This window comes from Paenibacillus sp. Lou8.1, from assembly GCF_024213565.1.
Lineage (GTDB): Bacteria > Bacillota > Bacilli > Paenibacillales > Paenibacillaceae > Paenibacillus > Paenibacillus polymyxa_B.
Window position 1 is genome coordinate 57,672 of the sequence record NZ_JANAVN010000009.1, and the last position, 57,671, is coordinate 115,342.

48 protein-coding genes (2 of these 48 cut by a window edge) are annotated in these 57,671 nt (G+C 47.6%); 28 read left to right on the forward strand and 20 right to left on the reverse strand.

The window, feature by feature from the left end; all coding sequences use genetic code 11:
• From NLX78_RS14190 to NLX78_RS14210, 5 genes are all read left to right on the forward strand, one after another.
• Nucleotides 1–662: the final stretch of a bifunctional 2',3'-cyclic-nucleotide 2'-phosphodiesterase/3'-nucleotidase gene (locus NLX78_RS14190; protein ID WP_254350738.1), read on the forward strand. The gene continues 1,441 nt to the left of window position 1, outside the view; the window shows 662 of its 2,103 coding nt (coding positions 1,442–2,103); its start codon lies off the left edge, out of view; its stop codon occupies nucleotides 660–662.
• A gap of 275 nt (nucleotides 663–937) precedes the next feature.
• Entirely contained in the window at nucleotides 938–1,999 is a 1,062-nt protein-coding gene (locus NLX78_RS14195) for an EAL domain-containing protein (protein WP_254350739.1), read from the forward strand.
• Nucleotides 2,000–2,399: 400 nt separating this feature from the next.
• A complete protein-coding gene (locus NLX78_RS14200; protein ID WP_061831136.1) occupies nucleotides 2,400–3,413 on the forward strand; it encodes a zinc-dependent alcohol dehydrogenase family protein in 1,014 nt (337 codons plus the stop codon).
• A 153-nt stretch (nucleotides 3,414–3,566) separates the two neighbouring features.
• Nucleotides 3,567–4,724 (forward strand): SMP-30/gluconolactonase/LRE family protein, encoded by a 1,158-nt coding sequence (locus tag NLX78_RS14205; RefSeq protein WP_254350740.1) that lies wholly within the window; start codon nucleotides 3,567–3,569, stop codon nucleotides 4,722–4,724.
• Nucleotides 4,725–4,742: 18 nt separating this feature from the next.
• Complete coding sequence (locus NLX78_RS14210) at nucleotides 4,743–5,531, forward strand: SDR family oxidoreductase (RefSeq protein WP_069290926.1); 789 nt, start codon at nucleotides 4,743–4,745, stop codon at nucleotides 5,529–5,531.
• 305 nt (nucleotides 5,532–5,836) lie between these two features.
• Here the strand turns inward: NLX78_RS14210 and NLX78_RS14215 are convergent, their stop codons facing one another.
• Nucleotides 5,837–6,928 (reverse strand): hypothetical protein, encoded by a 1,092-nt coding sequence (locus NLX78_RS14215; RefSeq protein ID WP_254350741.1) that lies wholly within the window; start codon nucleotides 6,926–6,928, stop codon nucleotides 5,837–5,839.
• Between the two features lie 272 nt (nucleotides 6,929–7,200).
• Between NLX78_RS14215 and NLX78_RS14220 the strand changes: the two genes are divergently transcribed.
• Entirely contained in the window at nucleotides 7,201–8,898 is a 1,698-nt protein-coding gene (locus NLX78_RS14220) for a glycoside hydrolase family 13 protein (protein WP_254350742.1), read from the forward strand.
• 71 nt (nucleotides 8,899–8,969) lie between these two features.
• On the opposite strand, the gene NLX78_RS14225 is transcribed toward NLX78_RS14220, so the two are convergent.
• Together NLX78_RS14225 and pdaA are read right to left on the reverse strand one after the other, a co-directional pair.
• Nucleotides 8,970–9,293: an HAD family hydrolase gene (locus tag NLX78_RS14225; protein WP_254350743.1), complete on the reverse strand. Its 324-nt coding sequence runs from the start codon at nucleotides 9,291–9,293 to the stop codon at nucleotides 8,970–8,972.
• Between the two features lie 118 nt (nucleotides 9,294–9,411).
• On the reverse strand, nucleotides 9,412–10,209 hold the full coding sequence (pdaA, locus tag NLX78_RS14230; RefSeq protein ID WP_250259667.1) for a delta-lactam-biosynthetic de-N-acetylase: 798 nt from the start codon (nucleotides 10,207–10,209) through the stop codon (nucleotides 9,412–9,414).
• A 262-nt stretch (nucleotides 10,210–10,471) separates the two neighbouring features.
• Between pdaA and NLX78_RS14235 the strand changes: the two genes are divergently transcribed.
• On the forward strand, nucleotides 10,472–11,494 hold the full coding sequence (locus NLX78_RS14235) for a methionine ABC transporter ATP-binding protein (RefSeq protein ID WP_254350744.1): 1,023 nt from the start codon (nucleotides 10,472–10,474) through the stop codon (nucleotides 11,492–11,494).
• Complete coding sequence (locus NLX78_RS14240) at nucleotides 11,491–12,156, forward strand: methionine ABC transporter permease (RefSeq protein ID WP_061831143.1); 666 nt, start codon at nucleotides 11,491–11,493, stop codon at nucleotides 12,154–12,156. Before NLX78_RS14235 ends, NLX78_RS14240 begins: the two co-directional genes overlap by 4 nt.
• Here the strand turns inward: NLX78_RS14240 and NLX78_RS14245 are convergent.
• Both NLX78_RS14245 and NLX78_RS14250 read right to left on the reverse strand, forming a co-directional pair.
• Nucleotides 12,153–12,527, reverse strand: a complete 375-nt coding sequence (locus NLX78_RS14245; RefSeq protein ID WP_254350745.1) for a MerR family transcriptional regulator — start codon at nucleotides 12,525–12,527, stop codon at nucleotides 12,153–12,155. The two genes, NLX78_RS14240 and NLX78_RS14245, sit on opposite strands and share 4 nt — an antisense overlap.
• 98 nt (nucleotides 12,528–12,625) lie before the next feature.
• Entirely contained in the window at nucleotides 12,626–13,606 is a 981-nt protein-coding gene (locus tag NLX78_RS14250; protein ID WP_254350746.1) for an aldo/keto reductase, read from the reverse strand.
• A gap of 274 nt (nucleotides 13,607–13,880) precedes the next feature.
• Here NLX78_RS14250 and NLX78_RS14255 point away from each other — a divergent pair, with 274 nt between their 5' ends.
• The 3 genes from NLX78_RS14255 (at nucleotide 13,881) to NLX78_RS14265 (ending at nucleotide 21,915) form a co-directional block, all read left to right on the forward strand.
• On the forward strand, nucleotides 13,881–17,297 hold the full coding sequence (locus tag NLX78_RS14255) for an S-layer homology domain-containing protein (protein ID WP_254350747.1): 3,417 nt from the start codon (nucleotides 13,881–13,883) through the stop codon (nucleotides 17,295–17,297).
• Between the two features lie 162 nt (nucleotides 17,298–17,459).
• A complete protein-coding gene (locus NLX78_RS14260; protein WP_254350748.1) occupies nucleotides 17,460–20,606 on the forward strand; it encodes an ATP-binding protein in 3,147 nt (1,048 codons plus the stop codon).
• Nucleotides 20,607–20,763: 157 nt separating this feature from the next.
• Nucleotides 20,764–21,915 carry a response regulator gene (locus NLX78_RS14265; RefSeq protein ID WP_254350749.1) on the forward strand — a complete coding sequence of 384 codons (1,152 nt, stop codon included), beginning with the start codon at nucleotides 20,764–20,766 and terminating at the stop codon, nucleotides 21,913–21,915.
• Nucleotides 21,916–22,292: 377 nt separating this feature from the next.
• Here NLX78_RS14265 and NLX78_RS14270 read toward each other — a convergent pair whose 3' ends face one another.
• The gene (locus tag NLX78_RS14270) at nucleotides 22,293–24,047 is read right to left on the reverse strand and encodes an alpha-glycosidase (protein WP_254350750.1); all 1,755 of its coding nucleotides are present in this window, start codon (nucleotides 24,045–24,047) and stop codon (nucleotides 22,293–22,295) included.
• A 150-nt stretch (nucleotides 24,048–24,197) separates the two neighbouring features.
• Here NLX78_RS14270 and NLX78_RS14275 point away from each other — a divergent pair, with 150 nt between their 5' ends.
• The 5 genes from NLX78_RS14275 to NLX78_RS14295 are packed head-to-tail and all read left to right on the forward strand — an operon-like array spanning nucleotide 24,198 to nucleotide 28,720.
• Nucleotides 24,198–24,872 (forward strand): response regulator transcription factor, encoded by a 675-nt coding sequence (locus NLX78_RS14275; RefSeq protein WP_061831149.1) that lies wholly within the window; start codon nucleotides 24,198–24,200, stop codon nucleotides 24,870–24,872.
• Nucleotides 24,872–26,302 carry a HAMP domain-containing sensor histidine kinase gene (locus tag NLX78_RS14280; RefSeq protein WP_254350751.1) on the forward strand — a complete coding sequence of 477 codons (1,431 nt, stop codon included), beginning with the start codon at nucleotides 24,872–24,874 and terminating at the stop codon, nucleotides 26,300–26,302. Before NLX78_RS14275 ends, NLX78_RS14280 begins: the two co-directional genes overlap by 1 nt.
• 59 nt (nucleotides 26,303–26,361) lie before the next feature.
• A complete protein-coding gene (locus NLX78_RS14285; protein ID WP_250267284.1) occupies nucleotides 26,362–27,279 on the forward strand; it encodes an ABC transporter ATP-binding protein in 918 nt (305 codons plus the stop codon).
• On the forward strand, nucleotides 27,276–27,992 hold the full coding sequence (locus NLX78_RS14290) for an ABC transporter permease (RefSeq protein ID WP_061831152.1): 717 nt from the start codon (nucleotides 27,276–27,278) through the stop codon (nucleotides 27,990–27,992). The genes NLX78_RS14285 and NLX78_RS14290 overlap by 4 nt, the downstream gene beginning before the upstream one ends.
• Nucleotides 27,992–28,720, forward strand: a complete 729-nt coding sequence (locus NLX78_RS14295) for an ABC transporter permease (protein WP_061831153.1) — start codon at nucleotides 27,992–27,994, stop codon at nucleotides 28,718–28,720. Before NLX78_RS14290 ends, NLX78_RS14295 begins: the two co-directional genes overlap by 1 nt.
• Before the next feature lie 71 nt (nucleotides 28,721–28,791).
• Here NLX78_RS14295 and NLX78_RS14300 read toward each other — a convergent pair whose 3' ends face one another.
• Nucleotides 28,792–29,748 carry an L-lactate dehydrogenase gene (locus NLX78_RS14300; RefSeq protein ID WP_061831154.1) on the reverse strand — a complete coding sequence of 319 codons (957 nt, stop codon included), beginning with the start codon at nucleotides 29,746–29,748 and terminating at the stop codon, nucleotides 28,792–28,794.
• Between the two features lie 536 nt (nucleotides 29,749–30,284).
• Here NLX78_RS14300 and NLX78_RS14305 point away from each other — a divergent pair.
• The 3 genes from NLX78_RS14305 to NLX78_RS14315 all read left to right on the forward strand — a co-directional run bounded on the left by NLX78_RS14305 (nucleotide 30,285) and on the right by NLX78_RS14315 (nucleotide 32,307).
• Nucleotides 30,285–31,106, forward strand: a complete 822-nt coding sequence (locus tag NLX78_RS14305) for a MerR family transcriptional regulator (protein ID WP_254350752.1) — start codon at nucleotides 30,285–30,287, stop codon at nucleotides 31,104–31,106.
• 144 nt (nucleotides 31,107–31,250) lie between these two features.
• Nucleotides 31,251–32,072, forward strand: a complete 822-nt coding sequence (locus NLX78_RS14310; RefSeq protein WP_254350753.1) for a serine/threonine protein kinase — start codon at nucleotides 31,251–31,253, stop codon at nucleotides 32,070–32,072.
• Nucleotides 32,073–32,184: 112 nt separating this feature from the next.
• On the forward strand, nucleotides 32,185–32,307 hold the full coding sequence (locus tag NLX78_RS14315; protein ID WP_231109480.1) for a YjcZ family sporulation protein: 123 nt from the start codon (nucleotides 32,185–32,187) through the stop codon (nucleotides 32,305–32,307).
• A 179-nt stretch (nucleotides 32,308–32,486) separates the two neighbouring features.
• Here NLX78_RS14315 and NLX78_RS14320 read toward each other — a convergent pair whose 3' ends face one another.
• The 4 genes from NLX78_RS14320 to NLX78_RS14335 form a co-directional block, all read right to left on the reverse strand.
• Nucleotides 32,487–32,672, reverse strand: a complete 186-nt coding sequence (locus NLX78_RS14320) for a hypothetical protein (protein WP_250259646.1) — start codon at nucleotides 32,670–32,672, stop codon at nucleotides 32,487–32,489.
• 85 nt (nucleotides 32,673–32,757) lie between these two features.
• Nucleotides 32,758–34,311, reverse strand: coding sequence for a gluconokinase (gene gntK / locus NLX78_RS14325; protein WP_069290933.1), 1,554 nt, complete (start codon nucleotides 34,309–34,311; stop codon nucleotides 32,758–32,760).
• 41 nt (nucleotides 34,312–34,352) lie between these two features.
• A complete protein-coding gene (locus tag NLX78_RS14330) occupies nucleotides 34,353–35,714 on the reverse strand; it encodes a GntP family permease (protein WP_025722432.1) in 1,362 nt (453 codons plus the stop codon).
• Nucleotides 35,715–35,846: 132 nt separating this feature from the next.
• Nucleotides 35,847–36,542, reverse strand: a complete 696-nt coding sequence (locus tag NLX78_RS14335; protein WP_254350754.1) for a GntR family transcriptional regulator — start codon at nucleotides 36,540–36,542, stop codon at nucleotides 35,847–35,849.
• Nucleotides 36,543–36,735: 193 nt separating this feature from the next.
• On the opposite strand from NLX78_RS14335, the gene map reads away from it, so the two are divergent.
• Together map and NLX78_RS14345 are read left to right on the forward strand one after the other, a co-directional pair.
• Nucleotides 36,736–37,482 (forward strand): type I methionyl aminopeptidase, encoded by a 747-nt coding sequence (map, locus tag NLX78_RS14340; protein WP_023986734.1) that lies wholly within the window; start codon nucleotides 36,736–36,738, stop codon nucleotides 37,480–37,482.
• A gap of 726 nt (nucleotides 37,483–38,208) precedes the next feature.
• Nucleotides 38,209–39,171, forward strand: coding sequence for a glycoside hydrolase family 26 protein (locus NLX78_RS14345; protein ID WP_254350755.1), 963 nt, complete (start codon nucleotides 38,209–38,211; stop codon nucleotides 39,169–39,171).
• 237 nt (nucleotides 39,172–39,408) lie between these two features.
• Here NLX78_RS14345 and NLX78_RS14350 read toward each other — a convergent pair whose 3' ends face one another.
• Together NLX78_RS14350 and NLX78_RS14355 are read right to left on the reverse strand one after the other, a co-directional pair.
• Nucleotides 39,409–39,906, reverse strand: a complete 498-nt coding sequence (locus NLX78_RS14350; protein WP_069290935.1) for a CcdC family protein — start codon at nucleotides 39,904–39,906, stop codon at nucleotides 39,409–39,411.
• Nucleotides 39,907–40,071: 165 nt separating this feature from the next.
• Complete coding sequence (locus tag NLX78_RS14355; protein WP_053324504.1) at nucleotides 40,072–40,548, reverse strand: disulfide oxidoreductase; 477 nt, start codon at nucleotides 40,546–40,548, stop codon at nucleotides 40,072–40,074.
• Nucleotides 40,549–40,783: 235 nt separating this feature from the next.
• Between NLX78_RS14355 and NLX78_RS14360 the strand changes: the two genes are divergently transcribed.
• Complete coding sequence (locus NLX78_RS14360; protein ID WP_069290936.1) at nucleotides 40,784–41,410, forward strand: nitroreductase family protein; 627 nt, start codon at nucleotides 40,784–40,786, stop codon at nucleotides 41,408–41,410.
• A gap of 104 nt (nucleotides 41,411–41,514) precedes the next feature.
• Here the strand turns inward: NLX78_RS14360 and mprF are convergent, their stop codons facing one another.
• Nucleotides 41,515–44,157: a bifunctional lysylphosphatidylglycerol flippase/synthetase MprF gene (mprF, locus tag NLX78_RS14365; protein ID WP_254350756.1), complete on the reverse strand. Its 2,643-nt coding sequence runs from the start codon at nucleotides 44,155–44,157 to the stop codon at nucleotides 41,515–41,517.
• A 211-nt stretch (nucleotides 44,158–44,368) separates the two neighbouring features.
• Between mprF and NLX78_RS14370 the strand changes: the two genes are divergently transcribed.
• The 3 genes from NLX78_RS14370 to NLX78_RS14380 all read left to right on the forward strand — a co-directional run bounded on the left by NLX78_RS14370 (nucleotide 44,369) and on the right by NLX78_RS14380 (nucleotide 47,854).
• Nucleotides 44,369–45,127 (forward strand): AAA family ATPase, encoded by a 759-nt coding sequence (locus NLX78_RS14370; protein ID WP_254350757.1) that lies wholly within the window; start codon nucleotides 44,369–44,371, stop codon nucleotides 45,125–45,127.
• 250 nt (nucleotides 45,128–45,377) lie between these two features.
• On the forward strand, nucleotides 45,378–46,580 hold the full coding sequence (locus tag NLX78_RS14375) for an MFS transporter (RefSeq protein WP_061831165.1): 1,203 nt from the start codon (nucleotides 45,378–45,380) through the stop codon (nucleotides 46,578–46,580).
• A gap of 221 nt (nucleotides 46,581–46,801) precedes the next feature.
• Complete coding sequence (locus NLX78_RS14380; protein ID WP_061831166.1) at nucleotides 46,802–47,854, forward strand: lactonase family protein; 1,053 nt, start codon at nucleotides 46,802–46,804, stop codon at nucleotides 47,852–47,854.
• A 120-nt stretch (nucleotides 47,855–47,974) separates the two neighbouring features.
• On the opposite strand, the gene NLX78_RS14385 is transcribed toward NLX78_RS14380, so the two are convergent.
• A complete protein-coding gene (locus NLX78_RS14385) occupies nucleotides 47,975–48,931 on the reverse strand; it encodes an ArsR/SmtB family transcription factor (protein WP_061831167.1) in 957 nt (318 codons plus the stop codon).
• Nucleotides 48,932–49,204: 273 nt separating this feature from the next.
• Entirely contained in the window at nucleotides 49,205–50,170 is a 966-nt protein-coding gene (locus NLX78_RS14390; protein WP_250267296.1) for a hypothetical protein, read from the reverse strand.
• Between the two features lie 404 nt (nucleotides 50,171–50,574).
• Here NLX78_RS14390 and NLX78_RS14395 point away from each other — a divergent pair, with 404 nt between their 5' ends.
• Together NLX78_RS14395 and NLX78_RS14400 are read left to right on the forward strand one after the other, a co-directional pair.
• Nucleotides 50,575–51,207 carry an NAD(P)-dependent oxidoreductase gene (locus NLX78_RS14395; RefSeq protein WP_061831169.1) on the forward strand — a complete coding sequence of 211 codons (633 nt, stop codon included), beginning with the start codon at nucleotides 50,575–50,577 and terminating at the stop codon, nucleotides 51,205–51,207.
• Between the two features lie 32 nt (nucleotides 51,208–51,239).
• The gene (locus tag NLX78_RS14400; RefSeq protein WP_254350758.1) at nucleotides 51,240–52,895 is read left to right on the forward strand and encodes an NAD(P)H-hydrate dehydratase; all 1,656 of its coding nucleotides are present in this window, start codon (nucleotides 51,240–51,242) and stop codon (nucleotides 52,893–52,895) included.
• Here NLX78_RS14400 and NLX78_RS14405 read toward each other — a convergent pair.
• On the reverse strand, nucleotides 52,879–53,373 hold the full coding sequence (locus tag NLX78_RS14405; protein ID WP_134903081.1) for a hypothetical protein: 495 nt from the start codon (nucleotides 53,371–53,373) through the stop codon (nucleotides 52,879–52,881). The two genes, NLX78_RS14400 and NLX78_RS14405, sit on opposite strands and share 17 nt — an antisense overlap.
• Before the next feature lie 170 nt (nucleotides 53,374–53,543).
• Here NLX78_RS14405 and NLX78_RS14410 point away from each other — a divergent pair, with 170 nt between their 5' ends.
• Entirely contained in the window at nucleotides 53,544–54,380 is an 837-nt protein-coding gene (locus NLX78_RS14410) for an HAD hydrolase-like protein (protein ID WP_254350759.1), read from the forward strand.
• A 183-nt stretch (nucleotides 54,381–54,563) separates the two neighbouring features.
• On the opposite strand, the gene NLX78_RS14415 is transcribed toward NLX78_RS14410, so the two are convergent.
• The 3 genes from NLX78_RS14415 to NLX78_RS14425 form a co-directional block, all read right to left on the reverse strand.
• A complete protein-coding gene (locus tag NLX78_RS14415) occupies nucleotides 54,564–56,315 on the reverse strand; it encodes a methyl-accepting chemotaxis protein (protein ID WP_254350760.1) in 1,752 nt (583 codons plus the stop codon).
• 166 nt (nucleotides 56,316–56,481) lie between these two features.
• A complete protein-coding gene (locus tag NLX78_RS14420; RefSeq protein WP_023986750.1) occupies nucleotides 56,482–57,513 on the reverse strand; it encodes a ribonucleotide-diphosphate reductase subunit beta in 1,032 nt (343 codons plus the stop codon).
• Between the two features lie 20 nt (nucleotides 57,514–57,533).
• A protein-coding gene (locus NLX78_RS14425) for a ribonucleoside-diphosphate reductase subunit alpha (protein WP_254350761.1) crosses the window boundary here: on the reverse strand, nucleotides 57,534–57,671 show its 3' portion. Its footprint extends 2,196 nt past the window's final position; 138 of the gene's 2,334 nt are visible here — the last part of the coding sequence; the start codon falls outside the window, past its right edge — the gene reads right to left on this strand; its stop codon occupies nucleotides 57,534–57,536.

Below are 57,671 nucleotides of genomic sequence, written 5' to 3' on the forward strand. Positions count from 1 at the left end.
GGTCTGCAGGTCAGTTCAACCGCATTGATCCAAAGCAAACTGAGGAGCAATCGCTGATTAACAAAGATTTCCCAACCTACAATTTTGATGTCATTGACGGTGTGAATTACCAGATTGATGTAACTCAGCCTGCACGATATGATGCCAAGGGAACTATTATTGATTCTTCAGCTCATCGTATCAAGGATCTGCAATACAATGGAAAGGCTATAGATCCTGCACAGAAATTTATCGTGGCCACCAATAACTATCGTGCTTCCTCATCCAAACTGGCTAACCCAGATGGCAAACGAATTGTGATGGCAGCACCGGATGAAAGTCGTCAGGTCATTGTTGACTATATCCGTACGAACGGAACGATTAATCCAGCGGCGGATGGCAACTGGTCTATTGCTCCTTTTGGTCAGGCAAAGGTTACTTTCGAGTCCTCTCCTGATGCCAAAGACGTGCTGGCAGGAAATCAACAAATTTCATTCTTGAGCAGCGCGGCAGACGGCTTTGCCAAATACAGCTTAAAAGCTGGCGCTAAGCCTAGTGCAGCAACGACTCCCGTAAAGGAAGCTGTGGCTCCCGCGAAAGCAACAGCAAAGCCAGCTGTTAAAACGACCAAACCCGCGACTGTTAAACCAGCTAAAACAACGAAGCCAAAGGCGTCCAAATAACTTCGAACTTTAGTTTTCAATCAATATCAGAGTGAAGCAGCAAGTCTCTTTAACCAAGAGATTTTCTGCTTTTTTTAATGTCAAAAACAACAGCCCCCGAATTTATCATGAGTGCAAAAAGTTTTCTATTTTTGTCGAATATATACTTAAGTCCTAAGTTGTCGTTAAGAATAAGCTAGTTTTTTGTAAAAACACGTAGTTATATAGTACTTTTGTTCTAGTTATTTGTGATATAATGGTGAAAAAACCGGAAAATTGTTCCGAGGAGGACCATTATGACATGCAGCAATTGCAGCATCATATTACCTATTAAGGATCAAGGATTGCTCAGAATTAGGCATTCCAGGGTGTCGCTTACTCCAGCATTAGATGGTTTGGGTATGCTATCGGAACAAATGAAGCAGGAACATGAGCGTGAGGGTGGCATAGAGTTTCGCTATGACAGCCGTTCAGAGCTGGAACAGCTGGTTAACGGACTGGCTCGTCTGCCGCAGGAATACTTGAACCAAATGCAAGTTGTGGTGACCGGCCTGCATCATGTCGAAGGATATGAGGAGTGGCTTTTATTTAGTCAATTGCAAGCCAGACTGCAACATCCGGATATCGTGAATATCATTAAGGATCAGAGTTTTTCCAGCCATATGCAACCTATTGTTGACCACAAGCTGGATATTATCGGGTTTGAGTTTTTACTGCGTCCGTCACATGCGGAGAGACCTTTTCAGCCTTTCCGACTGTTTGAAATCGCCCGTGAAGCTGGTTTGCATGCTCATCTGGATCGCTCGGCTCGTATTTCCGCTATTGAAAAAAGTGCAACATGCCTTCCGGCGGGAATTAAACGTTTTATTAACTTTCTCCCTTCGACCATTTATAATCCGGCTTATTGCTTGAATCACACCTTTGAGACGATTGATCACTTATCCATGAATACGAAGGATTTTGTATTTGAGGTCGTAGAAACGGAAGAAATAGACGACCTTAATTTTTTGCATCATATCTTTGATCAATATCGCAATCGAGGAGTTTCGGTAGCGCTGGACGATGTGGGGGCAGGTTATTCTACGACAGAGCTTATGAATTGCCTTCAGCCGGATTATGTTAAAATTGACCGCAGTATAATTGACGGCTGTCATAGTAACAGTGATCAGAAGCGGCAAATTACAGGGATTGTAGAATCGGCTTTTCGTTTTGGAGGCCAAGTGTTGGCTGAAGGCGTAGAGCAGATGGAGGATTTTGAATTTTGCCGTGAAGCAGGTGTATCACTGGCTCAGGGTTATTTGTTTGGCAAGCCGGAGCCCGGTCCGCCCTCCAATTTTATACTTAGTAGCGTAATATAAGTCAGGAACAAATTTAAGTAGACGTAGTTTATAAAAGTTGGAGCTTAAATAAGGCTGTGGCATAAGCAAATTCCAATTCTATTGGACAGTGCTTATATCACCATTAATGTAAAAAAAACGCGAGTTGCAGAGGTTATCTCACCTTTGCAACTCGCGTTTTTTGGTCATGCTTGCCTCACCTGAGCAAGTTCTGGACAAGCGAAGCCACCCAGTCTCGAATTTACTTGGTAAGGAACGTTAAAAGCCTGGAACAGTTTACGACCATTTTTATTTTTAAAGTAAAGATTGACGTTTTGAAGACAATTGGATACAGTGTATTACATAGGAAACAGTGTTTCTTACGTAATACACTGTATCCATACTAGGTAAAAAATTTAACATTACAGGGAGGACTACCAAAATGAAAGCAGTGCAACTGAAAAATGGTTTTGGCTTTGAAGAGTTAACCTTGACGGAACTTGACATACCGGTGCCAGGACGGCTGGAAGTTCTGATCCGCATAAGGGCAGCGTCTCTGAATTACCGAGATTTGGTAATCATTAACGGAGTAATGCCAATCGGCATTCAATTTCCCTTCATTCCGTTATCTGATGGAGCGGGTGAAATTGTAGCTGTGGGCGAAGGGGTGACAAAATTTCAGATTGGACAAAGGGTAGCGGCAAATTTACAACAGAAATTCATTGGCGGGAGCACGAGAGCGGAGGTCTTAAAGGACAGTCTGGGAGGCCCACTCAGTGGAGTGGCGTCTGAATATATCGTTCTGCATGAAGAAGGGGTCGTCGCCATTCCGGATCACCTTTCTTGGGAGGAGGCTTCCACCTTGCCGATTGCGGCATTAACCGCATGGAGCATGCTGATGGAATCCGGTGGGCTGCGAGCGGGGGATACGGTGCTCTTGCAAGGAACAGGCGGTGTTTCCATCTTTGGGCTTCAATTCTCTCTGATGGCGGGAGCAAGGGTAATTATCACATCGAGCAGCAATGACAAGCTGGAACGGGCAAAGGATCTCGGAGCATGGCAGACAATCAACTATTCGGAAGTTCCCGAGTGGGATAAGGTGGCTCTGGAGCTGACAGACGGCGGAGTCGATCATGTCCTGGATGTAGGGGGAGCGGCAACAATGGCGCAATCCATCAATGCACTTCGTACCGGAGGGACTGTGAACATGGTCGGCTTCTTATCGGGCTTGACTATTCCTGAGTTCGATGTCACCAGCATTTTGCAGAAGGCTGCGACGATTCGCGGCAGCCAAGTCGGTAACCGGGAACATTTCGAAAATATGAATCGTGCCATTTCCCGCCATCGTTTACATCCTGTCATTGACCGGGTATTCCCGCTCAGCCGAATCGGCGAAGCCTTTGCACTTTTGGCTGAAGGAAAACAGTATTTCGGTAAAATCGTCGTTCAAATATAAATGAGCATTTTGCATAAATCCCAAGAGCGATTTCAAATCAGCAATATATAGATCGAAACGGTTTAGTTCGTCTATATATTGTACTTTCGAGCGTGGGGAATCGAATTATGCAAAATGCTGAAATATTATTCACATCACATAGGAGGCAATCTAATGCCCAGTAAAGCTGATTTATCTGTCAAAGATTCTCAAGGAAGAAAGAATAAGAAACTGCGTAAATGGGTACGCAGAACCGGAGTAGCGCTGCTGGCGGTAGTCCTTCTGGGAGTGGTTGTTTTTATGCTCATCCCTTCCCCTGTCCAGCCTGCAAAATGGTTTGCACCTTCGGCCCCCTCATTTGAACAAGCGGGTCCATGGCAACAAAACAACAAACTCAGCTCCGCAGAGCTTGTTACAGATGCCCCTAAGTTTCCGGAATTTATCACCTTTGACAAGGTAGGAAATTTATATACGGGAGACTCCGACGGGAAAATTTATAAGGTTGCCTTTGATACTAAGGGCAATCCGCAAAAGGCCCAGCTATATGCAGATACCCAAGGAACGCCCAATGGACTTATGTTTGATGCAAGTGGAAATTTGATCGTTACGGATGTTAAGAAGGGGCTGCTATCGGTAGATCCTTCTGGGAACGTGACGGTGTTGGCCAATCAAGTCGACGGCACACCGATCTATTTGGCCAACGAGCTGGATATTGCCAAAGATGGTACCATTTATTTTTCTGACACCTCCAATTATGGCAGTGTAGTCTTCAAAGAAATCGCCGAGAACAAGCCACATGGACGTTTGCTGAAATATGATCCGGTGACCAAGCAGACGACAGTTCTGTTGGAAGGCCTTTATTTTGCGAACGGGGTTGCCTTGTCTGCGGACGAAGATTTTGTGCTTGTGGCAGAGTCGTATCACTACCAATTGACCCGATACTGGCTCAAAGGGCCGAAGAAGGGGACTTCGGATATTTTTGTGGATAATCTTGCCGGTTTTCCGGATAACATTACGCGTGATGATCAAGGCCATTTCTGGGTCGGTCTCTTCACAACACGTATTCCCTTTGTAGATCAGATGCATGGAAGCCCGTGGCTGGCTGGAATGATGGCCAAATTGCCACAATCGCTGCTCAGCGGTGCAAGCGCACCTGTGAAGCATGGGCTTGCTGTGGAGCTTAATCCGCAGGGTAAACTCATCGGAAGCTGGCATGATCCTGAAGGCTCGCTTTATGGGGTAACCACGGCTGTAAACCATGACGGATATTTATATATAGGTACAGCTCCTGGAGGCAGCCAGGGTGTTCATCGCGTGCTTTTAACCAAATAAGCTTGGGGAGGGTATAACATGATATTGGATGAGTTGAGATTATCCTGGAAAGCGAAGGAAAGCCTGGCCGGGAAAGTAGCTTTGGTAACAGGCGCAAGCAGCGGCATTGGGGCATCGATTGCAAAAAAACTGGCAAAGCGAGGCGCGTATGTAGCTGTATTGGCACGCCGTCAGGAACGATTAGATGAATTGGTTCGCGACTTGCACCAAGAGGAATTGTACGAGGTCATGGCAATACCTGCCGATATCCAAAAAGCTGAAGACGTACAGCAGGCGGTCCACGCCATTCTTGAACGCTGGGGACGGCTTGACATTATCGTTGCCAATGCGGGCTTCGGGTATCGAAGCCCACTGGCAGAAGTGGAACTGGAAAGGTGGGAGGAGCTTTACAAGACGAATGTGCACGGTCTTGTCCTGACACTGAAGTACGGACTTCAGCCAATGAGGGAACAGGCCAAGGGGGATGTTGTAATTGTCTCCTCTATTGCAGCGAAGGAAGTGGTTGCCGGAGGAGGACTATACAGCGCTACCAAGTACGGCGTTAGCGCCATAGCCTCTGCATTGCGTTTGGAGACCAGTACGCAAGGAATTCGTGTAACTGCGATTCACCCCGGGGCGGTGGCGACGGAATTTTCGCAGGTGGCCGGATATCCCGAGCAGGAAATTCGGGCGTTTGCTTCGAGCGTTTTGCCGCTGCATCCCGATGATGTCGCAGAAGCTGCCCTTTTTGCACTAGAGCAGCCGGAGCATGTCAATATTCCAGAGTTGACCATTATGCCTTCGAGGCAGGTCCAGCGGTTCAAATAGAGCGATATTTATTCTGACACAAACCGGGTAAGCGGGTATGGTCATCGCCGATGCCGGGTATGGCGGCGATGAGGACTACGTGCCTTCGCTTGACCATAACCTGCTCAAATGGGTGAGCATGAACCAAAAAGCGCGAGCTATAGGGGGAATAACCCTTGCACTCGCGCTTTTTTGTACTAATGACGAAGCGTGACTGTCCAATAAAGTTTAAAACCAGCTTTGGGACAGCTCATTTACTATAAAGCAGACCATATCCTGTGAAAATTTTGGCTCCACGTTCGCTTATCCAGTCATCGTGAGCATAGCTATAGTGTAATGACGTACAGACCTAGCGGCGTAGTTGCACTGCCGGCGACCATGAAGCTCAGATCATAGCTGGATCTGCCGGGAGGGACGCTGATATCAGCCAATCGGCATACCTTGGTATTATCTCGTAGCAGAGGAATACCATATACACGATCATCCACACGTACAGATCCGGCGAACGCGCCCCCACGTGGATTGGCGTAGATTCGTACGATACGTACCTCGTCACTGTTATTAACGATGGGAATGGTCGCGTTGTATATGGTTCCGAATTGTCCGCGATTATCTAGCGCAGGCCCCAGCTCGCTGCGTGCCCCGGTAAATAGCAGATCGGCAGGAGTCTCGCCGTTCAGCTTTTTGGTGGCACACGCCCGATAGTTGGCGCTCTGCCCCACCACGTACTCTGGCATCCGCGCATTCGTTTCGGAAAAGGACCACACCCCTCGTGGATGCGCCTGGGGTGGAGGTACGGGAGGAAGCGCATCCATATGAATCTGGCGCAGATCGGTCTGCGTATCCTTGCTGATCACGGTGCGAATCACATAATCCAGCGTACCGTGACCTTCAGCAAATTCTACTGTGAGGTCATAGATGAATCCGGCCAGCGATCCTTCGGGCAGCTCAAATTCCTCCAGCAGGGCGGTGCCTTTGCTGAATTTATGACGGTCTACTGGCTTCAGACGTTCCATCGTACCTGCCAAACAGCTTTTGGCAATAGACTGCCCGACATCTATAATCCAGTTGGCATCCTCTGGCACAATCTTAAGGGCACGTTCAATATGACGTACTTCTAGTTTAGCAGCGCTTCTGTTCTCTACGGTGATGCCCAGTTTAACAGCGCTGCCGATTTTGTTATAATGCCAGCCGAAAATGCGATGTTTGACTGTTCGGGTTGTCGTGCGAACCACGTCATGCCACAGGGTGGCTTGCTCGGTAGGTACCGTCACATGGGTAAGCGTCTCTGGATTATCGCTAAGCATCAGGCGGCGTGTTCCCCCCTCAGTGGCTGACTCCACGTCCACATGGATGTTGGGCGGGATCACAGCAGTTTCCACAATCAGATCCTTTGGCTCCTTGGGTCGATGCTTCATGTCAATTCCTCCTTTTATTCAAAAATGGCACCGCTTTGGGTACATGTATATGGGCAGTTCATAAATATAGGTAACGCCAGATACACTTTTACAACCTGTTTTGCAAAATATTTTTTTAAAATAAACCTCCGTAGGTTATAGCGGCTCTGCTGATGCATGGAAGCAAGCTTACAAGACTCTTGTTCCCCTTCACTAACGATTCGCAGACAGGTATTGCGTGTATGTTAAGAGCATAAGCTATTGGATGTACAGAGAAGCTACAGGAGGGAAACATGCCTAGAAAAATATGGTGGAAGGAAGCCGTTGTATATCAGATTTACCCGATCAGTTTTCAGGATTCTGACGGAGACGGTAAAGGGGACTTACGAGGTATTTTGTCCAGGCTGGATTATTTGTGTGAGCTGGGTATTGATGTAATCTGGATTTGTCCGGTATATAAATCGCCCAATCACGATAACGGATATGATATTAGTGATTATTATGCCATTATGGATGAGTTTGGAACAATGGAGGATTTTGACGAACTGCTTCACCAGGCGCATGAACGAGGCATCAAAATCATGATGGATTTGGTATTAAACCATACATCGGATGAGCATCCGTGGTTTACGGAGTCACGCTCGTCCAAGGATAATCCGAAGCGGGACTACTACATATGGCGAACAGGCAAAAATGGCGGATATCCGAACAACTGGGAATCGTATTTTTCCGGTTCAGTGTGGAAATATGACAAGCTTACAGACGAATATTACATGCATCTGTATTCCGAGCATCAGCCAGATCTGAACTGGGAAAATGAAGAGATGGTGGGCGAGCTCTACCGTATGGTGGAATGGTGGCTGAAAAAGGGAGTCGATGGCTTCCGTTTTGACGCCATTGCCCATATTGTCAAAGCCGAGGGGCTGCCGGATGCCGATAATCCTGACAAACGAACCTTGGTACGTGCCTATCAGCTCTTTTCTAATCTAGAACAGGTACATGTACTTCTACGAATGCTGAATGAAAATTTACTGGAGCGTTATCCCTTAATGACAGTTGGCGAAACGTCTGGTTTAGGACCGGAACAGGCGCTTGATTATGTGGGGGACCAGCGGCATGAGCTGAATATGGTTTTCCAGTTTGAACACATGTTTATTGATGCCCAAGGGCTGGGGACGGAAAAATGGAAATCCAAGCCGTGGACACTGGTGGAGCTGAAAAAAATAATGAGCAGCTGGCAGACAGTGCTTCATGAGGAAGGATGGAATGCCAATTATCTGAACAATCATGATCAGCCGCGGGCCCTCTCGCGATTTGCGAATGATGGACAATATCGTGTGGAGTCGGCCAAAATGCTGGCAACCTTCACGCATATGCTAGAGGGTACGCCTTATATTTATCAGGGTGAGGAAATTGGGATGACGAATATTGCATTCCCGTCCATTGATGATTATCGGGATGTGGAAACGTTGAATTATTATGAGCAACAACGGAAGATCGGTGAGTCTGAGGAACAGATTATGGCAGAGATCTGGCGGAAAAGTCGGGATAATGCGCGTACTCCTATGCAATGGAATGCTGGACCTTCAGCCGGATTTACCGATGGAGAGCCGTGGATGAAGATTAATGATAACTACACGCACATTAATGCAGAGGCAGAAAGAAGTAATCCAGACTCGATTTTCCACTATTATCGCAAGTTGATTGCTCTGCGTAAACAACATGAGGTCATAGTCTATGGCGAATACAAGCTGCTGTTGCCGCTGGATACGGAGCTGTATGTATTCACTCGTATGCTGGGAGAAGAGCGTTTGCTGGTCATTTTGAATTTCTTTGACCGTGATCCGGTGTACCACTGGCCCGAGGAGGACTTTCCTGTCGCTAAGGTGGAGCTGCTGCTGTCCAACTACAAGCCGGTTCAAGGGGAACAACTGCATGCCTTGAAGCTGCGCCCTTATGAAGCCAGGGTGTATAAGCTAACCATGCAATAGGCGTTGCTATCTTTAGAATGGTAAAAGGAAGGGAAGGTTCATAGAGAGACCTTCCCTTCCTTGGCGTTTGGCTAAATGGTAACTGTTTCAGCCAACTCACGTATTTTGGCGATAATCCGGTCTTCTTGATTTTCCCCTTCGTTAGAGATCGATTCAGTCGCGTAGGCTGCCAGTTCAGGATGGTGATGAATCATGACGGCATGTTGTGCCTCCTTGAACATCGGAATATCGTTCGCATCATTGCCGAAGGCGATAAATTGATGGGGCTGCACACCAAGCTTCTGAAGCGCGTTCCATTTATGGATATTTTGCGGGCTGATGTCCAGCACTTGTTCATTATGGTGTTGATGGATGACCACGCCGAGTGGCGAAAGCTTGGCAGCCAGCCCATCCATATCGTTATATCCATTACCTTCCTTGGTCGTAAACTAAAAAGCCCGATTCACACTGGCTACGCATGGGCAGGTGTGGATCGGGCTGATAACGTATCGACTCATTAAATTCAATTACTATTTAGTGATAATGCTTCACCTTAAGGTCGTCTAGACTTTTAAACTCATACCCTTGCTTGCGAGCCTCATCGATGATGGAACCAAGCGCCTCGGCATTGTCCTTGGATACGGAGTGGAGCAGAATAACCGCACCAGGGTGGAGCTGACCAATCACTTGACGATAGGCATAGTCCGTTCCTTGATGGATATTTGTGTCCCAGTCCTTGTAAGCCACGGACCAGAATACGCTCGTATATCCGGCTTCTCGACAGGAAGCCAATGCTTTTTCACTAAAAATGCCGCGAGGCGGCCGGACGTATTTCATTTCTTTTTGCCCGGTTAGCTCTGCCGATGCATTTCGTACCCGATCTAGTTCAGACCGGATCTCTGTCGAAGAAATGGTGCTCATATCAGGATGGCTCCATGAATGGTTTCCGATAATATGACCCTCACTGGCCATGCGTCGCATCAAATCAGGCTGGTCTTTTACAAAATGCCCCGTCACAAAAAAGGCGGCGGGAACCTTTTTGGCCTTCAATACATCCAGCACTTTGGGAGTATACCCATTCTCATAGCCGTTGTCGAAAGTGAGAAATAATTCTTTTTTAGTGGTATCCCCCAGAAAGATGCCACCTTGCCTTTCGATTAGTTGCATAAAGCCTTCTTGTGCGATGGAAGGTAGCTCCCCTCCCTTACTTTTTTTGAACCCAAAATGATAAGGCTGTCCGTCAACAGTCTGAGTAGCCCATGCGGGTTCTGCCGTAACTGTCAACATCCCTATAACTGCAACGCATAGCCACAAGGTAAATATTCGCTTCATCTATCTTCCTCCGCTTCCGTCCCGTTCGGGCAAGGTGTGTATGCTTCGGCATATTTCATACCATTTGCAATATCATGCTGATTTATGCAAGGACTGAACTAACCAAGACTCAAAACACATATTGACATGAATATTAAATCGAAGTAGTATACTTTATAAAACTTACTAGAATACTCGGATTTAATTCGATCATTCATGCCAAAGAAAAGCAATAAGCTTAGAACATCTTACATACTTGTGAGAACGGAAGGAGTTAGGACTCATGATTGAACTTAGGAATGTATCCAAAACCTATGTGAGAAAAGGTCTAAGTATTGAAGCGTTAAAAAATATAAATATCAAAGTGGATAAAGGAGATATTTTCGGGTTTATCGGATTCAGTGGCGCAGGGAAAAGTACGCTGATCCGTTTGGTCAATCGTCTGGAGAAAGTAACCAGCGGAGAGGTTCTTGTTGAGGGGGAACAGTTAAATACCTATTCGACCTCTGGGCTGCGGAAGGTAAGGAAGAAGATCGGAATGATTTTTCAGCATTTTAATCTGCTGGAATCGAAAACAGTGTTCGACAACATTGCAATTCCGTTGGTGCTGCTTAAGCGCAACAAACGGGAAATAGAGGGGCGTGTAAAAGAGCTTTTGGCGTTCATAGGATTGTCGGACAAGGCGAATAGCTATCCCAACGAGCTTTCCGGCGGACAAAAGCAGCGTGTAGGGATTGCACGGGCGCTTGCGAGCAACCCGTCCATTTTGCTCTGTGATGAGGCAACCTCAGCACTTGATCCGCAGACCACACAGTCAATTCTCGACTTGCTTCGCAAAATCAATAAGGAATACAAGATCACTATTTTGATCATCACCCATGAGATGTCGGTGATTCAGCGGATTTGCAACAAGGTAGCCGTAATGGAAAAGGGGGAAATCATCGAGCAGGGCAATGTTCTGGAGGTATTCGGGCAGCCGCAGCACCCAACGACACAGAGCTTTGTACGCACGGTCATTCACGATTCGGTACCCGAGAGTGTGCTGCAAACGTTCGAACAGCAAGAATCACAGCGAATATACAAGCTGGAATTTATAGGGCAGGTTGCTTCTGATCCGGTGGTTCATGAATTGATTCGGCAGCATGATATCCACGTGAACATTTTGTTTGCCAACATGACGGAGATTCAAGAAACGACGATTGGCTATATGACGATTCAACTGCGCGGTGGACAGCATACCGTTCAGCAGGCTGTTGATTTTCTCAAGAGCAAAGGAGTCCATATTCAGGAGGTAGAGAGTCTATGATGATTACAGGAACTACGATCACCTGGGATCAACTGTGGGAAGCTTTGTATGAATCCGTGCTTATGGTCAGCATATCATTATTCATTGGCGCCCTGATCGGTATCCCTATCGGTATTTTACTCGTCATCACCCGTCCAGGCGGAATTCTGGAGAACAAATGGCTGCACAATATTTTGAATCCAATCATTAACATTGTTCGTTCCTTACCGTTTATTATCTTGCTGATTGCGATCATTCCGTTAACCCGTCTGATTGTGAATACATCCATTGGGACCAGCGCGGCAATTGTCCCCTTGATTATATATATTGCGCCATATATCGGAAGGCTGGTCGAAAACTCGCTGTTGGAGGTGAATCCGGGGATATTGGAGGCAGCAGATGCGATGGGGGCGACCCCGTTCCAGGTCATTCGATACTTTCTGCTTCCTGAGGCATTCAGTTCTCTGATTTTGTCGTTAACGACAGCAGCCATTGGTCTGATTGGGGCTACTGCTATGGCTGGTGCGGTCGGCGGAGGCGGAATTGGCGATCTGGCGATCGCATATGGCTATCAACGTTTTGATACGCTGGTTATGCTGATTACCGTCATCATTCTAGTCTTGTTTGTACAAGGTGTTCAGTCCTTGGGAAACCTATTGTCCCGTAAAGCACGCAGGGGCTAAATTAGATGTTTTTCTTTTTTACCTATTGTCTGTTCATATCTTGTAATTTTGTTATCCATGCGTTCCAACACATTTTCCATATCTTTCATTTTTGCAATGAGCTGCTTGCGCTGCTCTATTAGGAGTTCTTTTCTAGCATTCATCGTTTCATCACCCTGTTGGAATAACCTAACATACTCAATCAAAATTTCAATGGGAAGTCCTACGCCTCGCATACATTTAATATATTCAACCCATCTGCAATCTTCTTCCGTGTAATCCCTGATGCCACTTTTATTACGGTTCACACGCGGAATAAGTCCGATGCGTTCATAATAGCGGAGTGTATCCTGAGATAGTTCGAATTTTTTGCTTACTTCTGCGATCAACATGCAGACTTCACCTCCTGATTTCTGATCAAGAACGCCCTATGTAAATGGATAGGGCGTTCTTGTCGTTTCTTATTTCGAAACTGTCATTTCATCCATATTTACTGAGCGCCAACTACCGGATGAGGAACATACGGCTCTTCCAGCAATGCAATTTCTTCAGGTGTTAACGTAATCGAAAGAGCAGCTACTGCATCTTCGAGATGAGACGTTTTCGTAGCACCGATAATGGGAGCTGTTACCGGTTCTTTCTGTAGCAACCAGGCAAGTGCGATTTGAACGCGAGGAACTCCACGTTTTTCTGCGATGGCCGCAACCTGCTCCACGATCAATCGATCGGTATCGGCAGTCGCATCGTATTTAGATTTCGCAACCTGATCGGTTTCGGAACGATGTGTTGTTTCCTGCGCATCACGCGTCAATCTTCCACCTGCAAGCGGGCTGTATGGAATCACACCGATTTTTTCTTCCTTACAAAGCGGCAGCATCTCTCTCTCCTCTTCACGATATAAGAGATTTAAATGATTCTGCATTGATACAAATCGGGTCCATCTATTCTTTTCAGCGACATGTAATGCCTTTAGAAACTGCCATGCGTACATAGCAGAAGCACCAATATATCTTGCCTTCCCGGCCTTCACAACATCATGTAATGCTTCCATCGTCTCTTCAATAGGGGTATTGTAATCCCAGCGATGGATTTGGTACAGATCCACATAATCTGTCCCCAGTCGCTTAAGGCTCTTATCTATTTCACTCATGATAGCCTTTCGAGAAAGTCCCGCACCATTCGGGCCTTGATGCATACGGAAATGAACCTTTGTCGCGAGGACAATTTCATCTCGATTCGCATAATCCTTTAAAGCCCGTCCAACAATTTCTTCGCTAGTTCCATCTGAATATACATTCGCGGTATCAAAAAAATTAATACCTAGCTCCAGGGCATTTTTTATAATGGGACGACTGCGCTCTTCATCTAGTATCCATGGGTGAATCCACCGTTCTGCAACCCCAAAGCCCATACACCCAAGACAAAGCCGGGATACATCCAAGCCGGTATTTCCAAGTTTCACATAGTCCATTTGATTATACCTCGCTTTCCTAGATATTGTTTTCTTCAAATGTAGTCTACTCCAGCTACTTACACCGGATATTATTACATTTGGAGTTCACTCTAAGTCAAGCAATTTTGCTCCGGAATGATTCGTGTAGGTCTAATTGTTCAGAATCGGTTCAGTGGGGTTTCGTATACTTCTCTTAGCATAGTTCCTTGGTTGCATAAATCGTAGAACTAAACATGACTAAAGCCTTTGATAAAACAGGATATATGCCAATAAATAGTGTCTAGGAGTGGAAATGTTGAAACTTGTAAATCGAAATAAATGGATTGCATCTGCGATGGTATTGGGTATTGCTTCAGGTTCAATCGTATCTCTGCCTTGGGTGGGCGGCGTCCAGATTGCTTATGCAGCGACAGCAGATACGCAAAGCGAAACTGGATTTGTAACACAAGCTCGCACCTTGGGTTTGATGACAGGCGGTAATCAGGGCGATTTTATGGCACAAAAAAATTTGACCCGTGCAGAAGCGGCTAAAATTTTGTGCAGTCTGTTCCAGTTGGAAGTTAACAACCAGTCGCAGACTTCTTTTATGGATGTATCGTCAGATGCATGGGGCGCTCCCTATATTGAGGCTGTACGTGCAGCCGGGTATATGACAGGTAACGGGGAACTGTTCCGTCCGGGGGATGCCATTACCAAGGAAGAACTGATCGTATCGCTCGTACGTGCAATGGACTTACAGGATGCCGGCACAGCGAATGCACAGCAAAATGCAGTTCAAGTTGCCCGCTCTTATGGTCTGTTATCAGAGGATGCTTCTACAACGGATTTGAAAAATCCATTGAACCGGGAGAGTGGTGCGGAAGTATTCGTCAGCCTGCTGGATCATCCGGTAGGAGAAGTGAAATCAGAGGGCAATACTGTTCGAATCGGAAATATCCCGTATCAGTTGGAAGGATCTTTGCAAGGTTTGTTTGGTGAAAATAACAAAGCTGTACTAAAAGGGGCAAAATTCGACCTTAACCGTAATTTGCGTACACTGACAGGTGTGAATAAGCTGGAAATTAACGCAGACGGTGGCGTTTTTGACGGCAAGGGCGTGTCTTTTGAGGGGCGCCTGATCGTTAATGGCTCGGTAACCTTGAAGAACATGTCCTCTACAGGGGTATTGGAAATCAAAGGCTCAGGGACCCAGCCTGTATCGGCCATTTTGGAAAATACGGCATGGTCTGGTGTGGAGCTGGGCTCTAAGGATGCAAAGCTGACAGCAACCGGGACGACGAAGATCGACAACCTGACGCTGAAAAATGATGCATCGATCGTGACCGAGGGAAATGCCGCGATTAGCCGCGTTTCGTTGCAACAGGGACTGGGCAAGCTGTTGGTTAGCGGCAGTATTGGTTTGCTGGATGCATCACAATATGTGGGCGTTCCTTTTATTACGCTGGCTAAGGGAGCTACAATCAACCAGCTTAACCTGCCGGAACAAAAACAGCCGCAGGATGTTATCATTAACTATGATGCGATGAAAGAAGCTGTTAGTCTCGTGAATGGCACGACGAACTCGTCCTCTGCTGGATCAGTTGTCACGGAAACAGAGAGCAAAGATAAGAAAAAACACAACAGTGATATTGTCAACGTAGACCGCAGTCAGCTGGAGGCAGAAGTCCATGCAGCCAAAGATCTGCTGGATCGTGCAGGTGAGGGTGGACCGGATCAGGCACTCTACCCGGCTACGGCGAAGGAAAGCCTGTCGGCAGCAATCCATCAGGCTACGCTGGTACTCAACAATACTACAGCTACACAGGCAGAGGTAGATCAAGCGCTCAGCACATTGAAACAGGATGTTTCTGTGTACACAGATTCAGCCACAGAACCGGCGATTGGAACACAGGAATTAGTTAGACTGATTCAGGTAGCTTCGACTACCCTTGAGCAAAATCGAATGGTTAGCGACGAATTCCCGCCTCTTTGGGATGAATCACTAAGTCAAGCTATTCAATTTGGCAATAATGTGTTGGAAGGGAATGCGCCTCAAAATATTGTGGATCGGGAAGTAGTAAGCCTGCGTCGAGTAATTAAAGTATACGAAGCATCGGTAAGACTCAGAGATGCCTATCTGCATTTTCTCGATGTAACGGATCATGTGGAGAATTTGAAAACAGACAAAGCGCGTTACAAGTCCGTAGTGAGGGAAGGATCAAACGTATATCTGAATCCATTATCTACAACGGAGCAGTTGGACGAATGGACACAAAAAATAGAAGGTACCACAGAATCATTCTTGGCACTGCAAGCAGCGGACTTCTCAGTGCTTAAAAATACTTTACAAGAAGCGCAGGTTATCTACGATCAGAGTGGCTCTCAAAATGCCGAACTGGGCAACCTCATTCAGGAATATACAGAGAAGATGCACACCGCTATGACGCAACTGGATGTATTGAACTTGAACATGGAGCTGAGTCAAAGGCTTGCGGAATTCACTGCACCAGTGCCTGCTACAACTCGGGAAAAACTGCAACAGCTGATTCATGACGTTCATCTAAAACTGCTGTCTGACCCTATCGCTCGTAATTATTTGAATACGGAAATGCTCCCTTTAGAGCAACTAGCAGAACAAGCCAACTTTGCACTCATGATGCCGTTTACTCCTGAGGAGCAATTGGTGATCTCTTATAATCAATTAAGTCAGGCTAAAGGGAACTATATTGAAAAATATAACGAGAAAAGACTACAATTAAGACACGAAATCATTGAAATGCAGGCATCGATCAATGGAATTTTGGTGCAAAATTCAGGCTCATTAAGCGCTGAAGCCCAGCAAGCCTTGTCTTCTGCTTCAGAGCATGCCTCCATCTTCTTAGGTTTGCCTAGCTTTGAATTGCAAGACGTGGTTCCTGTATACGAGGAGTTGCAACAGGTACAGAGCCAGTATGCTGCACCAATAGCAGTGGATACCATGTTCTTAAATTTCAACATAAGTATAGCTAATAATGAAGTTCAGACGTTCGGCCGTCATTATACCCAACAAGATAACGAAGAACTTCAAGGGCAAATTAATCAGGCAAGCCTTGTGCTTAATACTCCGGATATTACACAGCTTCAGGTAGATCAGGCTAACACAGATTTGATTACAGCACTTTCGAACTACCAATCCAAATGGATCGTAACTGATCTTGATATCAATGAGCTCAAGAACATTGCGAACAATCTGCTTACAGTAAATGGTACAGATCCTACGACGGTCTACTTTCACAGAGTAGTGGATGCATACAATCGTCTGGACCAGTATTATCCTATGCCGGAAATCAAGAAAAATTATATGAATCTGGAAGATGCGATTCAGGAGTATAAAGATTTTATAGCCAGCCAGCAACAAAGCAGCGGAACAGGAAGCAGTGACAGCAGCGGTGGAGCAACACCACCAAGCGATAGCAGCGGAACAGGAAGCGGCGACAGCAGCGGAGGAGCAACGCCGCCAAGCGATAGCAGCGGAACAGGAAGCGGCGACAGCAGCGGTGGAGCAACACCACCGAGCGATAGCAGCGGAATAGGAAGCGGCGACAGCAGCGGTGGAGCAACACCACCAAGCGACAACAGCGGAACAGGAAGCAGCGACAGCAGTGGAGGAGTAATACCACCAAGCGATAGCAGCGGAGACGATTCAGGCTCGATTCCTGGCGGTGGCAATGATGAAGGCATGATTCCTTAATAAGGGAAATGCAGGGAGTACAAGGGTGTATAAAAGGGGACGATCCCGCACAGATTTTTGTCTGCGGCGGGCGTCCCTTTTTGCATGGGCAGCGCTTCTAATACAGCTGGTTAGAATAACCGATACTAAAAGATAGACGATATTGAAAAGAGCGGGGGATTTATGAAAAAACAGGGGGTTTTATTTTTTATTATACTTCTGCTTGCGGTTGCGTTGCCGGTGTATCCGTTAGTGTCAGGTGTTTTATCTGGAAACAGTCATTGGAAAGCACACAACGGTGTTATTGATTTGCGTAATTGGGACCCTGAAAAGGAAGGCCCTATACAGCTGGGAGGGGAGTGGAAATTTTACCCCAATCAGCTTGTGCAACCTTCATCCTTTCATGAAATGCAACAAGATAAGGATTGGGAAAATCATCAGAGTTCTTCAGAGTTGAGGCTGGAAACGAGTTCTTCTGCCAAGATTGTGGATGTGCCTGGTAAATGGAATCAGTGGATGCCTAAGGGACAGGCGACCGGATATGGAACCTATCATATCCGTGTGCTGTTGCCTGAAAAAGCGGAAAATCTGTACGGCATCTATATGCAAAACATTCGCAGCGCCAGTCAAGTATGGATTGACGGAGAAAACGTGGGAGCAAGTGGTATTCCCTCTGTTTCTGCCGACAAGGGCAAGCAGGGCAATGTTCCCTATGTTGGATTTGCAGCGATAGATGGACATTCGGCTGATATTACCGTGCATGTGGCTAATTATAGCTACTCCTCCGGTGGAATCATTTATCCACTGTTATTTGGGGATTACGAGAGTATTACACATAGCCGGGAAGTTGCAATGGCAGAGGACACCATACTGATAGCAGGATTTTTTATTCCTACCGTATTTTTTATCATGCTATACCTTTTACGTAAAAAGGAGAAGGCATTGCTTTACTTAGGATGCTTTTGTATCGCGGCTTTATTTTATATTCTGACACATGGAGAAAAGCTGCTGGCTTGGGGAATACCGGACTTACCTTATGAATGGATACTGAAAATACAGTCGTTCTCGTCAACCCTGTTCTACTATTTTCTGATCCACTATGTTCATCTTTCGACGCAGATTGTTATGAATCGGCTCGTGCTGCGCCTCTATAATATTACAACCGCACTGATGCTGGGTATGGGGCTATTTCTGCCTACATTGGTACTCTCATCCTTTGAAGCATTTATTCTTCTTTTTGGTGTAGTCAGTGTGGGATATGTATTACTGATCTTGATTCGTGGGCTTCTTCAACGGACGGATGACGCTGCACTGCTAGTCATTAGTATTATGAGCATTCTTATGATTGTAGTGACTAGTTTTGTGTATATTCTGGGCTGGGGAGATGTGCGTGGAGTGACAGCCTATGAAATGCTCATATTCGTATTGGCTCAAACGCTCCTGCTGGCCAAACGTTTTGTACATTCGTTTAGGGAGGTTGAGAACCTGTCACGACGGTTGCTAACACTGGATGGGTTAAAAGATGAATTTCTGGCAAATACGTCACATGAACTGCGCACTCCTCTGCATGGAGTAATTAATATCGCTCAATCCATGCTAGACCGCTACGGGACACAATTCAATGAGCCGCAAAAGCACAACTTGGTCTTGATTGCGAATATAGGACGCAGACTTTCGTATTTAATTAACGATATTCTGGATTTTTCTAATTTGAAAAATGGCAGATTAGCCTTAAATCGTCGGCCTGTCAATGTACAGGCAGCTGTGAAGTCCGTGCTGGAGGTATTGGGTCATACAGTGGGTAAGAAAAAAATTCAATTTGTCAAAGAATTGCCCAATTCGTTGCCCAAGGTAGATGCGGATGAGGATCGGCTGATTCAGATTTTGTACAATTTGTTGGGGAATGCGGTGAAATTTACGGAGGAAGGCGAAATCGTTATCTCTGCCAAAGCGGGGAACCGTGAAATGGAAATCAGTGTGAAGGATACCGGGTCCGGTATTGCCCAGGAGCATCTTTCGCATATATTTGAACCTTTTAACCGAGGGGCGAATGCTGAGGATGAAGGATACAGTGGAACAGGGCTTGGATTAGGCATAGTCCGTCGTCTGGTGGAGCTGCATGGTGGTCATATCCGGGTAGAATCTAGATTGGGCAAGGGTTCGACCTTTTATTTTACACTGCCCTTAGCGCAGACTGGAACGTTGGCACATGAAGCTCAAAAAGATGTTTCGTCTGCGGTGATATTGCAGCCTGGTGTGACGTCGGGTCGGAATGTGATTCCGCAGGAAGAAGATGCACTGGAGCAAGTTCAGACTGTTCCTTACAAAGTGCTGGCTGTAGATGATGATGCGGTTAATCTTCGGGTGCTGGAGGAGCTATTATATACCACAGGTTGTAGCGTGGTGGCGGTGGATCATGCCGAGGAGGCACTTCACATGCTGAATGGCCGTTCCCGATTTGACCTAGTCATTACGGATTGGATGATGCCGGAAATGTCCGGTATTGAGCTGTGCCGACGGATACGGGAACGGTATTCCCTGTCCGAGCTACCGGTGTTGCTGCTGACGGCACGCGACCTGCCCGGGGATATCCGCGCAGGTTTTATGGCGGGAGCTAATGATTTTCTGCGTAAGCCTGTTGATGCTGAGGAATTAAAGGCGCGTGTGCGTACGCTGTTGAACATGCGTCATTCGGCGGAGGAAGCGGTGCGTTCGGAAATGGCCTTTTTACAGGCACAAATCAAGCCGCATTTTCTGTACAATGCCTTGAATGTCATTGTTTCGACCGTAGCCGTAGACCCGGACAAAGCAGCGGAGCTGCTCATGGAGCTGAGTCAGTATTTGCGGGGCAGTTTTGATTTTCAGAACAGGGAGAATACGGTGCCATTATCCAAGGAGTTGGAATTGGTAGAATCGTATGTGGCACTGGAAAAAGCACGATTTGAAGAACGTTTGCAGGTGACCGTAGAGGTAGGAAGGAACATCCGGTCGCTCATCCCGCCATTAAGCATTCAGCCCATCGTGGAAAATGCGATACGGCATGGTGTGATGCAACGGGCAACAGGTGGAACCGTGCGAGTGGTTGTGCAGGAGGATGGAACCGATTTTGTGGTCAGCGTGACCGATGACGGCGTAGGGATTCCGTCCGAGCGACTGGAACAGCTGCTGTCGGAGGATCATGTATCTTCCAGCGTGGGACTGCGTAATATCCATCGCCGTCTTATCCATATGTATGGAGAAGGATTGCGAATTGAAAGTAATCCTATGCAAGGGACGACGGTAAGCTTCCGTGTGCCGGAAACGACCTCGCCCCGGAATACCGATGAATAAAAAAAAGTACAGTGCATTTGTCGGAAAAGCTAAAGTCACGCCCGCAATGATACGATATATAAAATATAAGAAATTAAAAATCGTATGGATAAAGCAGATAGCATGTAAATAGAACATCATGATAAATGGTTGCAGCAGGAAGGGAGTACGGACACAAATGAAGGCGATTTTGATTGATGATGAGAGGTCGGCATTAACCTACTTGGAACGGTTGCTGGAGGCGGACGGACGGTTAACGGTAATGGGCAAATATACGTCTGCACAAGCGGGGCTGGATCATCTGGCAGCAGAACGTGCGGATATTGTTTTTATAGATATCGGAATGCCAGAGATGAATGGTCTGGAGGCCGCCGAGTGGATTCAACAGCTAGATTCTCATATTCATATCGTCTTTGTGACCGCGTACTCGGAATATGCTATTGAAGCGTTCGAGCTGCAAGCACTGGATTACTTGTTAAAGCCCGTTCATGCCCGGCGGCTATCCAAAACGTTAGATCGGATTGCAGCCACGCTGGCTGATCCCCGTTCTTCTAGTTTGGGAGCTTCAGCAGAGCAATCCCCCAAGGTACGTTGTTTTCAAAAACTTGAAATTTTGGAGGATGGACAGGAAGCCGTAGGTGCGAAACCATTCAAATGGCGCACATTAAAGTCACAGGAGCTATTTTCCTTCTTATTACACCATGAAGGGGAATGGGTGAGCAAAGAACAATTGCTGGATGCGCTGTGGCCTGAATATCATTTGGACAAGGCTGTTGTTCACCTGCACACGTCCATTTACCAAATCCGCAAGGCGTTGAAAGAACGGATGCAAGATACGAAGCTGGAATATAATTTGGATCGCTACCGCTTGAACCGCAATGGCTGGATTACAGATGTGGAGCTATTCGAGCGGGGAATATCCGAATGGGCTGCATCCGGTACCGGCGGTAAGCCGCGTATTGAGAGCCTGTTGGCACTATACCGTGGCAACTATCTGGAGGAGCACGATTACCCGTGGGCATATGCAAAAAGGGAGAAGCTGCGCAATATGTATCTGGCATGTGCTTCTGAGCTGGCGCGAGAAGAGCTTCGCTCAGGTCGTACCCGGCAGTCTGTTCAGCGCTTACTCAGCCTACAGCAACGGGAGCCGTACTCAGACGATATCTGCAGTCTGCTGCTGACCGCCTATGCCCAACTGGGCGATTATACCGCTGCTCAAAAGCATTATGAAAGCTTCGTCGGAATACTAGAAGATGAGTTGGGTATTGAGCCGCAGCAGGTGACGCACCAGTTGTACGTGCAATTGAAAACACAGACGCTACCTGCGTAAACTGCTGTACTGGCTCAGGTAGCACTCAAAAAATGCTTCAAGGGTATATCCTCTTGGAGCGTTTTTTTTATAGATGGAAATTTCGTTTTTTTTGTGTGAATCACCGAGCCTCTTTTCTTTAAGATCTGCTATTCGCCGCTACCTGTCTTCTTCAGCTCAGACAGGACAAGGCGGTAACCCCATTTCGATCAATGCTTCGGATGTTGGGGTAGTAAGAACAGATGTTAAAAACAAATAATCGACAATAGAAGCTCATATTCAACGTAAAAAGACCACCGGGAACAAGTTAACTATCTTGTTCCTGATGGTTTCGCTTTTTTGCCGTTATTCGGCAGGTACTTTCATCAGCATCCGCCTATAGAGGCTTATGCCCTTTTCTACTGAGCAGGCGCTGCCTTCAGTACAGCGTATCCGTAGGGTGGAAGCTTGGCAAGCAGCCCCCTCTCTCTAACGGACCACTGGCTTTCACCAAAGGCTAACTGCCATTCCTGCTCAGGAATGTCCAGTTCAAAAACGTGATCCTCATCGGAACGGTTGAGCAGCACGAGTAGCACTTCTTCCTCGCTGCGGCGCTCGTAGGCAAGTGAGGTGCCCTCTGGCTGTGCCTCCAAAAAGGTGATGCTCCCCTGATCACGGAGGACCGGGTGCCCCTTACGAAGCGCAATCAGCTCGCGGTAAAAGTCGAACAGCTCGCGGTCCTGTTTGTCGGTGTCCCACTCCATACACTTGCGGCAGCCTGGATCGGCATCTCCATCCAGGCCGATCTCATCGCCATAATAGATGCAGGGTGCGCCCATGTACGTAAACTGGAACAGGGCGGCCAGTCGCATCAGCCGCTTGTCATCCCCACACAGTGTCAGCAGGCGCGGTGTGTCGTGGCTATCCAGCAGATTGAAGGCAACCTCGGATGCTTGCTGTGGATAGCGGGCCAGCTGTCGTCCGATGGCGAAGGCAAAGCTTTGAGCATCAGTCACTTTTTTGACGAAAAAATCATTTACCGCGTAGGTGAACGGATAATTCATCGTTGCATCGAATTGGTCCCCCTGAAGCCATTCAGATGATTCATTCCACATTTCACCCAAAATGTACGCATCTGGATTGGCCTGCTTGACCGTAGTGCGGAATTCCCGCCAAAAGGCGTGATCTACCTCGTCTGCCACATCCAACCGCCAACCATCGATGCCGATTTCTTCGATCCAGTGCTTTGCCACATCCAGCAGGTACCTTTTCACCTCAGGATGTTCGGTGTTCAGCTTGGGCATCATCGGTTCCAGCCCGAATGTATCGTACGTTGGTATGCCATCCACCACTTTCAGGGGAAAGCTATGTACATGGAACCAGTCCTTGTAAGGCGAGGCTTCGCCTTTTTCTTGCACGTCAACGAACGGTTTAAACGTACGCCCTGAATGGTTGAACACCGCATCAAGCAGCACCCGAATTCCTCGGTCGTGGCAGGCATCGACCAGTTTTTTTAATGTCTTTTTGTCCCCAAAATGCGGGTCCACCTCCATATAATCCTCTGTATCATATTTATGATTGGTCGTCGCCTTGAACACAGGAGTCATATATATGGCGTTAATCCCTAGCTCGTTCAGGTGATCCAGGTGATCCAGAATCCCCTGAAGATCACCACCGAAAAAATTGTCTCTTTGTGGTGTTCCGCCCCATGTCTCTGCACCTTCTGGGCTGATAGAGGGGTCACCGTTCGCAAAACGTTCCGGGAAAATCTGATAAAATACAGCATCCTTCACCCATGCAGGTGGCTTCAGAATATCAATCGGGTTCAAAAACGGATATTGGAACAGTTTATCTGCATTTTGGGGTTCCTGGGTGGTGAAGTCGTCCTCGTTCATCCAAATACGTTCCTCACCGTCTTCTAGCAAAAATCCATATTTCAGCCGACGGTGAGTAGGTTTTATGCTGCATTCATAATAATCAAACCTGCCATCGGTAGCGAATTTGGACATCGGGACAAGCTGTCGGGTGCGGTCCCAATCGTATTTATCTCCGGTGAGAGCATGAACGGTATTTAGGTCATTTTTCTTCGCACGTAGCCGTAGAAATATCGTTTCATCATTGTAACCAAAAGCCCAATTACGTTTCGGGTGATGGTATATCGCTTCCAGCAGCATCGGGTAGTCCTCCTTTTTTACGAGCAATCAAATTTGAAAATGTGAAGCGTATGTCGTATAAGGTAGTTATTAACCTTTTTAAGTGGGTTATGTACCATAAATGCTATAATGCCCATTACATAAAAGAAAAACGATAAGTAGGTGTCTATTATGAAAACAAATGTGCTATACATCGAAGATGACCAGGATATTGGTGCTTGGACGCATCAGTATTTGGAAGAGCGGAATTACGCTGTAACCTGGCTTCGCAGCGGGGATGGGGCTGTGGAAGCAGCCCGTACGTGCCAACTCGTGATTTTGGATGTGATGTTACCCGGTCTGGATGGATTCACCATGGGGAAGCGGCTCAAGAAAGAGTACCCGGAGCTTCCCATTCTCATGTTGTCTGCCCGTACATCCATTGACGATAAGCTGCAAGGACTGGATTTCGCCGACGATTATGTAACCAAACCCTTTCACCCGGATGAGCTCATAGCACGTATAGAGATTTTGCTGCGCCGCTCGGGAACCGTGCCCGAAGAATCTTTACAACTGGGGCATCTCTCTGTGTTCTCTCCTGATAACCGTATTGTGAACCGTGATACAGGGGAGGAAATTACACTGACAGGCAAGCAATATCACATTTTTGCTTATTTGCTGCGGCATTTGGGCCAAATTATGACAAAAGAGCAAATGTATGAAGCGGTGTGGGGAGATCCATATATCGACGGAGACAAAACTTTAATGGTCCATATCCGACATCTCCGCGAAAAGCTGGAGATCGATCCTGCGGCACCCCGCATCATTGAGACGATCCGTGGTGTAGGATATCGGGTGAAAGCATAATGAGCAGGACGCGCAAAAATTGGAGGAGGCTGCACCCCAGCTCTAGGCCGGGTCAGGGAGGTCGGTTTCGCAGTTCACTGTTGTTCCGTTATCTGGTCATTATTGTGGTTGCTATGATGCTGTTGCCCATTGTGTTGCCTGCTACAGCCTTGATATATAGCGTGTTATTGAATTGGGGGACGGAGCTCAAGCCTAAAAACGCTTACTATCCCTCTACCACCCATACCGAAAATAGCTGGCATCGCGAAGCTGTAGCTTTGAAGGGAGCCACACCAGAGCAAATCTCAGCCCATCTGCGCAAAATACAACAAGATATGTTCCCTAACTCACAAATATTTTGGGTGGATACCGCAGATAAAACAAGGTTGGAGTTACCGACACAACCTAACATGCCAAAACAATGGAACGCTGCGCAGGCTATAGCTTTTATGAAGCAAGCAAGCTATGAGGGGCCGTTTACGGTAGTAGCCTTTATTGGTGGGGGCAAGAATGATGTGAATCAGGGCTATATGGTGTTAAAAGTGCCCCGTTCGTTCTTTGAACAGCCACCTACAGATAGTAGCATGTTCATGTACTATCTCTTTTTTATCGTATTGGTTTTGGGCGCTTTTATATTCGTATCTCTTCTGTTTTTTGGAGGCATTCGGCGTAGACTGTTGCAGCTTCAGGCCGCCATGTCGCAGCGAGGAGAGGATGGCTTGCCTATTCTTGTTACCACTGGACGCCCGGATGAAATCGGCAAGTTGGAAGAAGCATTTAATCAGATGGTTGAGCAGTTGGCAGAAAGTCGGGGACGTGAGCGTCAAGAGGAAGAGCTGCGGAAGAGACTGGTCGCGGATCTGTCACACGATATTCGGACGCCGCTTACGGTCGTGCGTAGCCATCTGTATACACTAGATGGTGAAAATCTGAGCAGCAGAGGGAAACAGTCGATTACACTGATGGAAAACAAGCTAAAAGACCTTGGGAGTCTGATCGACAATCTGCTCACCTATAATCTGCTAGCTAGTGGAAAATACACTATGAATAACACACCGCGTGATATCTTGCGGCTAGTGCGGGAGTGTGTAGCCAGCTGGTATCCGGTGTGGGAAAAGGAGGGTTTTGAAGTGGATATCGACCTGCCCGAACATAGTATGGTGTGGAATGTCGATGAGCAAGGCTTCCGCCGTCTGCTGGATAATCTTTTTCAAAATGTAGTTCGCCATGCTGCCGCAGGCCGATATATCGGTGTTCAAGTACAGAAAGATAATGGGACAGAGACATTGGTCATCGTAGATAAAGGGCCCGGTATGGAGCAACAGTCCAGTGAAAAAGGCGCAGGGATTGGTTTGGCGATTACAGAACTGCTGGCTCGCGAAATGAATTTGGAGAGGGAGATTATCAGTTCATCAGCCGGGACCCGAATCCGTTTTTTAAACAAAACTTAAACTCATAGTTCCCTTGGCTTTAAACTTGGCACGTTACGATAGGTGTCGAGGTGAGGAACTTGAACGAATACATTATTGAAACGAACAGTCTCAGCAAAATATACAAAGGCCGCGCGGCGGTTAATCAGCTGGACCTGAAAATAGCTCGAGGAGATATTTACGGATTTCTGGGTCCGAATGGAGCGGGAAAAACGACAACAATCCGCATGCTGCTTGGACTTATTCGCCCAACTCGAGGAACGATCCGTATATTCGGCAAAGATATTCGCAGACATAAGCTCGATATTTTGCGTAAAGTCGGCTCGTTGGTGGAGTATCCTTCGTATTATGGTCATTTGAACGCAATTGAAAATCTGGAGGCCATTCGCCGTATTTTGAATGTACCCAAGCAAAACATTGCGGAAGTATTAGAGGTCGTCCGACTGACCAAGCATGCCAAACGTCCAGTCAAAGGCTACTCGCTGGGCATGAAGCAGAGACTGGGTATTGCAGCAGCCCTGCTTGGGAATCCCGAAGTACTCATTTTAGATGAGCCTACGAATGGTTTGGACCCGGAGGGTATTCAGGAAATGCGCACATTGATTCAGGCGATGCCCGAGCAACGGGGGATCACCGTACTGGTATCCAGCCATCTGTTGAGTGAGGTAGAGCATATGGCGAATACCGTGGGTATTATCCGTGAAGGAGAGTTGGTCTTTCAAAACACGATTCACAATCTCCGTCAGGAATCTGCAGGCGGGATTCGGATCGTAGTGTCGGAACCGGAAGCAGCCCAGTTGATTGCGCGTGAGCAGGGCTACCATTCAGTGAAGGACGGATCGGCGCTGGATTTCGAGAACATGAATGATGCGGCTGTTGCGCTGTTGGTCAGAAGATTGGTCGAAAATACGCATGCCGTATACCGTGTGGAGGAACGCCGCAAATCGCTGGAGGATATGTTCATGCAGGTAGTGGGCAAAGGAGGGGCTTCCTTATGATGCTGCGAGCGCTCACGGCGGATCTGCTCAAAGCACGCAGAAAGGGAATCTGGTTCTTGGTGTTTCTCGGTCCTCTAGGGCTGGTAGCGATGCAGGGACTGAACTTTGGACTCCGCTATGACTATCTGATTCCGCGATACAAGGGGCGCTTATGGGAAAGCTTGATGGATAACATCGCTATTTTTGTCCCCCTTGCGCTGGTATTAGGAGCTACGATGGTCGCTTCCATGCTGGCGAATGTGGAACATTCGTCTAACTCTTGGAAGCAGCTGCTGGCTTTGCCTATTTCCAAATTTAGTGTTTATATGGCCAAGCTGACGCTAGCGATCGGGATGCTGTGCGTGTCCTGTCTACTCCTGACGGTCGGGACTTGGGTGTTGGGAATGATTCTTGGCTTTGGGGGAGAGCCTGCACCCGTAGGGGAACTGCTACGACTCGGGTTTTGGCCCTTGGGCGGCACGCTGCCTATGCTCGTATTATTGTTGTGGTTAACGGTCACGTTCCATAATCAGGCGCTGCCTGTAACACTGGGCATTACGTTAGGCATCGGCAGCTTGTTTGCTTCACAGCTGTCCGAATGGTTTCCGTTGGCCTGGCCGCAATTCGCATGGGTTGCACCTCAAGCATGGATGTTTGCGTCCGTCGGGTGCGGAACGGGCATACTCCTCAGCCTGCTGACAGCGGCCCATTTTAGCCGAAAGGATGTGGCGTAATGTTCGGAGGATATATACGGCTGCTTTCTGTTGAACGTATGAAAATGGCCAAATCGCCCGTTTGGCTGCTTGCGCTCGTCAGCCCGGCGATTGCCGTCTTGATTGGCTTGCTGGCGAATCCGGGAGGGAACTGGCTGTTGCTGTTGACTGCCATGCTTACATTACATGCCATGCTGTTCATGCCGATGCTGACCGCCGTATTTGGATCTCTAGTCTGCCGATTCGAGCATGGGGGCGGCGGTTGGAAGCAACTCATGTCATTGCCATTGTCCCGCACCAGTCTGTATGCAGCCAAGTTGACCATCATTATGGCCTTGGTCGGATTGACCCAGCTACTGTTCGGAGGAGCGCTGCTGGGTGTCGGAGCTGTGCAGGACATGAACGGACCAATCCCTTGGGCCGTGATCGCTCAAAGTTTGCTCGCAGGCTGGGTAGCCTGCCTGCCGCTGGCTGCGTTGCAGTTGATGGTGTCCTTCTTGTGGTCCAGCTTTGCCGCACCGCTTGCGTTAAATTTCGTCTTCACCGTGCCGAATATTCTGGTCGCCAATTCTCAAACCTACGGTCCGTACTATCCATGGACACAGCCTTTATTGGCGATGATGCCGAGTGGAAGAGACAACTTCGGGGCGTTCATGGTGCCAACTGACACACTGTTGACGGTTATAATAGGTAGCTTTGTCGTATTTACGTTGGCGGGACTGACCGTATTTCGTTATAAAGAGATATAGGGCGAAATACGGGGACTGCAAAAACTCCTTATCCTCAATGAGGGTAAGGAGTTTTTTACTGTGCTATTGGTTTACACTAAGCCTGAAATGGCACGGATATTATTGCTGATAAGGTGGCAAGAGGCGTCGAACTTCGCTTGTTCTTCCGGACTTAGCTCCAGCTCGATGACCTCTTGGATTCCTCTGCTGCCGATAATCGCCGGAACGCCCGTGCAGACATCGGTGTGCCCGTACTCGCCGTCCAATACAGCAGAGACCGCTATAATTTTACCATCATCATTTAAAATGGAACGGGTAATGTACGCCAGCGCATTGGCAATACCAAAATAAGTGGCCCCTTTGCGGGTGAAGATCTCCCAGCCTGCATCCCGAGTTTTACGGGCAATGTCGTCCAGATCGACGTGGCTGAATCGTTCCTTATGCTGACGCAAAATGTGTAAGAGCGGCTTGCCGCCAATCGTGACGTGTGACCAAGCGACGAATTGGGATTCGCCATGCTCCCCAAGAGCATACCCTTGTACGCTACGCGGATCTATGGAAAATACTTCAGAAAGCAACGTCTTGAGTCGGGATGAGTCAATGGAGGTGCCTGTACCGATCACCTTGTTGCGCGGCAGACCGGATATACTTTGTACCATATACGTTACAATGTCGACAGGATTAGCGGCAATGACGAATATACCGTCGAAGCCACCCTCCATAATCGCTGTTACAATCTCTCTGGTAATAAGCACTGCGTTGTCCAGCACAGATAGGCGGTCTTGCCCCGGTTTAGGGTTGGCACCAGCCGTTATAATCACAACGTCCATATCCGTGCAGTCTGCATACGTGCCGGCACGCACCTTGGTACGTGTGGACGTAAAATCCATACAATGAGACAGATCCAGTGCATGGGCCAAAGCCCGATCATACGTGCGGTCAATCATCATGATCTCATCACAAATGGACTGATTAACCATTGAGTAGGCACAGCTCGAACCGACCATTCCCGCGCCGACAATAGCTACTTTCCTTGCCTTCCCCTTCATCTATGTTGCCTCCTCGTTCCAGCGAACGTTAATATGCTACAAATTATGCCTGAAATACATTTTACGTTACATAACATAACATATTGCTGATCTTTTGAAAATATCCATTTTTTTGCCTCCATTCCGGGAAATTATAAATAAACTGTGAATAGAGGTGTTCTTTAGGATTAATTATAGAGTGAACGTGAATTATCAATACTTTTACTGGAAGATAGGAGAGCATGTTTCAATTTATATTTAAGGTAAATTCTGTGCAAATTATAACCTGAACTATCTTGATGGAAGGAATAGTGCCATGAAAACAATGAAAGTATGACATTTATATGACGTTCTTTAAAGAGTTTCAAGGACATACTTGAACGGAAGTATGCTCTGCAATGTCGTTTCTTGTATATCTACAAATATTCCGTTATGACAAAGGTTCTTAGCAGTCTGCAATATTAGAACATTTTTGCCAAAGGGTTTCCAATGGATTTCGCGAATTCTACATATACAAGCTTATTTCTTTCCATACCATCCGGGGAGGTAATGATTAAATGGAAGAAAGCAAATCGACGACGGAAGCAGCAAAACAGTTGGGAATCGGGGCGAGTACCCTTCGTAAATATGCAGCGGCGCTGGAGGAGCAGGGGTATGTGTTTCAGCGTTCCGCGAATCAATCGAGGATGTTCAGTGCTGAGGATGTTGAGTGCTTGAAGGTGATGCGGAGGGCGTTGCGTGAGCAGCATATGACGATGGAGCAGGCGGTTCAGGTGGTCCTTGAGAGAGTGACCGCTCCCTTTCAAATGGATGATGAAGAATTCCGCTTGCCACCCATCTCGGATGCTGAGTCACTAACCGCAACCTGGGAAGAAATAATGGCGGCGGCTGAGGGCAGGGATGAGACGGTCATACAGGCGCAAGCAGCTGCTACGGTAGAACTGACAGAACTACAGGATGAAATGAATGCTCAGGAACCGTCAGAGGAACCCATGCAGCTACAGTCGCAGGAAGAGTTGCAGACTTTGGAACCAACCATTGAATGTAGATTGGAGCAAGCACCTGTATCCGTGCAAACACAGGAGTCTATAGAGCCGCAAGAACTGGCGCAGATGCAGGACATGGTGCAAACTGCATTGTTGGAAATGCGGAGCCGTTTGGAGGAGCTGGAAGCAGAGCACAGCCGTTTGGTGGAAAAGAATATCAGCCTGTCTAACCAACTGGAGGATCAAAAACGCTGGATGAAAGAAAAGGTTGACGAGGAACGAGATCGGCAGCTAATTACTAATTTGCGTACCTACCAGGGCAGGCAACGCAAATCGCGCGGTTCGTTGTTGTCCTGGCTTGGTCTGACACCGCGCAGACGCAGAGAGGCATAACCAGCATCTTTTCTGATAAAGACCATCAGACCTTCCCGGTTCTGATGGTCTTTTATCGTGGATGGTATAATAACGGAATACAAGAATACGAGAACAAGCCGTATAAGAAACGTTGCTGCGGCATGTAGAGGAAAGGATATAAATATGTTTGCTTGGTTGCGAAACGCATATGAATCATGGATGGATTATCCGAAACAGCCTGGCGATTTACTGAGCGGACGTTATGATGTTCGTTCGCTTTTAGGCATGGGGAGCTATGGTCTAACCTACCTCTGTCTGGATCGGCACAGCGGACAAGAGGTGGCAGTGAAAATGCCCAGACCGAGCAAACGGGCGAAGGCAGTTCAGCTATTGCAGCGCGAGGCTCATATTATGCGGCAGATGGAACACCCCTATATTCCGAAGCTGCTCGAAATTGTCGAACATTTGAACGGAATAGTTGTGGTTATGGAATACATCTCCGGCATGACGTTGGAGGAGCTTATATTTGAACAGGAGCGTTCCTTTACGGAACAGGAATGCATTGTCTACATTTTGGAGTTAATGGAGCGAGTTCTGCATGTGCATGAACGGGGCTATATCCATCGGGATATCCGCATTCCCAATGTGATTCACCGTGAGGGGAAGCCCTACCTGATCGACTTTGGTCTTGCTCTGGCGGTAGGAGAGCGACAGGAGGATATATTTACCGAATCCATGCTGGAAAAGCGCGCACCCGAGCGACAAGATGTCGCCGTCTACAGCGATTTGTACGATGTCGGACATTTAATGCTTTTTATGCTGTATAGCAGTTACGAGCCTCAACCGGATCAACCGCCGGCAAGCTGGCAGGAAGAATTGAAGCTGAGTTCACCTGTGCGTCATATGCTGGAGCGTCTTTTTCAGATTCGGCCACGTTATGAGAACAGCCGACAGTTTATGCAAGAGCTGGAGGAAGCATTGTTGCTGCTTGAGGTTAACCCATAACATCCCTAAAAATAAACAGGCATTCGCCGCAAAAATGGGGGAATGCCCCCCTTACGCATTTGACCATGTCTACATACAATGATCCTGTAAATGAGCGAAGGGAGTGTTGTAAATGAGTCATATGTGTGGAGTAGGCGGCGGTATGGGTTGCGGTGTAGGAGCATGGACCTCTGTAGGAGCGATTCTGGTTCTGTTTATTTTGCTGGTGATCATCTCTAAAACCCTGTTTCTGTAATTTCGGTCTTGGCCGATTTCCTGTAAAATGCACAGATGTTGCCCTGCATAACGAAGGGCGCACAACAATAAAGCGAAGGCCCTTGAGATAAGAAGGGTCTTCGCTTTATAGGGTTTGAAGGAGCCTGTGGCATGCTTCTTGTGTTACGCTCTATTCCGTCGCTACTTCTTGTTGTTTGGCTAAGAACTGGAGTAATGACGGCGTTTATCCTTGTAATAGTGGTGTCCATTGTGACTATTCTTGTAACCATCTGAAGAAGAATGGCGTTTACGTTCACGTTCATAATAACGGTCTGAGCTGCTGTATCGCCGCTTATGAGAATGAGAGGTGGAATGTAGCAGGCGGTGCAGTAATTGTTTGAGCATCGTCTAATCCTCCTTCTTACCCTGTCAACTGACATAACAGGTTTTTATAAAACGGTAATACGCAGCAGCGTTAGAACAGGTTCCACTAATTTAAAGATTGTAGGGACTTGGCCTGAAATTCCGCAATATCCTTGAACTCTTCTTCGAATTTACGTGAAATGCGGATATAAATCGGCAGTAAATCGCGATAAATATCCACGTGTTCTGCTACAGGTTTGTGCTGGTGAGTGGTACCGATCATACCGGACACAGCATCCAGCGAATCAATCCGTCCCAGTGCGTACAAGCCCAGAATAGCTGCGCCCAGACATGAGCTTTCCAGACTTTCGGGGATAATGACTTCCTGATCGAAAATATCCGCCATGAGCTGTCTCCATAGCTCCGAGCGTGCAAATCCACCAGTGGCGTGAATGACTGACGGTCTGTCGATGACTTCTTCCATGGCGAGCATGACGGTATACAAATTGAACAGCACACCCTCCAGAGCGGCGCGAATCATATGCTCTTTTTTGTGACGCAGGGACAGACCGAAGAAGGAGCCGCGAGCATTCGGGTCCCACAGGGGCGCACGTTCACCGGATAAGTACGGAAGAAAGAGCAGACCGTCGGAGCCAGGACGTACCTGTTCCGCAATTTGGGTCAGCACATGATATGGATCAAGTCCCAGTCGCTTGGCCGTTTCCACCTCGGAGGCTGCAAATTCATCCCGGATCCAGCGGAAGACTATACCTCCGTTGTTTACCGGGCCGCCGATGACCCACAGCTTTTCGGTCAAGGCGTAACAGAAAAAGCGCCCTTTGGCATCCGTGAGCGGCTTATCAACTACGGTACGGATGGCTCCGCTCGTGCCGATGGTAACAGCGACAACTCCAGGTTTGATCGCATTCACACCGAGGTTGGACAAGACACCATCGCTGGCCCCGATCACAAAAGGAGTCGTCTTCAGTAGGCCCATGTCATGCGCATAGGTCTCATCCAGCCCTTTGAGCACATGAGTTGTCGGCACCAGCTCGGATAGCTGCTCCTTCGTCACACCTGCAAGGTGCAGCGCTTCCTCGTCCCAGTCTAGCTGCTGCAAATTCATAAGTCCGGTTGCAGAGGCGATCGAGTGATCCACGACATATTGGTGGAATAACCGGGCAAAGATGTACTCCTTAATGGAAATGAATTTATACGTCTGGGTCGCAACATCCGGTAAATCCCGTGTAATCCACATTAGTTTCGTTAGCGGTGACATGGGATGGATGGGCGTTCCGGTGCGTAAATAAATATCATGTCCGTTGTATTCATGTTTGAGCGCTTCGGCCCATTTGGCGCTACGGTTATCTGCCCAAGTGATAGAGGCGGTCAGCGGCTTGCCGTTCTTATCCACCGCCAGTACGCTGTGCATGGCCGAACTGAAGGAGACGAACAGCACATGCTCGGCTGATACTCCGCTTTGTTTCATGACCTCTTGCACCGTTGTCACGACAGCTTTGAAAATATCTTCCGGATCCTGTTCTGCCGCATCCGGCTCAGGTGTATGCAGCGGATAGCCCACATGGTGCTGGGCGGCAATATTGCCGTTTTCTTCGAAAAGCACCGCTTTGGTACTGGTCGTACCGATATCGACGCCGATCATATATCGGGTGTCTGTCATATTCAATCTCCCCTTCACTTACCGTTATTAGCTCATTATCGTTAAATTAACACACTCAGCAGCATAATCAAACCGAAAGCGACCAGGGAGAGGATGGTTTCCATAACGGTCCATGATTTTAGAGTCTGCGGAACCGTCATATTGAAAAATTCTTTAATCATCCAAAAACCGGCGTCATTCACATGAGACAAGATCAGCGACCCTGCTCCTGTAGCAAGGACGACCAGTTCGACATTCGCGCCGGGTGTAAGTGCCAGTACAGGTGCGACAATACCGGAGCCTGTCGTCATCGCGACTGTCGCTGATCCAGTGGCTACACGAATGAGCGCAGCGACCAGAAAAGCAAATACAATCACATTCATATGGGCTCCTGTAGCGACCGCTGCAATGGCCTGACCTACACCGCTGTCGATCAATACCGTTTTAAATGCACCGCCGCTCCCGATAATTAAGATAATAGAGGCTGTTGGTGCCAGACATTCACTGGTAAAACGGGACAAATCCTCTTTCTTTAGACCACGTGCATAGCCAAGCGAGAAAAAAGAAAACACGGCCGCAATCAGCAATGCCATAACCTCATCACCAATGAATTTGAAAAATACAGTGAGCGGATGTGTATTGGCCGGGTCTACGATTTCAGCGACTGATCCGCTAAGCATTAGAATAACAGGTAATAAAATGGTGAACAGAGTAATCCAAAAAGGAGGCAGCGACCGTCCCGTCGTATTTCTGAACTGCTCGTCCAGCCTCTCGGAGGGTCTGACCATGATTCTTTTGCCAATCCAAGCACCGAAGACCGGGCCTGCAATAATGGCGGATGGGATGCCCACGATGAGTGCATATCCTATCGTGCGTCCAATATTGGCGTTAAAGGCTTCAATCGCGATCATCGGAGCCGGGTGGGGTGGCAAAAGGCCGTGTACCGTCGATAGTCCTGCCAGCATCGGAATACCGATTTTCAGCAGAGACATATTCATTTTGCGGGCAACCGTGAACAGAATGGGAATTAATAAAATAATACCAACCTCAAAAAATACGGGAATACCCACGATAAAGCCTACAATCATCATCGCCCAATGAACGCGTTTTTCACCAAAACGATCCATCAGTGTGGTCGCGATGCGTTCGGCACCGCCGGATTCTGCCATCATTTTACCGAGCATGGTGCCTAAACCGATCACGATGGCGATGGAGCCGAGCGTACTGCCGAGCCCCTTGGTGATGGAGGCAGTAACTTCATGTCCCGGCATCCCGTTAACCAGTCCGAGAAATACCGACGAAAGCAGCAGTGAAACGAAGGGATTCCATTTGAATTTGGCAATCAGCAAAATCAAAAGAATGACGGTAACTAGCGCCCATATGAGCAGGGACGCGTTATGGCTCAAGCCGAGTAATGTGTTCATGAAGTAATGCCTCCTTATTCATTTATGTGTAGCTAAATGTATACTTGTCGACAACTTTAATGTAAAAGAGAACCGCGCCAGCAAAAAACGCATGAAGCGCGGTACATCGAATCTTTGTCACGTATGTTGCGGCTAGGACGACGTCTTTCTGTAGGGAGACAGGACGCTGTCGTTAACCGCGTTGCGGGTATCTCGGTAATGATCCTCAATAAATCCCGATAACTCCTGAGCATTCCCTTGACTTAAAGCGTTTGCAAAGGTTCGATGTTTGTGAATCGTGACTTGTGATTCTTCGATGTTAGACGCAAATCTTTGTTCTGTCGCAGCTAACATGACCGTCAGGATTAGCTGTCTCATACCATTCCAGGTATGAAGAATACGGGTATGGCCTGCTTCCAGAACCAGAGCCTCATGAAAATTAAAATCCTGAAGAGAAAATTCAACGACATCCCTGTACTTGAGAGCGACTTCCATTTTGTCAATCATCTGATTCAAAACAGTCACCAATGTGGCATTATCACTATGTACATACCTTTGTACAACAAAATGCTCAATCAGCATTCGCACATCGAATAGCTCCTCCATATCACTGGGGGTCATGCCAACGACAATCGCACCCATGCGCTCCAAACGAATCAGTCCTTCGCCCGAGAGTGCCTTCAAGGCTTCACGCACCGGAGAACGACTGGTACCAAAATCGGCAGCAATCTGATTCTCAGATAGAACAGTGCCTGGCGTCTGAATACCCCGTATAATCTGAAGCCGAAGTTCACAAGCAATCCTTTCCCCAAGCGATGCGCCCTGTAACCAGGTTGTTGGATATTTCATAGGATACTCCTATCTTGGAAATAATTTTGCATACTGGTATACAAGTTATGGAATATTATATACCCCGTTTAAGATCCTTGTAAACGGTGTCAGTTGACATCGGTTCCATTTCGCTGCTTTTAGCGTTACAATAGAAGCAGAAAAAAGAAGCAGTGAAAAGTGGAACGAACACGGAAAAGAAGGAGACCGTTTAATGATTATCATTAAAACCAAAGAACAAATTGAAAATATGAAAAAAGCTGGAGACATTTTGGCTGCTTGCCACCGGGAAATTGCCAAAATGATCAAGCCAGGCATTACGACACTGGAAATTGACGCCTTTGCAGAATCCTTTATGAAGAAGCATGGCGCCACACCGGAGCAAAAGGGCTATAACGGCTATCAGTTTGCAACTTGTGGCTCACCTAACGATGTGATTTGCCACGGCTTTCCGAATAAGACACCGTTGAAGGACGGGGACATCGTGACGATCGACATGGTTGTGAACCTGAATGGCTGGCTGGCAGATTCCGCTTGGTCGTATGCGGTGGGTAATGTGTCTGAGCAGGCGCAAAAGCTGCTGGATGTTACCAAGGAATCGCTGTATAAAGGGATTGAGCAAGCCGTTATCGGTAACCGGATCGGAGATATTTCCCATGCGATACAAACCTACGCGGAAGCGGAAGGCTTCTCGGTCGTACGCGAATTCATTGGGCATGGCATCGGGGAAGAAATGCATGAGCAACCGCAAGTTCCTCATTATGGACCTCCGCATCGTGGACCACGCTTAAAAGAGGGTATGGTCATTACAATTGAGCCAATGCTCAACACAGGCACATACCGCAGTAAAATTGATGCGGACGGCTGGACCGCACGCACGTTGGACGGCGGCTTGTCTGCGCAATACGAGCACACGCTGGCCATTACAGCAGATGGTCCGATCATTTTGACCCAGCAATAAAAGCAGGCACATCGATAGCATACAGACTAACGGGTTGAATGAGCTAGACATGTTACAGGAAAAGGGGCTGTTCAGAGGACAGTCTCTTTTGCTACGTGCATTCTATAAAAGTCTAGTACATGCGTGGAATAATAGTTCACCTCTAAAAAACCGAATTTGGCCTAAAGGCCGAATATCGGTTTTTTTCGTTTCATGAGTGCCACGCCGACATTTTTTAAAAAATATACGCCATGCCTTCAGAGTGACCAGCTTAGTTCTGATAGACGCTAGTGATCCGCTTGATAACGGGATACGTTAAGTGTGTGATTATGAATCTTCTATATAGTACAAAAATAACAATATTTTGAATCCTAATTCATAAGAATGAAATGAAAAATTTTCCTTTATTACACATTTAGCCTCTACCACACCTTGCAGGAATTGTTTGTTTGTTGTTATATGAATAATTTTTTCCTCTAATAGAACTATTTCAGCTTTTTTCCTTGATGTCGATATAATTGAGGGTCGCAAAAGCGTATTCCTTTGGGAAGATGGAGATCAACTCGCTAAAACGAAAAGCATGTAGGTTGCGATTCAAAATTGTCTTAGGGATGATTGTCAGAATGTCAAAAGTATTTGGGAAAATAAGGGGGTATAACTTCTTGATAACTTCTTGTTTCCCGCATAACACACCTTAAGTCTTGCGATTACAAGCAGCAAGATATAAACATTAGGAGGATAACCAATATGAATTCATTCAAGAAAACGAAGAGCTTGATCAGCGCCCTGACCGGGGCTGCATTATTATTCTCGCTACCAATGACGGCAGGCGCGGAGAGCAATATCAACTATACTGGCATGTTCCTGGGCTATGACGGAAGTGTAAACACCAGTCCTGTCTGGACCTACAACCCTGACATCGTCTCCTATGATCTGCTGAACTGGAACCAGGGGGGAACCGATGCAGCCTCCATTACCTCCAATAGCGCCTCCGCCATCCAAGCCTTGGGGAAAATCGTCACCGTTTCCACCCACATGCCCAATCCCCAGGGTGGAAATGTAAACGCCCCGATGTCTGATTCCGATTTCGAGATATTGGCTAATACAGACATTTCATCCATCAATTCGTCCAGCCCCGCATGGCTGCAAAATTATAAGGCCCAGGTTGACAATGTCGTGACTGGCCTGCAAAAGTTTAACTCATCCCCCGTTTACTACAGACCCTTCCATGAAATGAACGGAGGCTGGTTCTGGTGGGGAGACAAAAACACGACGGACTATAAGAACCTGTACATCAATCTGTACAATTACATCGTGACGACCCATGGCATGTCCAACGTCAATTTTGTCTATGCCCCTAATAAAGGAGGCAACGCGGCTGCTTATTACCCCGGTTCAAGCTATGTCACCTGGATTGGCATCGACGCCTACAGCGACGATCCGTCCAATGACAATGAAATTAAGATGGCTTACAATGACATCAAAGGACTTGGCAAAACTTATGGCTTCTGCGAAATTGGACCAGCCGTGGGTGGCGACCATGTGGATCGCAACAATAATCAGCTCAAGGAATTCGATTATTCGCTTTGGAACAAGGCCCTGAATGAGATCTACACTGGAGCAAGCTTCTTTATCACCTGGGACGGCGCTTATGCTCCGCAGAACAACACAAACGGCAGCGTGCTGTTTACAAAGCAGAGCTCCCAGTAAGTGTCTGGCGCCCGGCGTTCGGGCAGCACGGCATCAACGCGTTAACCCCAAGATGACCGCGGGGTCCTAGGAGAGTAGGACGTTTTCAAGCACGACAACAAAAGCACACCCTTAATGAATTGCGTAATGTAGCTTACGATAGACTAAAAGACCAAAAAAGACACGGCTCCTGTTGGGAGAACGTGTCTTTTTGGTCTATACAGCAACATGCGAGCATGCATGTTAAAAACCCGTTTGTCAGATGCGAACTTCCGTCTCGTTCGGAACGAACTGACGATATTGAAAATACATACGAAGCCGCCAGTGTAACAAGGTTCCGAAGGCCAGGATGAAAAATAGCCCTGCTGTCTGCGGAATGGTAATGTAATGCTGAATAAATTCATGCAGCAGCAATCGGACGATCAGTAGGCTGATCAGGATAAAAAAGAAGGTACGTGAGCGTTGCACGAAAACCAGCCCTTCTTGCGATTCAAATTTGGTGCTGCGGATCAACGGGTAAGAAAAAATAAACCAGCCGACCAGAAAAGCGCCCAGCGCCCAAAGCCAGGGAACCCGTACTTCCGGCACCACAAACATCATAAAACCGGTGCTCATGCCGAGCGGAGGAATGATGATTTTTTTGGCATTAATCGGGCGATGACCTGTCTTCATACGGATGAAAATAGCCGAAATAGCGATTACGATCATACCGAAGGTTGCGCCATATTGCAGCAATGGGGTGCTAATATGAAACATGGACTGGCCCCCTCTATAAGGAATATAAGCGTTATTGGACAGACTGCAAACCTTTTACATTATACCACATATGCAATGGATATATTTAGTTACAGTCTTTCCTCTGGCAAGCGGATTATACGCCTCTTGGTAGTAACGGGTCCTATAATTAGGTCTATTTTATACTTATGCGAGTTCCTTTGCTTGTACCTCTCCTTGAGCTGATTTTTTCTCCTGACGCATGATGTAACCCATGGCAGCAATAATAAGGATAAAGGCAATCAGTGCGAGAAAAGGAATGGTAATAAAATCGAACCAGTTCAGGTAATCCTGCTCACAGGATACTCTGCCGCAGGAAGTTGAAGTTTGCGCAGCTGCTTTGGCGGCTGCATGGATGCGCTGAATGATAAAATGATAGGCTGAAATCGCGCCTCCAATGATAGCCAACGGCATGACATAACGGCGTATCCCCGAATCCCCTCGAAAATAGGCGATCCCGAGCAGAAGGGTCAGGGGATACATCAGAATGCGCTGAAACCAGCACAGCTTACAAGGCTCATACCCCAAAATCTCGCTGAGATACAGACTGCCCAAAGTTGCCACACAAGCTACAACCCAGGCGGCAAACAAAGCAATATCCGTTTTTTTAAAAGATCCAATCATAGTAACGCTCCTTTTTTAATTCAAATGAGAACAAAATGAACTCACCCGTGTCTTGTCCCATCGGCAGGCATCTGCCGATATGTATGTCTTAATCCGTATTGTACTGTATTTTGAGTGCAGGGTCATACTTAAACATATTGACATCATTCACTATCATTTTTATAATTGCAGTAGTTTGGGAAGTTAATGAGGATTCAAGTTAGATATATATTAAGAAATTAGGAGTGTGCCTAGAATGTCGAGCAGTCCAAAAAATGAAACTCTATCTACTATTAGTGAAAGACACGCGGTAAAGAGCTATGTTAAGGATTTTAAATTGCCAGAGGAAGATCTGGAGGCCATTTTGACTGCGGCGGTAGAAGCTCCTTCCGCTTGGAACCTCCAACATTGGAAATTCCTTGTCATCGAAAGCGAAGCGGACAAACAAAAATTGCTACCTATCGCCTACAATCAGGGTCAAGTAGCGGAAAGTTCCGTTACGATTGCCGTATTGGGTGATTTGGAAGCGAACCGCAACACCGTCATTTATGATCAAGCGGTAGAAGCAGGCGCACTGCCAGCGGAAATCCGTGACGCATTGGTAGGTCAAATCAACGGCGCATATCAAAACCCACAAGTAGCTCGCGATGCAGCCATCCTGAACTCGGCTCTTGCAGCACAAAATATTATGCTGGCTGCTAAATCTTTGGGCTACGACACTTGCGCAATGGGCGGTTTCATTCCAGCACAATTGATCGAGCAATTCAATATTCCAGCACGTTACCTGCCAACTATGCTTATTAGCGTAGGTAAGGCACAAGTGCCAGCGCGTCCATCAGGACGTTTTCCATTGTCTGAAGTTGTTGTAAAAGGCAGCTTCTAAGAAGATTTTGAATATAAAAGGGTGTTCCTACAACCGTTCGTGGTTGGGAACACCCTTTTTTACGTTGTGTTAGGCTATTAAAGTTCCTGTTGTCAGCCCTTTGCTTAATCCGATCGTTTGGACACGAGATAAACTAGCTCCAGCGTCAGGATCGGTAGAAAGACAGAAGCCGGATAGGCCAGATAGCGCGGCTCCCATTGGGGCTTGAACTTATCCTTAAAGCGCCGAAGCCCCTGAAAACCGTAAAAATGTCCCCCGTATTGGAAAACAAGTCGAGCCAGCTTTTCCTCGCGTAATGCCTTTTCGCTTTGTCCTACCTGGGACAGCGGTGCCATTCCCAGATTAAATGTCGTATATCCACTCTCCTTGGCCCACTCAATAACCCGTGTGAATAAATAATCCATCGTGCCATTTGGCGTGTCAGGCAAGTGGCGCATCAGGTCAATGGAGACCGTCCGTCCATGATCATAGGCAGGGGCCATCGTAGCGAAAGCGATGACCTTCCCTTCAGAGTCCTTTAGCAATGCAATCGGAGCCAACTGAAGATAAGATTCTTTGAACCAGCCGAGTGAATATCCCTTCTCCTTGCGCCCGTCCAGCCAAATATTCGAAACATGCCGCATCTCTTCAATCAGTGACGCCTCGAGAGGCGGTTGGATGATTTCGAACGAGTAGCCCTCGCGGTCAAAGCGGTTTTTGGCGCTGCGTAGCGCCTGATTGCTTTTGCCCGTCAGTGTAAATGATTCCAGCGGTACCAGTGCTTCCTCGCCCAGTTTGAAAAAGCGATAGCCGTTCTCGTGATAGATGGACAAATACTCCGGCGATGCCTGATAAAATACAGCCGTCAACGCATACCGATCTGCGAACCGTTGGAATTCCTGAATGGCTTCACTTACACGTTCTTTTGGACCGAGTGGGTCACCTAATACAATCAGTTTGTCCCGACTGCGAGCATAGGGAATGACGACCTGTTCATTTTTGGTCCAATACAGATATTTATCGCCCAAAAAAAGCATATGAGATACGAGATTACCACCCTGCCGTTCCAAAAATTCTTTTAGCTTATCCAGCTCTTGCTCGTCGGGTAGATTGGCGATGCTACGCTGAGGTCGAAGAAAGAAATACACCGTTAGGAATACCCATGCCAAAATTAGACTAAATACGGCGGTAACTCCGTAATCGCTGCGGTTCATAAAAAAGTCCAGATGGACCTTGGCATGCAAATGGCGCATAAAAGGAGTGTTGGAGCCTGCCCCAATGATAAAATAAGCCCCGGTTACGAGTAGAGATAATCCACCCCATATTAAAATGTTGTGCCGATTCAGCGGAGCACTGACCCGATAAAACCGCGAACGCGAGATCCATAGCATTAACGCCACAAACAGCAGGAATAAGGCTTCTTCAAAATCTAGACCTTTAGTGAAGGTGAAAATAGCTCCTGTCAGCAGCAGTATCAATGTCAGCCGTAATGCTCTGCGAATACGCAGAGAGATTCCGTGGGACAGGACAACAAGCATAATCCCGATGATGACCGAGATTTCATGCGACAAGCGCATGACGGGCAGGCTGAGCAAATGCTCAGCAAAACGAAGTCGATATAACAGACCGGGCGTAGCTGCCGACAAAAGAAGCACCACGCCGGAGATGAGTACCAGCTTACCAAGCGCCCATACCCCTAGATCGGCCAAAAACCGGAATTGACCAGGCCAGCCCCATACCTTCTGCCAGGCATTAAGGGAATAATCCCAACCCGTCTCAGCTAGCTGATTCAGGCGCTCGTTACGTGGAATCATTTCCAGCGCGGCTAATACCAAGCCGATGAGCCACGGGATGATGTAATAAAAGATACGAAAGACCAGCAGCACAGCCAGTGCCCGATCTGAGTTGGCTCCCGCCATTTGCAGCCCGAGCAGAGCAATGATGTCGAATGCCCCGACCCCTCCGGGTGCAAGACTGATCAACCCGGCAATCGCGGCTATCACATAAATGCCGAACACAGCATGGATCGGAAGTTCATGGAGCAAGTGCGAGCCGATCCATGCAAAGGTAAGGCCAGCTAGCAGCCATTCCAGCAGAGAAGCACTAATGGAAGCGGAGATAGTGGACCAGGAAAGCTGTCCTTCTCCCTTGTTGAACCATGTGGAGTACCGTTTGGAGCGCTGCATGATCAGAAATAGCGGCAGGTACAATGCCATTCCCCACAGCGCCCAATGAAGCCAAGGATGAGCATCCAGCACAGGCTGTACCGGATACAAATGGAGAATGGCCCCCCAAGCCAGTAAAGATAGTCCGGTAATGACGACCGGCGAAAGAAACACGACGGCAGAGGTGATGACACCTAACGGCACACCGCTTTTTTTATACAGTACGGTGCGAAGTCCCGCTCCTGTAAAGCCTGCAAAACCAAAGACATTATTGAAGGTATTGGAGATCCACGCGTAGCGAAATGTCGTCCCAGGCTTGACCTGAAGCTTGAAATGATGCCTGATTACGTAATCGTAGGCGCTCATAGCCGCCACGGCAGCCAGTGAGAACAAGCCAATTTCGATGAGAAACGTGGCATCCATTCGCCGCAGCTCATGAAACATACGCGCCAGATTAAAGTCATTTAGTTCTCGTCCGGCCTCCCATATAATAAAAGCCAGTACAGCCAACGGTAGCAGAATACGTGTCAATCGCTGCCTGTAGATGGTCATCAAGAACTGTACGATTTTAAAGGATTGGGTCGGTTTGTGATTTGACTTCATAGATTCACCTGCTTGAAAAGAATGAGATATACACGAAATAAAGTACTTAGAATTCATGCCCAATGAACATTACTATACATTATACCTACAATAATCGCTTGAATAACAACAGAAGGGTTACGAAATGGGATTTCCGATTGATTGCTGTAAATAATTCCAATATAATGATGGAAAACCTAGTGAATTGCTTGGCAATGGAGCTGAACTGGACATGAGTATATGGGACCGCAATCTTTTCATACGTCGCCTGGAGCTGATATGGCCTCCAGATGCTGACGAGAGCCAATATCCGTTTAACTTAAAAGCCCTGCACCAGTGGAACGAACTGAAATTCCATCCTTCCGTCACCTATATTATTGGAGAAAATGGCGTAGGTAAATCGACGCTTATGGAGGCAATCGCGGTCGCGTGGGGATTTAATCCAGAGGGCGGTACTAAAAATTTCAATTTTTCTACACAAGCCACGCATTCCTCACTGTATGAGCATATCCGGCTGGTGAGAGGGGTGGAAAAGCCAAGGGATGGCTTCTTTTTCCGGGCGGAGAGCTACTATAATGTGGCGACTCACATCGACGAGCTGGATCGAGAAGGAGGAGGGCGACCGATTCGAGATTCCTATGGGGGTAAATCGCTGCATGAGCAGTCGCATGGCGAGTCTTTTTTTGCTGCCTTTTTGCATCGGTTTGGAGGACAAGGATTGTATATTTTGGATGAACCGGAGGCTGCGTTATCACCTTTGCGCCAGATGGCCATGCTTGCACGGATTCACGAGCTGGTGCAGCAGGGCTCGCAGTTTATCATTTCTACTCATTCCCCTATTTTGATGGCTTATCCAGATTCCATCTTGTATCATCTGACACATGAAGGGATCGACACCCTGACGCTGGAGGAAACTGATCATTTTATCATTACGAAACAATTTCTGAATAACAGGGAAAAGATGATACAGGAGCTATTCGAAGATCCATAATAAAGTTCGTAGGGACCGCTAGACCGTTCCAGAAATTCATCCTGGTCGTTTGTTATGAGAGGGACAACACTGTCTATTCAGGTTGTTCCTTTTTGCTGTTTGCCAAAGGAAAGATTCAGGGTTATCGGAAGTATTTTATGATTGTTATTTGTCCCACACTCTATTAATATAATGGAGAGTTTTGCTGGAATGGTTGCAAAATAAGATTTTCGTATACGAAATAAAGAACCTGAGGAGGACAAAACGCTACATGTCAGATTCACAACAGTTGAAAATGGGGCCGCTGGTCATTTTGATGATTAATATGTTTATTGCCATGCTGGGGATTGGCCTCATTATTCCGATCCTTCCCAAGTTTATGAGCTCCTTGGGAGGCAGTGGTGAAACGGGTGGTTATTTGGTTGCCGTGTTTGGCTTAACCCAATTCCTGTTTTCGCCGCTAGCGGGAGAATGGTCCGATAAATACGGACGTAAAAAAATGATTATTATCGGTTTGGTAATCATGACGGCGTCTTCTGTATTGTTTGCGATTGGGGAATCGTTAACCATGCTGTATATCTCTCGTTTGCTGGGAGGTGCAGGGGCAGCTTTTATGATTCCTCCGATGATGGCCTATATTGCTGACATTACAACGGTCCACAATCGCGGTAGAGGGATGGGGTTGTTGGGTGCCGCCATGTCTCTTGGCTTTGTGATCGGTCCTGGTGTGGGCGGCTTGCTGGCAGATATCTCGATTCGTACGCCCTTATATGTTTCGGCGGCCGTATCGGGCTTAGCTGCACTGATTTCCTTGATTATGCTGCCCGAAACCTTGTCGCTGGAGAAACAGTTGAAGTTTCGGAATGTCAAGGTCAAACGGGACAATGTGATTAAACAGTTTGCCCTTTCTTTCCGCAAGCCTTACTTTATGCTGTTGATTATGATATTCACGCTCACCTTTGGATTGACGCATTTTGAAACGATGTTTCCTTTCTTCGTGACGGGCAAGTTTCATTACAATGAGCGTGATATTGCTATCATTATTACGGTAGGAGCACTGGTCGGAACCGTGATTCAAGCTGTGGTCATTAGTCCGATGTTGAATCGTTTTGGCGAAAAAGGCGTCATTATCGGTTCCTTTCTGTTTTCAGCGATTTCCCTTGTGCTTATGTTGCTCTCCGGCAACTTTTATTATGTACTCGGGGTATCGCTCATCTTCTTTACCGCTACGTCGTTGCTACGGCCAGCCATTAATACTGCTTTATCCAAAATGGCGGGGGATGAGCAGGGAGTTGCAGCCGGCATGAACAATGCTTATATGAGTATTGGTAATATTCTAGGACCTGCGCTTGCGGGTACATTGTTTGAGGTGCATATCAATTTGCCATACATTTTTGGGGCAGTCATTCTCATTCTTAGTTTGGGGCTGGCTGTAAAATGGAATAGCAGAGATACCCAAACCACAGCGGTTTAATATTGTATTTTTCGTAAACTTAGTCTCTTTTGGAGTGAACTGTGACGTTCTTGTGAACCACAGTTGGCGCCGAAGGAGGCTATTTTTTTGCATATATCGCGAAACGTTAATGAAACAACAGAATCTTGGGTAATAATGCATGATGAGTTTACAACAAGACAAATAGTAGAGCTAAAAGCCAGATAATATGTAAAAAAACAGCTAGAAGGAGATGAGAGCCGATGGAAGAGCGAAATGAGCAGTTATTTTATACAGGAACTTATGCGTCTCGTCAGGAAAGAGGAATATATGTATGTACTTTGCATGTGAACAATGGTGATCTGCGCATGGTTGGAGGTGTGGAAGGAATTGAAAGGCCTTCTTTTCTGGCGCTACATCCGGATGGGACGAAGCTGTATGCTGCCAGTGAAACAGAAGAAGGCGAGCTGTATGCATATCAGGTGAATGCCCAGACGGGGGAATTACACCCTTTGGATCGAAAAGGGACGGAGGGAGCGCATACTTGCTATGTTTCCGTAACAACCGATGGACGATATGTGCTGGCTTCCAACTATTCAGGCGGCAATGCCGTTGTGTTCCCTGCGACGGAAGCTGGAGGATTAGGAGACATGTCGGGGCAAGTTCAGCATACTGGCTCAGGTATTCGCCAGGACCGCCAGGATGCGGCACATCCGCATTCGATTATTCCAGATCCTTCAGGACAGTATGCCCTGGTATGTGATCTGGGACTGGATCAGATTGTGGTATACCGTTTGACAGAGGATGGAAAACTGGTGACCCATCGTGAGACAGATTTGCCACCTGGTTCTGGACCGCGTCATCTGGTTTTTCATCCTTCGCGTCCATATGCTTTTGTCGCCAATGAGTTGAACAATACAGTCGCTGTGTTTAGTTATAACGAACGTAATGGTGAGCTTACATTGTTACAAAGCCTGTCCACACTACCAGAAGGCGTTATAAATGTAGAAAATACAGCAGCCGATATTCGGATTACGCCCTGTGGACGCTTTTTGTATGTGTCAAACCGCGGCCATGACAGCATCGTGCTATACCATGTCGATCTGGACAGCGGCAAGCTGAAGACGGTGGAATGGGTGGAAACCTTGGGCAGCACACCGCGTAACTTCAACATCTTGTCCGGTTATCTGGTAGTAGCGAATCAGGATGGAAACAACATCGTATCTTTTGCCATCCATAGTGAGGATGGACGCTTGACCCGAACGGGATATGTGCTGGAGGTTCCTTCACCTGTATGTATTGAACCTATACGCTAATCGCATAGCATGTAGCAAAAGAGTACGATATAAGTAGATGAAAAAATAAAACACGGCGCTTTGTTTCCCATGAAAGGTATGGGCAAAACGCCGTGTTCAGGTCTTGAAGTGGCCTAAAAACTATTTGCTAGTATCGCCAGCTTCTACCGTTACTGTTTTGGTATGATTTTCTGCATGTTTGTAGTACAAACGGAACAGGATGTCCTGATTGTAGTTACCAAATCCGGTACCGAACAGAGTAACCCCTCCAACATGCTGGGCATCATCCAATATGGCAATACGGAATTTCCATTGCTTCTGATCAATCAGCACTTGGCTTAAAGTCACGTCGGATATCTGCTTGCCATCCATAAAGGTACCTTCTGAGGTAACGCGAAGTCTTTTAAGGAGACCATATTGATTGATAAAATCAGGCCACCATGCAGGTGTGTATTTACCCCGGTTATCCCCGAAATCCCCTGGGCTGGTCCATGTACCCAAATTCACATCATTTAGGAAAAAAGTGATATCTGAAGGCCAATTATCATTGGTAAAAGGGGCCTCGGATGATAGTTCCATCGAAATTTCCAGTTCCTCAGCTTTTTGACTGGACAGTAGGAAATTCGGCACCTTATAATCCATATATCCTTGGCTGAACCACAGAATTTTGGAATTGAAGCGCTCAGGGTCCAAGAACGAACGAGGCTCATCGAATTCACCAATGATCTTTTCGACGGTAGCCAGTCCGCAGGTCGCCTGTATTTCAAAATCTGTAAAGTGTCCCACAGAAATCTCCGTCTGATGGAATTGTCGTACATCCTGCTGGTAGCGTGGCATGGCGATTTCAATTTTGTCTGTAGCCAGTGAGCACACTTTCTGTACTCCGCCTCGCCCAGGCAGCATTTTGGTCGAAATAATGGACGCTCTCTCCAGTTTCTTGACATGCATCGTCATAATCGCACTGCTGAGCCCCAACGCTTCCGCCAGCTCACGTATATTCATAGGCTTCTCCGCAAGCAGAACAATCATGTTTAGCCGAACCTCACTGGCCAGCGCTTCATAAACGGGAAGTGATTTTTCAGAAATGTCCAGTTGCATAGTTCCTCCAATTCTAACGCACATCATAAATTGATGGTAGTTTAACATATATGGATTTTTTTCAATATTCATACATAAAAAACGATATGATTTACATTTATATAAACAATATACCCTTTCCTTGATCACTGGCACAAGCCTAACCCCTCAAAAAGCCAAAAATTGTTCAAAAAACAGGACACCCCATAATCTCCTTCTTTGTTGTTGGGATGTCCTGTGATGGTATGTGATTTGCAGGGTGGATACGGGAATAGAATCCTGTGCCATTGGTGTTTAGGACCGAATATGTTCTTCTGCCAAAGAAGAGTCAGCCGTTTTATCTTTATCTGCTGCGTGTAAATCCTGATGTTGAGAAGCATCTGCCTTGATCAAGCCGGGATGACCAACATAAGGACGATCACTGCGCGAGCGGCCTCGGGTAAGTCGGAAGCCAATCAAAAACAGCACAAGCTGAACAGCCAGTATGTAGGGAGATGCTTCCGGTCCGATCCATTGAAACAGAGCGACAGCGGCGATCACTAAGCACAACAGGCTTGTTGGAAAATGGGATGCCGTCACGTCCAGATCATTTTGCCTACGTAGGGTCATCAGCCGGTAAACATACAATAGGGCGATCAAGCCGGAAACGAACCTCATCCATGCACACCCTATGAGCCATGAGGCAGATTGTGCAGTATCGGGCAGACTAACATCGACATGGCTGGAGGCTATCAGTTCCATAACCAGCCTTGTGACCAACCAGACGATTCCTGCCAGCGCCAACGGACCAGCTGCTGGGCGCAATAGCTTCCACAATGCTGTTCCCCAGCCCGGAGCATGAGATTCCAGCAGAACAAGACGCCGTTCCTCGATGAGTTTGTTCATTTCACGCTCCAGTGATTTGAGAAGCAATTCTCTGCGGAATGTGTCACACTCCCGAAGGGATGCTTGAACCTGCTCTTGAAGGTGAGGGGTCAAATAGGGAGCAGCTTTGGCTTCCTGAAGAGCGTGGATGAGTCCGTTCTGGTACTGCTTTTCACTGTTATTGAACCCGTTCTGGGTAGCGGTTTGGAGACAACCAGCTAATCGTCCATAGATACGCAGCGATTCCTGTAATTCTTCCAGCCGCTGCTGACGTGAATTTCGAAGCTGGGCTGCACTGTGAACATACAGCCATACCAGCAAAGACAACGCCAGCAGGAAGGCAATCAGACCGGGTGAGATATATGCGGCTAACGCCGCGAAGTCCGTCGGGGACACCCGCAATCCCTCCTTCCATTGTTCTTTCTACACTATTGCACAGACCATACAGGCATTTCAAGGGCTTGTATCCCTTTGACCAGGATATATGAAGTATTTTTTGGTAAAATAGACAAGATTACAAGCAGGAGGAGATTCGGCATGGATAAAAATGTAGAAATTGCAACAGAACATTATGAGACATCGAATCAACCGTACGGGCAGCTTTGTGACGCTGATCGCGGATAAGCCGGTCGACCGCTTGTATGCGCAATTCGGCGTCTAATTGGTCAGTCCGAGGTCGGAAGGGATGTACTGGCGACAGCCGGGGGGACTGGAAGCTGACATGCTTTACGGGTTTAAGCTGGACATAAAACGGATAAATAACAGTAAGTAAATTATAGACAGGAAGAGGGCACATTTATATGAAAGTTATTATTTTCGGAGCAACAGGAACCATTGGCCAAGCGTTAGTAAAGGAAGCAATCAAGCGTAAGTATGAAGTGACGGCGGCGGTGCGCGACCCGCAACGTGTGACGGAGCAAAGTGAATATTTGACGGTGGTTCAAGCGGATATTCTAAATCCGAATTCCGTTACGGATGTGGCCAAAGGGCACGATGCTATCATTAGCGCATACGGTCCCAAGTTTGGAGAAGAGGAAGAACTGCTCGAAGCGACTCGTTCTTTGCTGGAAGGAACTCGGCGTTCCGGCGCGGAGCGCATACTTGTCGTTGGCGGAGCGGGAAGTCTGAAAACAGAAAACGGTGAACGCCTCATGGATACCGCCGAGTTTCCGGAGGAAGTGAAGCCACTGGCGGCTGCCCATGCAGATGCACTGGAGCTGTACCGCGCTGCGGATGTAGACTGGACCTATTGTAGTCCTGCCGGAATAATTGAATTGGGAAAACGTACAGGACAGTTCCGTATTGGTTTGGATCATTTGGTGGTTGACGAATTAGGCCATAGCCGTATCTCGGTCGAAGATTATGCGGTAGCCCTGATTGATGAGTTAGTAGAAGGGGAATTTGTCAATTCCCGTTTTACGGTTGGATATTAATAAGCAGGGAAGCCATACGGGAGGCGAAAAGCATGTATATGGTGACCGCCGAAGAAATGCGAGAATTGGATCGCTATACAATTGACAAGCTGGGTATTCCGGCCCTTACCTTGATGGAAAATGCCGGGCGCGCGGTAGCTGACGAGGTGTTGAAGCTATGTGCCGAAAGAAGTGGGAAGAGCAATGGCGGCGGCTTCCCAGTAGAGGTTACACACACAGGTCCGGGGGATATACCGGGACATGGCGGTGTTATACGGACAGAGACGTGGAGTCAAGGACGACATGACTTACGGGAACGAGAACACTGGTATATCCTCGTAGGCAAAGGCAACAACGGTGGTGACGGACTGGTGGCAGCCCGCCATCTAACGGATGCAGGGCTACGCGTCACCGTTGTGTACGTCGAGCCGCCAGACACGCTACGCGATGAAGCGGCTGCGCAACGCGATATCATCGCGGCTCTGGGTATCCCGGTAATCCTCTATGGCCGGGATACCCTCGACCTGCGCGGCGCCTCCGGCATCGTCGATGCCCTGCTGGGCACGGGCACGCAAGGTCCGCCGCGCGAACCCTACGCCTCGCTGATCCGCGAGGCTAATGCCAGCGGCGCGCCGCTCGTGTCGGTAGACGTGCCTAGCGGCCTCGACGCCGACACGGGTGCGCTGCACGAGCCGTGCATTCGTGCGCGCGTCACCGTATGCCTCGCCTACTTGAAGCGTGGGCTCGTCCAATATCCGGGCGCCGGGACCGCAGGCGATGTGGTGGTGCGCTACATCGGTATTCCACCCGGCCTTGCCCGTGAGTGCGGCGTGCAGCTGCGGCTCTTGACCCGTGACACGCTGCGCGCTGCGCTGGACGTGGATGTAAGTCGCAGCCGAGTGCCGGACGGGCACAAGGGCACCTACGGCCATGTTCTCGTCGCGGCCGGAAGCCTGCGCATGAGCGGCGCGGGCTTGCTGGCCGCACGTGCAGCCCTGCGCATCGGTAGCGGCCTTGTCACGTGGGCGGTGCCCGAGGCGTTGTTGCCGCGCGTCATTGGCGCCGCGCCGGAACTGATGCTCGCTGCCGCCGCAGCAGGCGGAGACGGCGAATGGAATGCCGACTCCGCAGACGAGCTGCTACAGCTCGCGCAGGCACGTGATGTACTGGCCGTCGGCCCCGGCCTCGGCCGCTTTGCAGGGGACACCGGCTGGCTACGCCGCCTGTGGGAGGAATACGGCGGTCCGCTCGTGCTTGATGCGGACGCCTTGAACATCCTCGCCTCGGCGGGGCCTGAGCTGGAGGCTTGGAAGCCGAGAAGTGCGGCGGTCGTACTGACGCCGCACCCCGGTGAAATGGCTCGTCTGCTGGGCATACCGACAGCAGAGGTGCAGCGTGACCGCATCACCCATGCCCGGGAGTACGCCCGGAAACGTGGGGTCACGCTGGTGCTCAAAGGAGCGCGTACCGTCATCGCTTGTCCTGACGGAACGGCCTACGTCAATACCACAGGCCATGCGGGGATGGCGACAGGCGGTGCGGGCGATGTGCTAACAGGCATCATCGCAGGTTTGCTGGCTCAGGGCTTGAATGCTTCGCAGGCAGCAGCATTTGGCGTGTATCTGCATGGTGCGGCTGGAGAAACAGCCGCACGTCATCGCCAGTATCCTGCCTCTGTGATCGCAGGCGACATTATTGAAGCCCTATAGGCCATAGCAGCAGTGGCAGGAGGAAGGCCAGCATGATCTGTAATCCATATTCACGGTTCAGCCAGTGCCTTCCTCCATAATACAGCAGTGTAATCCCTGCACCTGCTATGCCGTTGCTCCATAAAATGCCCGTTCCGGCAGGCGACATCAAAGAACCTAGTAGGAGAAAGACACTGAATCCTGCAGCGAGGTATAGGGTGAGCTGCTCGGGCTTGCGAAGCCAGGGTAAAAGATCGCGTAGCGCATCAGCGGCAAGAGCGGCAGGAAGGGCAAAACCATAGGCCCACAGCTGCGCGGTCAGTTCACCACTATTACCTGCTATAGTCAGAGGAATCCCTGTTATTTCCTCTGTCAGATAGCAGTAGATCCATAAGAGACCAAAAACTAATCCTCCACAGGCCAGTTTATTCAGCGCATAACAACCAAGCTCCATCCGCCAAGGCATTTTGGAATTAAATTCATTCCAAGGCTGTCTCATGTTACGACTCCTCCTCTTATCACACTCGGTATTCACAACCAATCAAGGAATTTATTTTCAATTACAATCCGCTTACCGTTTACGACATTTCAGTTTACGTTAGCTGTGTATCATGTTCCTAAGCAAAATAAAGATTGCGGATAGCCGCGGTACGGAAAGGCGGGGATTGCATGATACAGGCGGTTATTTTTAATCTCGAAAGTACATTGTTAGACCCCGGAGGACGAGGCTTAACCCAGGGAATGCGTGACATTTTCAGATGGAAAGGTATACAGGTAACTGAAGAACAGGTATCTCATGGGCGAGGAATGCCGATCCGGGATCATATTGCGAATGTGCTGGGACTTTCAGAGGTTCGGAAAAAATGGCTGGAGTGCTTTGGTGCGCATCCTGGCAGAGTGGATATTGAGCATATTTATCTCGAGCTTGTCCCTGTTCTCCGCTCCTTGATCCAAGGGGCTGAGCCTGCTATCGGTATAGACAGGGCGCTGCAGGAGTTGCAGGATCGTCGTATTCAGTCAGGTGCCACTGCATCCTGTCCGATGGAGATGCTCAGTCACGTATTTACGCCTGCACAGTCACCCTATACGCTGGATTGTATGGTAGCCCCTTGTGAAGTTTCGCAGGGGAGGCCATATCCGTGGATGATCTATGAAATTGCACATCGCTTGCAGGTATTTCCGCTGAGCGATATTGTGAAAGTAGGAGATACAGCAGCGGATATGCAAGAGGGACGGAACGCCGGTGTATGGACGATTGGTGTCTTGAACCATAACGAAAGCGTGACGACCGCAGCTCAAACGACCAGCCATGAAGCGAACGACAGAGTGGCTGAGGAACGGCGCAGACAGAGTGTATATGGTTTGAAAAGGGCAGGAGCCCACATCGTGATGAACTCGGTCGCTGACTTGCCGCGTATTTTGCGTGAAATCGAAATGCTCCAGCATACGGGAGGCTATCCTTCTTATACGAAACAGGTGAAAACAGCGGCGCTACCTCCATCATAAGAACGGGTATGGTTCTGAAGTGCTTGAATACACACTTCTAGGTTATATGTATGCACCTACTCGGATAAAGGTGAACTCTGCTTGGCTTTCAAAACATAAAAATGGAGCATTCGCTACTTTAGCGATGCTCCATTTTAGTTTACTTCTTTTCGTTTAGTTGAATCGAATCCAACATAATATTCACTATTCAGCGTTTTTTACCTGGAACTGGTCGGCATGACGCTGCAGATTGTTTGATAGTGTGGTGAGATTGCGGGCTACTTCGGATAGTTCTTTTACCGCTAGGGCCTGCTTCTGGGCGCTTGCTGATACATCTTCTGTCATTCCGGCAGTCTGCTGTGCCGCGCTGGCTGTGTGATTTAAATGTTGATCTACGCTGTGACGTACCTCTTGCATCTCTGCCGTCAATTGAGCTAGATGTGCGGCTAACTCCTGAACTTCCTGTGAAACCTGGGTGACTTTGTCAACAGACTGTAGACATACCGAAATTTGGGTTTCTTGTTCATTGACGGTCTTTATGTTTTCATCAAATTGATCACCCATTTGCTCAATTTGCTCAACAAAGCTTCTTAAGATTTCATCGATTTCCCGAATCGATATGGCAGATTGCTGTGCAAGTTGTCCCATTTCATGAGCGACCACAGAAAAACCCTTGCCAGCTTCGCCTGCACGTGAGGCTTCAATAGATGCATTAAAGGACAAAATCTGCGTCTGCTTTACGATGCCCTGTACTTGCTGACCGATGTTAGCCGCCTCGCGCGATTTTTCGGTTAATGCGTGTGACATACGCTGCATCTGCTTGATACGCAGGGCACTTTCTCGTCCTTTTTCTAATAACAGTTCATGCTCACTGGCTACCTGATTACGAACCTCATTGAGATGATGGGCCGTATCCGTAAATTGTTGCACATGGCTTCCGACTTCATCCAGCGTTTTTCCTAATCGGTCAGATTGTTGAACCGATTCCACTGCTTGATCCGCTTGGTTAATAGAGACATCGGCAATTTGCTGGAGTGTGCGGGACAGTTCCTCAGTTTGGTGGAGTGTCCCCTCCGTTGTCACGACGATATTCTCTGATGCATGCTGGAGTGTGCTAGAACTGCTTTGAATATCTACAATTATATTGGACATGGCTTCCACCATTTTGTTTGTCAATTTGCTAATTTCGCCTAACTGATCATATGTTACTTGCGACGATGTAACCGTAAGGTTGCCGTCGGCTACTTGCTCCAGTGTATTTTTAATAAATCTCACCTGACGCAGTATACGCCGGGTTACCAGCATCATAGCCGCAATGGAGATGATCAGAATGATAGAGATAACAGGGATAACTAATCGGTAGGCCTCGGGCAAGGTATGTTCGTATACTTCAGTCACAGAGGACAGGGATCTATCGATTCCCAAATAACCAATGATGGTTCCATCTGTATCCTTAATGGGAGTAAAGGAGGAAAACATCGTCCCCCACTCAGGGTCCGTTGTAATATCTGTAGTCACTGTTTCCCCTTGTTTCAATTTCTCTTCCGTTTCTTTAAGGGTAAAACTTACAGGAGTTCCGAATGGACTGTAGTCTTTGTCGTCCCATGCGGCTCCATCCACCGTAATTTTCCACTCATTGCCCACACGGTTGTACATATAGATGTACAGGATTCCAGTTTGCAGCCTGAGCGTATTTAACTCGTTCCGAAGCTGTTTATACTCGCTGCTTTGCTCAGATGAATCAGTATTTAAGCTCTTGACTGCAGATTTGTCCAATAACTGGGCCGTGTTCTTTGCCAGCGTTTCATTGTTTAGCTGCATGGTTGATAGAGAAGCATTCTGGATGGATTGATTGGTCGTCCACAGAACAATGACGCCAATCACTATTAAAGGAATGAGCAAGATGAAGTAGAGTTTGGATTGTAATCCCATTCTTTTTTTAACGCTGCTTTTCATAATATGCTCCTTACTATGTTTTTTTTACCTTCATATATATCGTGTACAAATAGGAAAATATGAATAGTTATTCAGATGTTTCATGATTTTTTTGCGTACTTGTGTAAATTCTCATGAAAAAAGCCTTAGCCCGGTAAGTACCGAGTTAAGGCTGTATCTTATTGACTTACAAATCGTCAAATCCGTTGTCATCTCCGACCTTGCCATAATTGCGTGATTTTGCTTCAAAAAAGTCCGTTTTTGTCGCATTCAGCGCTTCGTCTGAGAATGGTTTAATCCAAGGCATACAGTTTACATCTACGCCTTCGTACGCTTTGTCCATACCAAGCAATCTCAGGCGCATATTTGCCATGTATTTGATATAATCGCTCAGCTCGTTCAAGTCGATGCCGCGAACCTCTTTGAGCGTATAATGCGCCCAATTCGTTTCCAGCTCCACAGCGCGGTTAATCATACGATAGACATAGTCCGTATTTTCCTTGGTGTTCAGCTCAGGGAAGTCAGACAATAGCTGCTTGAACACTTCAGCAAAAAAGTAGCAATGCTGATTTTCATCACGCTGAATATACGAGATCATTTGGCTGGTTGCCATCATTTTCTGATCACGGGCCAAATTGTAGAAGAAAGCAAATGTACTGTAAAAGAAAATGCCTTCCAGAATCAAATCGGCTACCATCGCTTGGAAAAAGGTTTGCGGGTTCTGCTCATCGCGGAACTCCTGGTAAATATCCGAGATGAATGTGTTACGCTCCAGCAGGACAGGATCGTTTTTCCAGTATTCAAAAATTTCCTTCTGTTCCTGATCGGACACCAAAGAAGACAGAACGTAGGAATAGGACTGGTTATGCACCACTTCCTGCTGCCCGATAATCGCTGAAATAGCTTCCAGTGAAGAGTCGGTAAAATAGCGTTTTACATCCCCGACAAACATGGTTTGCATCGAATCCAGTACAGCCAGCAGGCCGATGTTAATTTTGAAGGTGCGCTGTTCTTCGGCATCCAGCACAGGGAACTGGGACGCGTCTTTGGACATCGGGATTTCATCTGGAATCCAGTGATTCAGCAGCAGCACTTTATACAGTTTATACATATGCGGCATTCGAATATCGTTCCAATTCAAAATACCGGAGCTTTCGCCTTCAATAATACGGGTAGAGCGATTTGGCGCTTCCGTGTTAAAAATCTTCTGTAACTGCATGAGAGCTTCTCTCCTTTAATTTAGGATGCGCAGCTATCACATTCTTCAATCGTCAGTGCGCGGCTGCGTACATAATAGGTCGATTTCATACCTGATTTCCAGGCATGGATGTGCAGCTCTAAAAATTCAGTTGCTTTAATATCAGGCCGTACATACAG

Bases quoted from the DNA above. Each gene is read 5' to 3' on its own strand.
- NLX78_RS14415 (WP_254350760.1), bottom strand. From the start codon at position 56,315: ATGAAAAGCAGCGTTAAAAAAAGAATGGGATTACAATCCAAACTCTAC.
- NLX78_RS14310 (WP_254350753.1), top strand. From the start codon at position 31,251: ATGTTTGCTTGGTTGCGAAACGCATATGAATCATGGATGGATTATCCG.
- pdaA (WP_250259667.1), bottom strand. From the start codon at position 10,209: ATGAAGCGAATATTTACCTTGTGGCTATGCGTTGCAGTTATAGGGATG.
- NLX78_RS14400 (WP_254350758.1), top strand. From the start codon at position 51,240: ATGTATATGGTGACCGCCGAAGAAATGCGAGAATTGGATCGCTATACA.
- NLX78_RS14345 (WP_254350755.1), top strand. From the start codon at position 38,209: ATGAATTCATTCAAGAAAACGAAGAGCTTGATCAGCGCCCTGACCGGG.
- NLX78_RS14330 (WP_025722432.1), bottom strand. From the start codon at position 35,714: ATGAACACATTACTCGGCTTGAGCCATAACGCGTCCCTGCTCATATGG.
- NLX78_RS14305 (WP_254350752.1), top strand. From the start codon at position 30,285: ATGGAAGAAAGCAAATCGACGACGGAAGCAGCAAAACAGTTGGGAATC.
- NLX78_RS14360 (WP_069290936.1), top strand. From the start codon at position 40,784: ATGTCGAGCAGTCCAAAAAATGAAACTCTATCTACTATTAGTGAAAGA.
- NLX78_RS14215 (WP_254350741.1), bottom strand. From the start codon at position 6,928: ATGAAGCATCGACCCAAGGAGCCAAAGGATCTGATTGTGGAAACTGCT.
- NLX78_RS14270 (WP_254350750.1), bottom strand. From the start codon at position 24,047: ATGCTGCTGGAAGCGATATACCATCACCCGAAACGTAATTGGGCTTTT.
- NLX78_RS14195 (WP_254350739.1), top strand. From the start codon at position 938: ATGACATGCAGCAATTGCAGCATCATATTACCTATTAAGGATCAAGGA.
- map (WP_023986734.1), top strand. From the start codon at position 36,736: ATGATTATCATTAAAACCAAAGAACAAATTGAAAATATGAAAAAAGCT.
- NLX78_RS14210 (WP_069290926.1), top strand. From the start codon at position 4,743: ATGATATTGGATGAGTTGAGATTATCCTGGAAAGCGAAGGAAAGCCTG.
- NLX78_RS14420 (WP_023986750.1), bottom strand. From the start codon at position 57,513: ATGCAGTTACAGAAGATTTTTAACACGGAAGCGCCAAATCGCTCTACC.
- NLX78_RS14240 (WP_061831143.1), top strand. From the start codon at position 11,491: ATGATGATTACAGGAACTACGATCACCTGGGATCAACTGTGGGAAGCT.
- NLX78_RS14335 (WP_254350754.1), bottom strand. From the start codon at position 36,542: ATGAAATATCCAACAACCTGGTTACAGGGCGCATCGCTTGGGGAAAGG.
- NLX78_RS14200 (WP_061831136.1), top strand. From the start codon at position 2,400: ATGAAAGCAGTGCAACTGAAAAATGGTTTTGGCTTTGAAGAGTTAACC.
- mprF (WP_254350756.1), bottom strand. From the start codon at position 44,157: ATGAAGTCAAATCACAAACCGACCCAATCCTTTAAAATCGTACAGTTC.
- NLX78_RS14320 (WP_250259646.1), bottom strand. From the start codon at position 32,672: ATGCTCAAACAATTACTGCACCGCCTGCTACATTCCACCTCTCATTCT.
- gntK (WP_069290933.1), bottom strand. From the start codon at position 34,311: ATGACAGACACCCGATATATGATCGGCGTCGATATCGGTACGACCAGT.
- NLX78_RS14295 (WP_061831153.1), top strand. From the start codon at position 27,992: ATGTTCGGAGGATATATACGGCTGCTTTCTGTTGAACGTATGAAAATG.
- NLX78_RS14375 (WP_061831165.1), top strand. From the start codon at position 45,378: ATGTCAGATTCACAACAGTTGAAAATGGGGCCGCTGGTCATTTTGATG.
- NLX78_RS14205 (WP_254350740.1), top strand. From the start codon at position 3,567: ATGCCCAGTAAAGCTGATTTATCTGTCAAAGATTCTCAAGGAAGAAAG.
- NLX78_RS14315 (WP_231109480.1), top strand. From the start codon at position 32,185: ATGAGTCATATGTGTGGAGTAGGCGGCGGTATGGGTTGCGGTGTAGGA.
- NLX78_RS14395 (WP_061831169.1), top strand. From the start codon at position 50,575: ATGAAAGTTATTATTTTCGGAGCAACAGGAACCATTGGCCAAGCGTTA.
- NLX78_RS14245 (WP_254350745.1), bottom strand. From the start codon at position 12,527: ATGTTGATCGCAGAAGTAAGCAAAAAATTCGAACTATCTCAGGATACA.
- NLX78_RS14350 (WP_069290935.1), bottom strand. From the start codon at position 39,906: ATGTTTCATATTAGCACCCCATTGCTGCAATATGGCGCAACCTTCGGT.
- NLX78_RS14265 (WP_254350749.1), top strand. From the start codon at position 20,764: ATGAAGGCGATTTTGATTGATGATGAGAGGTCGGCATTAACCTACTTG.
- NLX78_RS14355 (WP_053324504.1), bottom strand. From the start codon at position 40,548: ATGATTGGATCTTTTAAAAAAACGGATATTGCTTTGTTTGCCGCCTGG.
- NLX78_RS14260 (WP_254350748.1), top strand. From the start codon at position 17,460: ATGAAAAAACAGGGGGTTTTATTTTTTATTATACTTCTGCTTGCGGTT.
- NLX78_RS14250 (WP_254350746.1), bottom strand. From the start codon at position 13,606: ATGGACTATGTGAAACTTGGAAATACCGGCTTGGATGTATCCCGGCTT.
- NLX78_RS14385 (WP_061831167.1), bottom strand. From the start codon at position 48,931: ATGCAACTGGACATTTCTGAAAAATCACTTCCCGTTTATGAAGCGCTG.
- NLX78_RS14235 (WP_254350744.1), top strand. From the start codon at position 10,472: ATGATTGAACTTAGGAATGTATCCAAAACCTATGTGAGAAAAGGTCTA.
- NLX78_RS14405 (WP_134903081.1), bottom strand. From the start codon at position 53,373: ATGAGACAGCCTTGGAATGAATTTAATTCCAAAATGCCTTGGCGGATG.
- NLX78_RS14220 (WP_254350742.1), top strand. From the start codon at position 7,201: ATGCCTAGAAAAATATGGTGGAAGGAAGCCGTTGTATATCAGATTTAC.
- NLX78_RS14225 (WP_254350743.1), bottom strand. From the start codon at position 9,293: ATGGATGGGCTGGCTGCCAAGCTTTCGCCACTCGGCGTGGTCATCCAT.
- NLX78_RS14275 (WP_061831149.1), top strand. From the start codon at position 24,198: ATGAAAACAAATGTGCTATACATCGAAGATGACCAGGATATTGGTGCT.
- NLX78_RS14300 (WP_061831154.1), bottom strand. From the start codon at position 29,748: ATGAAGGGGAAGGCAAGGAAAGTAGCTATTGTCGGCGCGGGAATGGTC.
- NLX78_RS14370 (WP_254350757.1), top strand. From the start codon at position 44,369: ATGAGTATATGGGACCGCAATCTTTTCATACGTCGCCTGGAGCTGATA.
- NLX78_RS14290 (WP_061831152.1), top strand. From the start codon at position 27,276: ATGATGCTGCGAGCGCTCACGGCGGATCTGCTCAAAGCACGCAGAAAG.
- NLX78_RS14380 (WP_061831166.1), top strand. From the start codon at position 46,802: ATGGAAGAGCGAAATGAGCAGTTATTTTATACAGGAACTTATGCGTCT.
- NLX78_RS14410 (WP_254350759.1), top strand. From the start codon at position 53,544: ATGATACAGGCGGTTATTTTTAATCTCGAAAGTACATTGTTAGACCCC.
- NLX78_RS14280 (WP_254350751.1), top strand. From the start codon at position 24,872: ATGAGCAGGACGCGCAAAAATTGGAGGAGGCTGCACCCCAGCTCTAGG.
- NLX78_RS14255 (WP_254350747.1), top strand. From the start codon at position 13,881: ATGTTGAAACTTGTAAATCGAAATAAATGGATTGCATCTGCGATGGTA.